Annotated in this window: 54 protein-coding genes (2 of these 54 cut by a window edge); 22 read left to right on the forward strand and 32 right to left on the reverse strand. The window is 71.2% G+C overall.

Annotated elements, in window-relative coordinates:
• On the forward strand, positions 1-853 hold the 3' portion of the coding sequence (locus C8250_RS20525; protein WP_138355902.1) for a glucosyl-3-phosphoglycerate synthase. The gene continues 128 nt to the left of window position 1, outside the view; the window shows 853 of its 981 coding nt (coding positions 129-981); its start codon lies beyond the left edge, outside the window; it ends in the stop codon at positions 851-853.
• A 223-nt stretch (positions 854-1,076) separates the two neighbouring features.
• A complete protein-coding gene (locus tag C8250_RS20530) occupies positions 1,077-2,504 on the forward strand; it encodes a trehalose-6-phosphate synthase (protein ID WP_138355901.1) in 1,428 nt (475 codons plus the stop codon).
• An 86-nt stretch (positions 2,505-2,590) separates the two neighbouring features.
• Here the strand turns inward: C8250_RS20530 and C8250_RS20535 are convergent, their stop codons facing one another.
• The 4 genes from C8250_RS20535 to C8250_RS20550 all read right to left on the reverse strand — a co-directional run bounded on the left by C8250_RS20535 (position 2,591) and on the right by C8250_RS20550 (position 8,202).
• Positions 2,591-5,434 carry a PKD domain-containing protein gene (locus tag C8250_RS20535; protein WP_187144922.1) on the reverse strand — a complete coding sequence of 948 codons (2,844 nt, stop codon included), beginning with the start codon at positions 5,432-5,434 and terminating at the stop codon, positions 2,591-2,593.
• 216 nt (positions 5,435-5,650) lie between these two features.
• Positions 5,651-6,502: a trehalose-phosphatase gene (gene otsB / locus C8250_RS20540; protein ID WP_138355899.1), complete on the reverse strand. Its 852-nt coding sequence runs from the start codon at positions 6,500-6,502 to the stop codon at positions 5,651-5,653.
• A gap of 108 nt (positions 6,503-6,610) precedes the next feature.
• Positions 6,611-6,850, reverse strand: a complete 240-nt coding sequence (locus C8250_RS20545) for a DUF3263 domain-containing protein (RefSeq protein ID WP_244809228.1) — start codon at positions 6,848-6,850, stop codon at positions 6,611-6,613.
• 71 nt (positions 6,851-6,921) lie between these two features.
• Entirely contained in the window at positions 6,922-8,202 is a 1,281-nt protein-coding gene (locus tag C8250_RS20550; RefSeq protein ID WP_138355898.1) for an extracellular solute-binding protein, read from the reverse strand.
• 255 nt (positions 8,203-8,457) lie between these two features.
• Between C8250_RS20550 and C8250_RS20555 the strand changes: the two genes are divergently transcribed.
• The 3 genes from C8250_RS20555 (at position 8,458) to C8250_RS20565 (ending at position 11,552) form a co-directional block, all read left to right on the forward strand.
• Positions 8,458-9,390: an ROK family protein gene (locus C8250_RS20555; protein ID WP_138355897.1), complete on the forward strand. Its 933-nt coding sequence runs from the start codon at positions 8,458-8,460 to the stop codon at positions 9,388-9,390.
• Complete coding sequence (nagA, locus tag C8250_RS20560; protein ID WP_138355896.1) at positions 9,390-10,544, forward strand: N-acetylglucosamine-6-phosphate deacetylase; 1,155 nt, start codon at positions 9,390-9,392, stop codon at positions 10,542-10,544. Before C8250_RS20555 ends, nagA begins: the two co-directional genes overlap by 1 nt.
• 75 nt (positions 10,545-10,619) lie before the next feature.
• Complete coding sequence (locus C8250_RS20565) at positions 10,620-11,552, forward strand: 1-phosphofructokinase family hexose kinase (RefSeq protein ID WP_138355895.1); 933 nt, start codon at positions 10,620-10,622, stop codon at positions 11,550-11,552.
• Here C8250_RS20565 and C8250_RS20570 read toward each other — a convergent pair.
• Positions 11,542-12,492, reverse strand: a complete 951-nt coding sequence (locus C8250_RS20570) for a carbohydrate-binding protein (protein ID WP_138355894.1) — start codon at positions 12,490-12,492, stop codon at positions 11,542-11,544. The two genes, C8250_RS20565 and C8250_RS20570, sit on opposite strands and share 11 nt — an antisense overlap.
• Before the next feature lie 237 nt (positions 12,493-12,729).
• On the opposite strand from C8250_RS20570, the gene C8250_RS20575 reads away from it, so the two are divergent.
• Complete coding sequence (locus C8250_RS20575; protein WP_244809230.1) at positions 12,730-13,764, forward strand: SAM-dependent methyltransferase; 1,035 nt, start codon at positions 12,730-12,732, stop codon at positions 13,762-13,764.
• A gap of 45 nt (positions 13,765-13,809) precedes the next feature.
• Positions 13,810-14,961, forward strand: coding sequence for an NADH-quinone oxidoreductase subunit D (locus C8250_RS20580; protein WP_138355892.1), 1,152 nt, complete (start codon positions 13,810-13,812; stop codon positions 14,959-14,961).
• Between the two features lie 42 nt (positions 14,962-15,003).
• Here the strand turns inward: C8250_RS20580 and C8250_RS20585 are convergent, their stop codons facing one another.
• From C8250_RS20585 to C8250_RS20600, 4 genes are all read right to left on the reverse strand, one after another.
• Positions 15,004-16,008 carry a hypothetical protein gene (locus tag C8250_RS20585; RefSeq protein ID WP_138355891.1) on the reverse strand — a complete coding sequence of 335 codons (1,005 nt, stop codon included), beginning with the start codon at positions 16,006-16,008 and terminating at the stop codon, positions 15,004-15,006.
• A gap of 243 nt (positions 16,009-16,251) precedes the next feature.
• Positions 16,252-17,196 carry an ABC transporter substrate-binding protein gene (locus C8250_RS20590; RefSeq protein ID WP_138355922.1) on the reverse strand — a complete coding sequence of 315 codons (945 nt, stop codon included), beginning with the start codon at positions 17,194-17,196 and terminating at the stop codon, positions 16,252-16,254.
• A 61-nt stretch (positions 17,197-17,257) separates the two neighbouring features.
• Positions 17,258-17,980 carry an ABC transporter permease gene (locus C8250_RS20595; RefSeq protein ID WP_138355890.1) on the reverse strand — a complete coding sequence of 241 codons (723 nt, stop codon included), beginning with the start codon at positions 17,978-17,980 and terminating at the stop codon, positions 17,258-17,260.
• Positions 17,980-18,657, reverse strand: coding sequence for an ABC transporter permease (locus C8250_RS20600; protein ID WP_138355889.1), 678 nt, complete (start codon positions 18,655-18,657; stop codon positions 17,980-17,982). The genes C8250_RS20595 and C8250_RS20600 overlap by 1 nt, the downstream gene beginning before the upstream one ends.
• A 197-nt stretch (positions 18,658-18,854) precedes the next feature.
• Between C8250_RS20600 and C8250_RS20605 the strand changes: the two genes are divergently transcribed.
• Positions 18,855-20,015, forward strand: coding sequence for a betaine/proline/choline family ABC transporter ATP-binding protein (locus C8250_RS20605; RefSeq protein WP_138355888.1), 1,161 nt, complete (start codon positions 18,855-18,857; stop codon positions 20,013-20,015).
• On the opposite strand, the gene C8250_RS20610 is transcribed toward C8250_RS20605, so the two are convergent.
• The 8 genes from C8250_RS20610 to C8250_RS20645 form a co-directional block, all read right to left on the reverse strand.
• Positions 19,984-20,457: a rhodanese-like domain-containing protein gene (locus tag C8250_RS20610; RefSeq protein WP_138355887.1), complete on the reverse strand. Its 474-nt coding sequence runs from the start codon at positions 20,455-20,457 to the stop codon at positions 19,984-19,986. The two genes, C8250_RS20605 and C8250_RS20610, sit on opposite strands and share 32 nt — an antisense overlap.
• On the reverse strand, positions 20,454-20,987 hold the full coding sequence (locus tag C8250_RS20615; RefSeq protein ID WP_138355921.1) for a cysteine dioxygenase: 534 nt from the start codon (positions 20,985-20,987) through the stop codon (positions 20,454-20,456). Before C8250_RS20615 ends, C8250_RS20610 begins: the two co-directional genes overlap by 4 nt.
• A 309-nt stretch (positions 20,988-21,296) precedes the next feature.
• Positions 21,297-21,776, reverse strand: a complete 480-nt coding sequence (locus C8250_RS20620) for a DUF3180 domain-containing protein (RefSeq protein ID WP_138355920.1) — start codon at positions 21,774-21,776, stop codon at positions 21,297-21,299.
• Between the two features lie 106 nt (positions 21,777-21,882).
• A complete protein-coding gene (gene folK, locus C8250_RS20625) occupies positions 21,883-22,473 on the reverse strand; it encodes a 2-amino-4-hydroxy-6-hydroxymethyldihydropteridine diphosphokinase (protein WP_138355886.1) in 591 nt (196 codons plus the stop codon).
• Entirely contained in the window at positions 22,470-22,829 is a 360-nt protein-coding gene (gene folB / locus C8250_RS20630; RefSeq protein ID WP_138355885.1) for a dihydroneopterin aldolase, read from the reverse strand. The genes folK and folB overlap by 4 nt, the downstream gene beginning before the upstream one ends.
• A gap of 281 nt (positions 22,830-23,110) precedes the next feature.
• Positions 23,111-23,581 carry a nuclear transport factor 2 family protein gene (locus C8250_RS20635; RefSeq protein ID WP_138355884.1) on the reverse strand — a complete coding sequence of 157 codons (471 nt, stop codon included), beginning with the start codon at positions 23,579-23,581 and terminating at the stop codon, positions 23,111-23,113.
• Positions 23,578-24,450: a dihydropteroate synthase gene (gene folP, locus C8250_RS20640; protein ID WP_187144924.1), complete on the reverse strand. Its 873-nt coding sequence runs from the start codon at positions 24,448-24,450 to the stop codon at positions 23,578-23,580. Before folP ends, C8250_RS20635 begins: the two co-directional genes overlap by 4 nt.
• A gap of 28 nt (positions 24,451-24,478) precedes the next feature.
• Positions 24,479-25,585 (reverse strand): alpha/beta hydrolase-fold protein, encoded by a 1,107-nt coding sequence (locus C8250_RS20645; protein ID WP_138355883.1) that lies wholly within the window; start codon positions 25,583-25,585, stop codon positions 24,479-24,481.
• Between the two features lie 204 nt (positions 25,586-25,789).
• Here C8250_RS20645 and C8250_RS20650 point away from each other — a divergent pair, with 204 nt between their 5' ends.
• A complete protein-coding gene (locus C8250_RS20650; protein ID WP_244809232.1) occupies positions 25,790-27,631 on the forward strand; it encodes a phosphatidylglycerol lysyltransferase domain-containing protein in 1,842 nt (613 codons plus the stop codon).
• A gap of 93 nt (positions 27,632-27,724) precedes the next feature.
• On the opposite strand, the gene folE is transcribed toward C8250_RS20650, so the two are convergent.
• The 6 genes from folE to dacB all read right to left on the reverse strand — a co-directional run bounded on the left by folE (position 27,725) and on the right by dacB (position 35,178).
• Positions 27,725-28,330 (reverse strand): GTP cyclohydrolase I FolE, encoded by a 606-nt coding sequence (gene folE, locus C8250_RS20655; RefSeq protein WP_138355881.1) that lies wholly within the window; start codon positions 28,328-28,330, stop codon positions 27,725-27,727.
• A 147-nt stretch (positions 28,331-28,477) separates the two neighbouring features.
• Positions 28,478-30,553, reverse strand: a complete 2,076-nt coding sequence (ftsH, locus tag C8250_RS20660; protein WP_138355880.1) for an ATP-dependent zinc metalloprotease FtsH — start codon at positions 30,551-30,553, stop codon at positions 28,478-28,480.
• 239 nt (positions 30,554-30,792) lie between these two features.
• Positions 30,793-31,332: a hypoxanthine phosphoribosyltransferase gene (hpt, locus tag C8250_RS20665; protein WP_138355918.1), complete on the reverse strand. Its 540-nt coding sequence runs from the start codon at positions 31,330-31,332 to the stop codon at positions 30,793-30,795.
• A 35-nt stretch (positions 31,333-31,367) separates the two neighbouring features.
• Positions 31,368-32,363: a tRNA lysidine(34) synthetase TilS gene (gene tilS, locus C8250_RS20670; protein ID WP_138355879.1), complete on the reverse strand. Its 996-nt coding sequence runs from the start codon at positions 32,361-32,363 to the stop codon at positions 31,368-31,370.
• Between the two features lie 144 nt (positions 32,364-32,507).
• Positions 32,508-33,668: a zinc-dependent metalloprotease gene (locus tag C8250_RS20675; RefSeq protein WP_138355878.1), complete on the reverse strand. Its 1,161-nt coding sequence runs from the start codon at positions 33,666-33,668 to the stop codon at positions 32,508-32,510.
• A gap of 100 nt (positions 33,669-33,768) precedes the next feature.
• Positions 33,769-35,178: a D-alanyl-D-alanine carboxypeptidase/D-alanyl-D-alanine-endopeptidase gene (gene dacB / locus C8250_RS20680; RefSeq protein WP_138355877.1), complete on the reverse strand. Its 1,410-nt coding sequence runs from the start codon at positions 35,176-35,178 to the stop codon at positions 33,769-33,771.
• An 87-nt stretch (positions 35,179-35,265) separates the two neighbouring features.
• Between dacB and C8250_RS20685 the strand changes: the two genes are divergently transcribed.
• Complete coding sequence (locus tag C8250_RS20685; protein ID WP_138355876.1) at positions 35,266-35,769, forward strand: inorganic diphosphatase; 504 nt, start codon at positions 35,266-35,268, stop codon at positions 35,767-35,769.
• 70 nt (positions 35,770-35,839) lie between these two features.
• Here the strand turns inward: C8250_RS20685 and C8250_RS20690 are convergent, their stop codons facing one another.
• The gene (locus C8250_RS20690; RefSeq protein ID WP_138355875.1) at positions 35,840-37,507 is read right to left on the reverse strand and encodes a threonine/serine exporter family protein; all 1,668 of its coding nucleotides are present in this window, start codon (positions 37,505-37,507) and stop codon (positions 35,840-35,842) included.
• A gap of 98 nt (positions 37,508-37,605) precedes the next feature.
• On the reverse strand, positions 37,606-38,310 hold the full coding sequence (locus tag C8250_RS20695; RefSeq protein ID WP_138355874.1) for a VTT domain-containing protein: 705 nt from the start codon (positions 38,308-38,310) through the stop codon (positions 37,606-37,608).
• A 256-nt stretch (positions 38,311-38,566) separates the two neighbouring features.
• Between C8250_RS20695 and C8250_RS20700 the strand changes: the two genes are divergently transcribed.
• Positions 38,567-39,925, forward strand: coding sequence for an ABC transporter ATP-binding protein (locus C8250_RS20700; RefSeq protein ID WP_138355873.1), 1,359 nt, complete (start codon positions 38,567-38,569; stop codon positions 39,923-39,925).
• A 106-nt stretch (positions 39,926-40,031) separates the two neighbouring features.
• On the forward strand, positions 40,032-40,397 hold the full coding sequence (locus C8250_RS20705; RefSeq protein ID WP_138355872.1) for a YbjQ family protein: 366 nt from the start codon (positions 40,032-40,034) through the stop codon (positions 40,395-40,397).
• A 93-nt stretch (positions 40,398-40,490) separates the two neighbouring features.
• On the opposite strand, the gene C8250_RS20710 is transcribed toward C8250_RS20705, so the two are convergent.
• On the reverse strand, positions 40,491-41,249 hold the full coding sequence (locus C8250_RS20710) for a MerR family transcriptional regulator (RefSeq protein WP_138355871.1): 759 nt from the start codon (positions 41,247-41,249) through the stop codon (positions 40,491-40,493).
• 99 nt (positions 41,250-41,348) lie between these two features.
• On the opposite strand from C8250_RS20710, the gene leuE reads away from it, so the two are divergent.
• Together leuE and C8250_RS20720 are read left to right on the forward strand one after the other, a co-directional pair.
• A complete protein-coding gene (gene leuE / locus C8250_RS20715; RefSeq protein ID WP_138355870.1) occupies positions 41,349-42,017 on the forward strand; it encodes a leucine efflux protein LeuE in 669 nt (222 codons plus the stop codon).
• A gap of 145 nt (positions 42,018-42,162) precedes the next feature.
• Positions 42,163-43,569, forward strand: coding sequence for a glutamate decarboxylase (locus C8250_RS20720; RefSeq protein ID WP_138355869.1), 1,407 nt, complete (start codon positions 42,163-42,165; stop codon positions 43,567-43,569).
• 114 nt (positions 43,570-43,683) lie between these two features.
• On the opposite strand, the gene C8250_RS20725 is transcribed toward C8250_RS20720, so the two are convergent.
• A complete protein-coding gene (locus C8250_RS20725) occupies positions 43,684-43,950 on the reverse strand; it encodes a hypothetical protein (protein ID WP_138355868.1) in 267 nt (88 codons plus the stop codon).
• Between the two features lie 188 nt (positions 43,951-44,138).
• On the opposite strand from C8250_RS20725, the gene C8250_RS20730 reads away from it, so the two are divergent.
• The 4 genes from C8250_RS20730 to C8250_RS20745 all read left to right on the forward strand — a co-directional run bounded on the left by C8250_RS20730 (position 44,139) and on the right by C8250_RS20745 (position 46,044).
• Positions 44,139-44,381 (forward strand): hypothetical protein, encoded by a 243-nt coding sequence (locus C8250_RS20730; RefSeq protein WP_138355867.1) that lies wholly within the window; start codon positions 44,139-44,141, stop codon positions 44,379-44,381.
• Positions 44,353-44,868, forward strand: coding sequence for a DUF6879 family protein (locus C8250_RS20735; protein ID WP_138355866.1), 516 nt, complete (start codon positions 44,353-44,355; stop codon positions 44,866-44,868). Before C8250_RS20730 ends, C8250_RS20735 begins: the two co-directional genes overlap by 29 nt.
• A gap of 26 nt (positions 44,869-44,894) precedes the next feature.
• Positions 44,895-45,743: a helix-turn-helix transcriptional regulator gene (locus C8250_RS20740; protein ID WP_138355865.1), complete on the forward strand. Its 849-nt coding sequence runs from the start codon at positions 44,895-44,897 to the stop codon at positions 45,741-45,743.
• 64 nt (positions 45,744-45,807) lie between these two features.
• On the forward strand, positions 45,808-46,044 hold the full coding sequence (locus tag C8250_RS20745; RefSeq protein ID WP_138355864.1) for a hypothetical protein: 237 nt from the start codon (positions 45,808-45,810) through the stop codon (positions 46,042-46,044).
• Between the two features lie 377 nt (positions 46,045-46,421).
• On the opposite strand, the gene mreB is transcribed toward C8250_RS20745, so the two are convergent.
• Together mreB and C8250_RS20755 are read right to left on the reverse strand one after the other, a co-directional pair.
• Complete coding sequence (gene mreB / locus C8250_RS20750; protein ID WP_138355863.1) at positions 46,422-47,450, reverse strand: rod shape-determining protein MreB; 1,029 nt, start codon at positions 47,448-47,450, stop codon at positions 46,422-46,424.
• Positions 47,447-47,929: a hypothetical protein gene (locus C8250_RS20755; RefSeq protein WP_138355862.1), complete on the reverse strand. Its 483-nt coding sequence runs from the start codon at positions 47,927-47,929 to the stop codon at positions 47,447-47,449. The genes mreB and C8250_RS20755 overlap by 4 nt, the downstream gene beginning before the upstream one ends.
• 238 nt (positions 47,930-48,167) lie before the next feature.
• Here C8250_RS20755 and C8250_RS20760 point away from each other — a divergent pair, with 238 nt between their 5' ends.
• Positions 48,168-49,847, forward strand: coding sequence for a SpoIIE family protein phosphatase (locus tag C8250_RS20760; RefSeq protein WP_244809234.1), 1,680 nt, complete (start codon positions 48,168-48,170; stop codon positions 49,845-49,847).
• A 94-nt stretch (positions 49,848-49,941) separates the two neighbouring features.
• Here the strand turns inward: C8250_RS20760 and C8250_RS20765 are convergent, their stop codons facing one another.
• Both C8250_RS20765 and C8250_RS20770 read right to left on the reverse strand, forming a co-directional pair.
• A complete protein-coding gene (locus C8250_RS20765) occupies positions 49,942-51,219 on the reverse strand; it encodes a M23 family metallopeptidase (protein ID WP_138355861.1) in 1,278 nt (425 codons plus the stop codon).
• A 266-nt stretch (positions 51,220-51,485) separates the two neighbouring features.
• Positions 51,486-51,701 carry a dodecin gene (locus C8250_RS20770; RefSeq protein WP_138355860.1) on the reverse strand — a complete coding sequence of 72 codons (216 nt, stop codon included), beginning with the start codon at positions 51,699-51,701 and terminating at the stop codon, positions 51,486-51,488.
• A 210-nt stretch (positions 51,702-51,911) separates the two neighbouring features.
• Between C8250_RS20770 and C8250_RS20775 the strand changes: the two genes are divergently transcribed.
• The 3 genes from C8250_RS20775 to C8250_RS20785 all read left to right on the forward strand — a co-directional run bounded on the left by C8250_RS20775 (position 51,912) and on the right by C8250_RS20785 (position 55,627).
• Positions 51,912-52,988 carry a PP2C family protein-serine/threonine phosphatase gene (locus C8250_RS20775; RefSeq protein WP_138355859.1) on the forward strand — a complete coding sequence of 359 codons (1,077 nt, stop codon included), beginning with the start codon at positions 51,912-51,914 and terminating at the stop codon, positions 52,986-52,988.
• Positions 52,989-53,090: 102 nt separating this feature from the next.
• A complete protein-coding gene (locus C8250_RS20780; RefSeq protein ID WP_138355858.1) occupies positions 53,091-54,179 on the forward strand; it encodes an AI-2E family transporter in 1,089 nt (362 codons plus the stop codon).
• A gap of 152 nt (positions 54,180-54,331) precedes the next feature.
• Positions 54,332-55,627: a sensor domain-containing protein gene (locus C8250_RS20785; RefSeq protein WP_138355917.1), complete on the forward strand. Its 1,296-nt coding sequence runs from the start codon at positions 54,332-54,334 to the stop codon at positions 55,625-55,627.
• On the opposite strand, the gene C8250_RS20790 is transcribed toward C8250_RS20785, so the two are convergent.
• Positions 55,611-56,384 carry the 3' portion of a PDR/VanB family oxidoreductase gene (locus C8250_RS20790; protein ID WP_198358825.1) on the reverse strand. It continues 381 nt past the right edge of the window, so only the last 774 of its 1,155 coding nucleotides appear in the window; its start codon lies beyond the right edge, outside the window; it ends in the stop codon at positions 55,611-55,613. The two genes, C8250_RS20785 and C8250_RS20790, sit on opposite strands and share 17 nt — an antisense overlap.

Genomic DNA, 56,384 nt, shown 5'->3' on the forward strand with positions numbered 1-56,384 from the left:
CCTCGACGAGGAGGCCACGGTCGGTGCGATCGTCCGCACCATCCGCGACGAGCTCATGAGCGGTCCCGTGCCCCTGGTGGACGAGCTGATCGTGATCGATTCAGGCTCCACGGACCGTACGGCGGAGGTCTCGGCGCGCGCCGGAGCCCGGGTCGTGCACCGCGACGAGATACTCCCCGACCTGCCCGCGGTGCCCGGCAAGGGCGAGGTGCTGTGGCGTTCGCTGCTGGTGACGAGCGGCGAGATCGTCTGCTTCATCGACGCCGACCTGCGCGACTTCGACGCCGGCTTCGTCTCCGGCATCATCGGCCCCCTGCTGACCGAGCCCGGCGTCCAGCTGGTCAAGGCCATGTACGACCGCCCGCTGGAGACCGGCGACACGATCGTGCCGGCCGGCGGCGGCCGCGTCACCGAACTCGTCGCCCGCCCCCTGCTCAACCTCCACTGGCCCCTCCTCGCGGGCTTCGTCCAGCCCCTCGGCGGCGAGTACGCGGCCCGCCGCTCCCTCCTGGAACGGCTGCCCTTCCCGGTCGGCTACGGCGTCGAGCTCGGCATGCTCATCGACGCCCTGAACACCGTCGGCCTCGACGCGCTGGCCCAGGTGGACGTCGGCGTCCGCCACCACCGCCACCAGGACGGCCAGGCCCTCGGCCGCATGGCCGCCACGATCTACCGCACCGCCCAGGTCCGCCTCGCCCGCGGCCAGCTCGTCCGCCCCGTCCTCACCCAGTTCGACCGGGCCCCGAACGGCGGCTTCGCCCCCCGCACCCACCAGGTAGCAGCCGAGGAACGCCCCCCGATGATCACCATCCCCGAATACACAGCCCTCCGCGGGGCACGCCGCACAGGCTGACAACCCAAGCCCTCTCCACCACCCCCTCACGGAGCCCGGGGACGTGAGGGGGACGGGGCCGGAGGGGTGGGGTTTCGAAATGCTGCCGAGCTATTTGTGAGCCGCCAGGCTCGTAAATAGTCGATTTCGAAGCCCCACCCCGGAGGACCCGGCCCCCGCAACCACCCCCGCGGCGAAGCCGCCACCACGTTTGCGTCGCAGGACACCTGGCTAGGCTGGCGGCATGGTCGCTCACCGCGCAGCCCCGATCCTCGTCGCCTCCAACCGCGGGCCCGTCTCCTACACCCTCGGAGAGAACGGCACGCTGACCGCCCAGCGCGGCGGCGGCGGACTGGTGTCCGGCCTCAGCGCCATCGGCCCCGACGCCGGCGCCGTCTGGGTGTGCGCCGCCATGAGCGAGGGCGACCGCGAAGCGGTCCGCCGCGGCGAGGGCGACGCGCAGACGCGCATGCTCGGCATCGAGCCGGACGTTTTCGCCGCCGCCTACAACTCCATCGCCAACTCCGTGCTGTGGTTCGTCCACCACCTGCTCTTCCAGACCCACCTGGAACCCCTCTTCGACGAGGACTTCCGGCAGGACTGGGCCTCCTACGAGACGTACAACGCCGCCTTCGCGGACGCGCTCGCCGAGGAGGCCGCGGAAGGCGCCACCGTCCTCGTGCAGGACTACCACCTGTCACTGGCCCCCGCGATGCTGCGCGAGCGCCGGCCCGACCTGCGCATCGGGCACTTCTCGCACACCCCGTGGGCGCCGCCGGACTACTACCGCCTGCTGCCCGACGACATCGGCGCCCAGCTCCTCACCGGGATCCTCGGCGCCGACCGCGCCGCGTTCCTCACCCGGCGGTGGGCCGAGGCCTTCGCCGCGTGCTGCGCGGACGTGCTCGGCGCGGACGTCGGCCACGACGCCGCCGGGGAGCTGACCGTCACCCACGAGGGCCGCACCACACGGATCGGCGTGCACGGCCTCGGCGCCGACGCCGACTTCCTGCGGGAGCGCTCGCACCAGGACGACGTCGAGGAACGGCTGGCCGCACTCCGCTCCGAGATCGGCCCCGGCCGCCGCACGATCGTCCGCGTCGACCGCACCGAGCTCTCCAAGAACATCGTGCGCGGCTTCCTCGCGTACCGGCAGCTGCTCACCGAGCACCCGGAGTGGCACGAGCGCGTCGTGCACATCGCCTTCGCGTACCCGTCACGCCACGATCTCGCGGTCTACCGCGAGTACACCGCCGAAGTGCAGCGGGTGGCCGACGAGATCAACGCGGACTTCGGCACCGCCGACTGGCAGCCGCTGCTCCTCCACGTCAAGGACGACTTCGCGCGGTCGCTGGCCGCGTACCGTCTCGCCGACGTGGCCCTGGTCAACCCGATCCGCGACGGAATGAACCTCGTGGCGAAGGAGATCCCGGTCGTCTCGGACGACGGGGTGGTCCTCGTCCTGTCCCGCGAGGCCGGCGCCTACGAGGAACTCGGCGACGACTCCCTGGTCGTGAACCCGTACGACCTGCGCTCCACGGCCCGTGCCCTGCACGAGGCCCTGACCCTCGACAAGGACGAACGCACCGAACGCACCAAGCGCCTGGCAGCAGCGGCCACGGCCCTCCCCCCGGCCGCCTGGTTCCTGGCCCAGCTGAACGCGCTGGCCTGACGTATCGAACGAGGGCCCGGTGCCCGCATCCAGGAGGATGCGGGCACCGGGCCCTCGGCTTGCCGGTTCAGGTGATCAGGTGGTGATCAGGCCACGTAGCCCTGCAGGTCGACGACGATGTCGGCGAATCCCACCGGGATGGAGATGTCGAAGTACCCCTCGGGGGACAGCGGTACGAGAGCCAGGCCGGGAACAGTGCTGCCCGCCGGGAAGTTCAGGATCGACGTTCCCGGTTGCGAAGCGCCGTCCGCGTAGGCGGTGAGGAAGCCACCGGCCAGCGTGTTGGCCGCCGTGACGTTCACCAGAACCGCGTGTCCCGTACCGGCGCTCCCGCCCGCACCGGGCACTCTGATCCGCATCGTGCTGCCCGCGCCCAGATTGCCCTTGTACCCGCCGGTCCCGTCACGGGTGTCGACGAGCCGGCTGGGGGTCGTCGGCATGAACGGGTCACCGCCCTGCGCGGGATCGACGAAAGCACCCTGCAGGTCGGCGATGAGGTGCACGCCGCCGCTCTGGTTGTACAGCAGCACGGTGCCGTCCGCCGCGATCGGCACCGTGACCTGGTTGGACACGATCTGGCCCGTGGAGAAGTTGAGGCTGGAAGTGGTTGGCGGGATGCTGGTGGGCGCCGCGCTCACGAAGCCGCCGCCCACGGACTCGGTCGCGGTCAGGTTGAGGGTGACCGCGTTCGCCCCGGCCGGTACGCCTGCGGCGCCCCTGACCTTGAGCCGAACGGTGCCGCCCGGGCCGAGCTTGCCCTTGGGCGCGCCGGTTCCGTTCCGGGTGTCCAGCAGCCGGACCGGACCGGCGGACGGAAGGCTGTGGAAGCCCCCTGAGGCGGGGTTCCCGACCACGTCGGCGTAATACCCCACGACGTCCGCCAGCAACTGGACCCGGCCGCCCGCTCCGTTGTAGAGCGCGACCTTGCCGTCGGGGCCGACCGGGACGAGCACGGCGTTCGCCACCGTCTGTCCGGCGGTGAAGTTCAGGCTCGACGCCGTGGGCCGGGAGGTGCCACCTGAGTAGGCGGTAACGAAACCGCCGGTGGTCGGCTCGGTGGCGGTGATGTTCAGCAGCACCGCCGTCACATGCCCGTTCGCGGGCACACCCGCCCGCCCGGTCACCGGCACCTGCACCACACCGCGAGGACCGACGCTGCCGGCCGGAGCACCGTTCCCGCTCCGGGTGTCCAGCAGCCGCGCGGACGGCACGGGCACGAACGCACTGCCCGCCGTGACCTGCTGAAGAGAGGCGGCCGTCCGGTCGTGGTCGTCCTTCACCGTCAGCGTGACGACGTAGGTGCCGACCGCCGCGTAGGTGTGGACGGGGTCGTCGGTGACCGGGGTGCCGTCGCCGAAGTCGTAGCGGTAACTCGCGACCGGCCAGGGGCTGACGGTCGCGGACGGATCGGCGGTGACGCGCAGCGGCATGCCGTCGGTGCCGCTACGGACGGCCAGGTGGGCGGCGACCGGTGCGGGCGGCGCGACGACGTGGCTCTGGAGCACCGTCGCGGTGTGGCCGAGAGCGTTGGTCGCGGTCACAGCGACCTTGTAGGTGCCGGGCGCCGGGTAGGTGTGGCCGACGGGAAGCGTCGCCGAGGTCACCTGGGCGCTGCCGTCGCCGAAGTCCACGGAGTACTGCGTGATGGGCACCCAGGTCGCGGTCGCCGCGCCGGTCACGGTCACATCCAGCGGAGCCTGGCCCGCCTTCGGTGTGACGTTGTAGGTCAGCGCCATCGGGTCCTGGAACTCGAACGCGCCCCGGTCGTGGTGACCCGCGCCGGTCCCGGTGTCGGCGACGAGCGGGTCGTCGACACGGGGAGAGCCGTGCAGGTCGGTGTCCAGCTGGCCCGGCGCGTTCGCGTCGGCTGAGTCGATCATGGGCGAACCCTCTTGGGGCGTCATGAACGCGCGGGGAACAGCAACGTCGTGCGCCCCTTGTCCGGAAGCCTGCTGGAATGCGGGAATACCGCCATACGTCTGGTCCGCCCAGCGGTACGCGTTCGGCGCGTCGCTCGTCACGACGTTGTAGTCCGCTGTCGTACCACTGGTTGAAGCGGCCGACACCGCAAGGGTCAGATACTGGCTGGAGGAACATCCCTGCGGGGAGCGGCCCGAGAGCTTCAGGAGAACATTGTTCTCGACCGTCGCCCCGGAAGAATTTCCTGCCAGCTCCACGCCGGCACCGCAGTTCGCGCCGATCGTGTTGCTGGTGACCACCGTGCCCGGCGCATCGGTCACGGCCACCGCGCGACCGATGTTGGTGACCATCTGGTTGGTCGAAACGACAGCGCGCACCACTCCCGGATCGACGCTGATGGCGTCGCCCGGCGTCATAGTGACCCGGCTCCGGCTCACCGTCACATCGCTGCTCTGCCCGGTCACCCGGACAGCGGGATAGGTGACTCCGCCGGTCACGCTCTTCCAGCCCGAGCTCTGGATCCACGCGTCGTTCACCGTGATCCGGCCGGAATCCGTGACGAGCACGGCCTCATGCCCGCTCTTGGGCGTGAAGTGCTCGAACGTGACGTCATGGACGCCCTTGAAGCTGACGGCATGCAGCAGGTCCTGCTGGATGCCGATCACCACGGCGCCGGGCACGACGGTCTTCTCGTACCCCGGCCCGGTGAAGGTGATCGGCGCCTCGGGTGTACCGGACCGGGTGACTTCCACCGACTCCCGGTAGTTGCCCTTGGCGATCCGCACCGTCTGACCCGGCTCGACGATCTTCGCCGCCGCCGAGATGGTGCAGAACGGTACGGCCTGGCTCCCCGCGTCGGCACTGGCGTCCGAGCAGGTGGCGGAGCCGTTGTCGACGTACAGATTGCCCGCGTCGGCCTGCGCGGCCTGCGCCATGACGCCGAGTGCCGGCAGGCCGGTACCGATGAGCAGGGCCGATACAGCAAGCCCCGTTATGCGTGCTTTGCGCACGGCATTGACCCCCAGAAAAGTCGCGATGGACGCTCCCACGGCGCATGGGCCGCCCCCCGGCGGCTGCGGCATCGTGCAGCTGACAGATCTTCGCAGATCAGGCGCCGCCGGCACAGCCCCGGAACGTCACGCGACCGACCCCGGCCTCCCGTGCGGGGAGCGATGCGGGCGCGCCGCAGAAACCCTCGGCACCGCCCGCGCCCCCGCCGGAGGCGGTCAGTGTGCTTCGAGCGCGTCCGCCAGGGCGTTGAGGAGATCCACCACGCCCTTCGGGCCGTCCACGACGAGGTCGGAGCGGGCCACGAGTTCTGGGGGGACCTCGCCGGAGGCGGTGCCGCTGCAGACGAGGACGCCGGGGAGGCCTTCGCCGCGGAGGCGTTCGACGGCGCCGAAGGCGGCGAGGTCGCCGAGGTCGTCGCCGGCGTAGAGCACCGAGCCGGCGTCGGCCTCGCGGAGGTAGGAGGCGAGGGCGACGCCCTTGTCCATGCCGGGGGGCCGCAGTTCCAGGACGAGGCGGCCGGGCTCGACGATGAGGCCGTGGCGGGCGGCGAGTTCGCCGAGGGGGTCGCGGAGGGCTTCGAACGCGGCTTCCGGGTTCTCGGTGCGGCGGGTGTGGACGGCGACCGCGCGTCCCTTGTCCTCTATCCAGGTGCCGCGCCAGGCGCCGATCCGGTCGAGGAAGCCGGGCAGCTCGGCCCGTACCGCGTCGACGCCGGAGTGGTCGCCCGCGGACTTCACCTCGCCGCTGACCGCGTCCCAGCGCTCCGCGCCGTAGTGCCCGAGGACGACGAGCCGCTCCAGTCCCGGGACGCCGGCGAAGCCGCCGTACCGGACCGCGACGCCCGCCGGGCGGCCGGTGATCACCGCGACCGCCCCGAGGTGGGGGGCGAGCCGGGCGAGTGCGGGCACCGCGCCCGGGTGGGCGCGGGCGCTCTCGGGGTCGGGCACGATCGGCGCCAGGGTGCCGTCGAAATCGAGGGCGACCACGGCACGTTCGGGGTTCGCGAGGAACGCCGCGAGCCCTTCCTTGCCGTCGGACGTGGACGAGGTCAGCAGGTGACTGCTCATGACCCCGACCCTACCGAGGGGAGGAGGGGCAGAGGAGGGGGCGTGCGAAGCACTTCGTTGGAAGGGTGGTGGCGGGCGCCGGGCGGGCACACGGGAGCATGCGCGCGTTCAGCGCGAATCGCGGCGGGTGTCCCGGGCGCGGCGCAGCCGGTTGACGGTCACCGGGTCGTGGGCGAGTGCCCGGGGATCGTCGAGGAGGGCGTTGAGGAGCTGGTAGTAGCGGGTGGCCGACATGCCCAGCTGCTCCCTGATGGCGCGTTCCTTCGCCCCGGGCCCCGCCCAGGTGCGGGCGGCGAGGTCGAGGACGGCCCGGTCCTGGCCGGTCAGGCTCTCGCTCTCGCTCTCCACCCGCGTCTCCTCCACATGACCGGCGGCCACTTGTCCGGCCACAACGTGACCCGTGGCCACCCGACCCGTGACTATTTGACCTTCTCCGCGGCGTCCTGGTTCTCGGCGAACCGCTGCAGGTCGCTCAGAACCGTCTTGGGGTCGGCGTGCACGGCGCTGCCGAGGACCTTCTTCATCTGGTCGCTGACCGGTCCCCACGAGGTCTTGTCGACCGGGTAGAACTGGGCGGACGGCAGCAGGTCGATGAACTCGATGAGGTCCTTGTCCTTCGGGTCCTTGCGCATCGCCTGCATCGCCGAGTTGGTCACCGGCAGCAGCCCGTACTCGTCGAGGAACTTGATCGAGTTCTCGGGGCTGTAGGAGAACTGCAGGAACTTGCCGATCTCGCCGCGGTGGCCGTTCTGCTTGAAGGCCATCATCCAGTCGGCGACGCCGAGGGTCTCCGCCATCTGGCCGCCCTCGCCGGGGATCTGCACGGCCTTTACCTTGATGCCCTTGGCGAGGGCCTGCTTGAGCAGCGTCGGGTGGCCGTTGACCATGCCGGCCTTGCCTGCCAGGAAGGCGTCGAAGACGGTGCGGCGGTTGGTCTTGGCCGGGTCGCTGCTGCCGGTCAGGCCGGGCTGGACGAGCTTCTCCTTGAGCCACTCCATCGCTTCGACGTTCGGCTGCGAGTCGAGGGTGTAGCTGCCGACGGTGTCGGTGTACGAGCCCTGCTTGCCGAGCATCCAGATCAGCGATTCGGCCTGCGCCTCCTCGGGGCCGAGCGGCAGCCCGTACGGCATCTTGACGCCGTGCTCCTTGAGCTTCTTCGCGTCGGCCTCGATGTCGGCCCAGGTCTTGGGGGCGCTCTTGATGCCCGCGTCGTCGAACAGCGTCTGGTTGTAGAAGAACATCCGGGAGCTGGAGACGAAGGGGATGCCGTACTGGGTGCGGTTCTGCTCGCCCGCCGCGGCGAGGGAGGGGATGAAGTCGGCCTGGGTGCTGATCGGGAACAGCTCGTCGGCGCTGTACAGCTGGCTCTTGGACGCGTAGGCGGCGTAGGAGCCGATCTGGGCTATGTCCGGCGCCTTGCCGGCCTTGACCATCTCGGCGACCTTGGTGTCGACGTGGTCCCAGTCGATGACCTGGATGTCCACCTTGATGCCGGGGTTCTTGGCCTCGAAGGCGCGGCCGAGCTCGTCCCAGTACTTCTTGGAGCTGGTGGCCGCGTCGGTGCCGTAGTCGGCCGCGACCATGTGCAGGGTGACATCACCGCCGAGTGCGCTGCTGCCACCGCATCCACTGAGTGTCGTCAGAGCCAGCGCCGCTGCGATACCCGCTGCCGCCGTGCCCAGGAGTCGTCGCCGGTGCACCGTTGTCCTACCGCCTTCATCCGCTTCATGCGCCCGCCCCCGCGCGTTTCCGGGGGCGTCAAGTGCCCGAGTCTGCCCGCGCTGCCCACCCAAGGTCTACACCACGGCTGTCTCGCTTCGGCAACACCCTTGCCCAACAGCGGGGACAGAAGGGATGGAAGCCCGCAGACCAGGCGATTCGCCTGCGCCCGAAGGGTGATCTTCATGGCGTAAGTGGACTAGACCTTTCCCTGAGGAGAGGGGACACTGTCCTGCGTGAGACACGTCATCGCGCTCGATGTGGGCGGTACCGGAATGAAGGCCGCCCTGGTCGGGGAGGACGGCACGCTTCTGCATGAGGCGCGCCGTCCGACCGGACGGGACCGCGGCCCCGAGGCCGTGGTCGCCACCATCCTCGGCTTCGCCGCCGACCTGCGGGACCACGGCATCCGCGAGTACGGCGAACCCGCCGCCGCGGCCGGCGTCGCCGTGCCCGGGATCGTGGACGACACGGCCGGCATCGCCGTCTACGCCGCCAACCTCGGCTGGCGCGACGTACCGCTGCGCGCGCTGGTCTCCGAACGGCTCGGCGGCATCCCCGTCGCCCTCGGGCACGATGTGCGCACCGGCGGTCTCGCCGAGGGCCGCATCGGGGCGGGCAACGGCGCCGACCGGTTCTTCTTCCTCCCGCTGGGCACCGGCATCGCGGGCGCCATCGGCATCGACGGCCGCATCGAGGCGGGCGCGCACGGCTACGCGGGCGAGATCGGTCACATCGTCGTCCGGCCCGGCGGACCCCTGTGCGGCTGCGGGCAGCGCGGCTGCCTGGAGACGCTGGCCTCCGCCTCCGCCGTCTCCCGCGCCTGGGCGGCGGCCAGCGACGACCCGGACGCCGACGCCGCCGACTGCGCCAAGGCGGTCGAATCCGGCGACCCGCGCGCGCTGGCCGTCTGGCGCGAGGCGATCGACGCGCTCGCCGACGGCCTGGTCACCGGCCTCACTCTTCTGGACCCCCGGGTCCTCATCATCGGCGGCGGTCTGGCCGAAGCTGGGGACACACTCTTCGGCCCGCTGCGCGCGGCGGTCGAGGAGCGCATCACGTTCCAGAAGCTCCCGCTCATCGTCCCCGCCGCCCTCGGGGACACCGCCGGATGCCTGGGCGCGGGTCTGCTCGCCTGGGATCTTCTCTCCGTGGAGGTAACCGCCTGATGGCCCCCGTAACGACAACGCAGCGCACGGTACTGACCGGTGCCCGTGTGGTGCTGCCGTCCGGCGTGGTGGAGAACGGCCGGGTGACCGTCGACGGCGGCCGGATCGTGGCCGACGAGTCCGCCGAGGCCGGTACGGTCGACCTCAGCGGCTGCACGGTCGTTCCCGGTTTCGTCGACATCCACAACCACGGCGGCGGCGGGGCGTCCTTCACCTCGGGGACTCCGGAGGAGATCCTCACCGGCGTCCGCACCCACCGCGAGCACGGCACGACCACCGTCGTCGCGTCGACCGTCACCGGCGAGATGGACGTCCTGGCGCAGCGCGCGGCGCTGCTGTCCGAGCTCGTCGAGCAGGGCGATCTGGCCGGCATCCACTTCGAGGGCCCGTTCATCTCGCCGTGCCGCAAGGGCGCGCACATGGAGTCGCTGCTGCGCGACCCCGATCCGGCCGAGGTCCGCAAGCTCATCGACGCCGCCCGCGGCACCGCCAAGATGGTCACCCTCGCCACCGAACTGCCCGGTGGCCTGGACTCGGTGCGGCTGCTCGTCGAGCACGGCGTGATCGCCGCCATCGGCCACACCGACGCGACGTACGAGCAGACGATCGAGGCCATCGAGGCGGGCGCGACCGTCGCCACGCACCTGTTCAACGCCATGCCCACGCTCAACCACCGTGCCCCCGGCCCGATCGCGGCGCTGCTGGAGGACGAGCGGGTCACCGTCGAGCTGATCAACGACGGCACGCATCTGCACCCCGCCGTGCTGGAGCTCGCCTTCGGCAGCGCGGGCGCGGACCGGGTCGCGTTCATCACCGACGCGATGGACGCGGCCGGGTTCGGGGACGGGCACTACGACCTCGGCCCGATGGCCGTCGAGGTCAAGGACGGGGTGGCCCGGCTCGTCGAGAACGGCTCCATCGCCGGCTCGACCCTCACCCTGGACACCGCGTTCAAGCGCGCCGTCACCGTCGACCGGCTGTCGCTGGCCGACACCGTGCGGGCGATCTCGGCCAACCCGGCGCGGCTGTTGGGCCAGTACGACCGGATCGGCTCGCTGGAGGCCGGCAAGGACGCGGACCTGGTGGTGCTCGACGCCTCGTACGACCTGGTCGGCGTGATGCGCAAGGGCGAATGGATCGTGCGGCCCTCCTGAGGCCGCCGGGACCCCTTCGTGACGGCGGTTCGCCACCCCCTGGGCGGGCCGCCGTTCCTTTGCCATCATCGACGCGTGATCATCACCGTCACGCCGAACGCCGCACTGGACATCACGTACCGCGTTCCGCGTCTGCTCCCGCACACCACCCACCGGGTCTCCGAGCCCGTTGAACGGCCCGGCGGCAAGGGTCTCAACGTGGCCCGGGTGCTCGCCGCGCTCGGCCACGAGGCCGTCGTGACGGGCTTCGCGGGCGGGCCGACCGGGGAGGTGCTGCGCGAGCGGTTGGCCGGGCTCGGCACCGTGCGGGACGCGCTCGTGCCGATCAAGGGCACCACCCGCCGCACCATCGGCGTGGTCGACGACGCGACCGGCGACACCACGATGTTCAACGAGGCCGGTCCCACCGTCAGCGCGGCCGAGTGGGCCGCGCTCCTCACCGGCTACCGGGAGCTGCTGGCCGGGGCCTCCGCCGTCGCCCTGTGCGGCAGCCTGCCGCCCGGCCTGCCGGTGGGCTCGTACGCGGAGCTGATCCGCGAGGCCCGCACCGCGGGCGTCCCCGTCCTGCTGGACACCAGCGGCGAGCCGCTGCGCCGCGGCCTCGCCGCGCGCCCGGACCTCATCAAGCCCAACCTCGACGAGCTGACCCGGCTCACCGGCTCCACGGAGCCCGCCCACGCCGCGGAGGAGGCCCGCAGGCGCGGTGCGCGGGCCGTGGCGGCCTCACTGGGCGCCGAGGGCATCCTGGCGGTGACGGAGGACGCCACGTGGCGGGCGGTGCCGCCGGACCGGCTGTCGGGCAACCCGACGGGCGCCGGCGACTCGGCCGTCGCGGGACTGCTCTCCGGCCTCGTCGAGGGACTGGACTGGCCGGGCCGGCTGGCCCGCGCCATCGCCCTGTCCGCCGCGACCGTACTGGCGCCCGCGGCGGGCGAGTTCGACCGGACGGTCTACGAAGAGCTGCTCGGGCGCGTCGAAGTGACGGCCGTTCCGCGCGCTACTTCTTGACCTGGCCTTCCTTCATCCACACCTGGTCGAGGTTGACGCCGCACTTGTTGCCCGGCGCGCAGGTGAGGGCAAGGGTGTTGGAACCCTTCTTCAGATCCACCCACACGTAGGTGGTGGCCCACGCCTTCGTCCAGTCGGCGGTCTTCATGTAGTTGTGCATGTTCACCGGGTTGGTGCGGAGCTTGCCGTTCTCATTGAGCGTGAGACCGGCGTCCTCACCGACGTTGCCGAAGCTGATGAACAGCGTGTACGTACCGTCCTTCGGCACGTCGAAGGTGTACGCGGCACTCGCGCCGACGGCGTTCAGACCGCCCACGGACGTACCGCCCGCGGCCTTGGCGCCCGGCATCGCGTTGGTCCGCGCGGCGCCGCCGGACAGGACCAGCGTGGCGGCGTCCACGACCTTGGACGAGAACTTCTCGGGGGCACTGGCGGACTGGCTCGGCGTGACGGGGGCGCTGGAGGACGGCGGGGTGGACGGCTTGTCCTCCGCGTTGTCCTTCTTGCCGCCGCCCTGCGTCATCGCGAAGCCGATGCCGATGGCGACCGCCACGACCACCGCGATGGCGCCGATGAGCAGCCCCTTGCGGTTCGGTCCCTGCGACCCGCCGCCGCTGCCGCCGCCGTGCGGGGCGTACTGCGTCTGCTGCTGGGTGTACTGGGGCGGCTGTGCCTGCTGGGGCTGCTGCGGCGCGTAGCCCTGGTCGTGGCCCGGCTGCGGCTGGGGCTGCTGCGGCGGGTAGCCGTAACCGCCCTGCTGCGGCGGGCGGCGCTCGCCGACCCGCTGGACCTGGTTGTACGACGTGCGTGGCACGCCCGGCTGTGCCACCGTCGCGCCCTCTGGGGCCGCCCCGGAACTCTCGCCCTCGCCGCCTTCGGAGCGGTAGAGGTACGCGAACGGGTCGTCGTTCTCAGAGGCGCCGTTGTTGCCGGCCGTCATCCGCTGTTCACTCCCTAATGGCACATGCCCATCGCAGCGCGGTGCACCCATGGCTCATGATCGATTAGTCCGCGGCGCGGTCACAAGGCCTGCGCTCTCGCCTCCGCGGCGTCGCGGGCGGACATGTTTGACCCACGGAACCCTACCCGGGTCGGACGACTGCCCGCTCTGGCCTTCGACGCATCACCTGGTACTTCCGGTTCCCCTGTGACGGGACGCACGTCCTACGGTGGTCCCGTGATCGACGAGGACGGCTCCGCATGGCCCGGCTGGCGGAACGCCACAGAACGCGCCCTGTACGGGCCCGGGGGCTTCTTCGTGCGGGAACGGCCCGCCGCGCACTTCCGCACCTCCGTACACGCCTCCCCGCTCTTCGCACGGGCCGTCGCCGCACTGCTGCTGCGGGTGGACGAGGCGCTGGGCCGGCCGGACGGGCTGGCGCTCGTCGACGTCGGCGCCGGGTCCGCCGAGCTGCTGACCGGGGTCCTGGCCGCCCTGCCGGCCGAGGTGGCGGCACGGGTCGCCCCGTACGCCGTCGAGCGGTCCGCGCCCCCCGCCGGGCTCGACGGCCGCATCCGCTGGACCGCCGCCCCGCCGCGGGGTGTGCGGGGGCTGCTGTTCGCCAACGAATGGCTCGACAACATTCCCGTCGACATCACCGAGACCGACGAGGCGGGCGAGCCCCGCTACGTCCTGGTCCGCCCCGCCGACGGCAGGGAGCACCCCGGCGGGCCGCTGAGCACCCAGGACGCGGAGTGGCTGCGCCGCTGGTGGCCGATCGCCGGGACGCCCGGCGCCCGCGCCGAGATCGGGCTGCCCCGCGACGCCGCCTGGGCGGCGGCCGCCGGTTCGCTGGACGCCGGGCTCGCCGTCGCCGTCGACTACGCCCACGAACGGGCCGCGCGGCCCCCGTACGGCACCCTCACCGGCTTCCGCGACGGCCGCGAGGTGCCGCCGGTGCCGGACGGCTCCTGCGACCTCACCTCGCACGTCGCGCTGGACGCCGTCGGCGGCGGGGTGCCCCTCGTCACACAGCGCGCCGCCCTGCGGGCCCTCGGCGTCTCCGGGGCCCGTCCGCCGCTCGCCCTGGCCACCACGGACCCCCGCGGCTATCTGCGCGGCCTCGCCGCCGCGGGCGAGGCCGCCGAACTCATCGACCCCGGCGGCCTCGGCGCCTTCCGCTGGCTCGCCACCCCCGTCGGCGACGCCTGCCACGGCCTGCTGCCGACGGGACCGGAGACCGGGCCGGCGACGGGGCCGGCCGGGGACTGACGCAACCGGCCGCCCGCAAGCGGGGTTGGAGGGCGGGCTGACAGAATGCCGTCCATGACGGAGACCACGATCGGCATCGGCGGCCAGGCCGAGGGCACCGACATGGTGCTGAACATCGGCCCGCAGCACCCCTCCACGCACGGAGTGCTGCGGTTGCGGATCGTGCTGGACGGCGAGCGGATCATCACAGCGGAACCCGTCGTCGGGTACATGCACCGCGGCGCGGAGAAGCTGTTCGAGGCCCGGGACTACCGCCAGATCATCATGCTGGCCAACCGTCACGACTGGCTGTCGGCGTTCTCCAACGAACTGGGCGTCGTCATGGCCGTCGAGCGGATGCTGGGCATGGAGGTCCCGGAGCGCGCGGTGTGGACCCGTACCCTCCTCGCCGAGCTGAACCGGGTGCTCAACCACCTGATGTTCCTCGGCTCGTACCCCCTGGAACTGGGCGGCATCACCGCGGTGTTCTACGCGTTCCGGGAACGCGAGGAACTGCAGAACGTCATGGAGGAGATCTCCGGCGGCCGCATGCACTACATGTTCAACCGGGTCGGCGGCCTCAAGGAGGACCTGCCGAACGGCTGGCTCGGCCGCGCCCGGCACGCCGTCGCGCAGGTCAGGTCCCGGATGGGCCGCTTCGACGACCTGGTGCTCGGCAACGAGATCTTCCGCGGCCGTACCCGCGGTGTGGGCACGCTGTCCGCCGAGGCGGTGCACGGCTTCGGCGTCAGCGGGCCGATCGCCCGGGCGTCGGGCGTGGACTTCGACCTGCGCCGCGACGAGCCGTACCTGGCGTACGCGGAGCTGCAGGACACCCTGAAGGTCGTCACCCGCACCGAGGGCGACTGCCTGGCCCGCTTCGAGGTGCTGCTCGCGCAGACCCACAACGCGCTGGACCTGGCGGACGCCTGCCTGGACCGGCTCGGCGAACTGCCGCAGGGCCCCATCAACCAGCGGCTGCCGAAGGTGCTGAAGGCGCCGGAGGGCCACACATACGCGTGGACCGAGAACCCGCTGGGGCTGAACGGCTACTACCTGGTCTCCAAGGGCGAGAAGACCCCGTACCGGCTCAAGCTGCGCTCGGCGTCGTACAACAACATCCAGGCGCTGACGGTGCTGCTGCCCGGCACCCTGATCGCGGACATGGTGGCGATCCTGGGCTCGATGTTCTTCGTCGTCGGGGACGTCGACAAGTAGGTCGGCACGTGGCCGGCGCGGGGCCGGCGACAGGACCGGCCGTCAGGACGAGTGCGCGCGCAGGCCGCTGACGTCGATCTGCTCGGTCTCGTCGTGCTCGGTGAGATCGATGACCTCGGCCGCGAGCTGCGCCTCGTGCTCCGCGTACGCCTCCTCGCCGACGACGTCCGCGAGGTCCTCCTGCGCGGCGCCGGGCTTCTGCGTGCCGAAGAAGTCGAAGCCGCCGAGCGCCCGGCTGGCGGACCCGCCGGCGCGGTGCGGCTGCGCGTAGGGCAGTACGGCGGCGGCCACGGCCGGTACGAGGCGGTGCTCGCGGATCGGCAGGCTGGCCGCGGTCCTGGGGCCCTTGGACTCCGGGCGGGTGTGCGTCGCGGCCGGCTCGGCGGCCTCGGCCGCCGCGTGCCGTCCCTGGGGTTCGTCGTCACCGTTGCCGGCGCTTTCGGCGGCCGCGGCGTCACGGCGCCTGGCCTCCTCCACGGTGCGCAGCGCCTGCTGGCGGGCGGCGTTGCGGCCGAGGTTGAGGAGTGCCTCGTCCGCCTTCTTGAACGCGGCCGGGCCGACGGGCGAGGAGGCGATGGCCAGCGGCGCCTTGGCGGCTTCCAGCGCGAGCTGGCGGCGGCCTTCGAGGGCGCGGGCCCGCTCGCTCTCGGCGGTGGCGTAGCGGCGGAGCAGATCGGCGTGTTCGGTGCGCAGCCGGCCCAGCTCGGCGCGCTTGGCGCTGAGCTTGGTGTCGAGGCGCACGCGCAGCTCGCGGGACTCGTCGAGGTCCGTTTCGAGCTCGGCTATCCGCTCGTCGGCGTGCCATTCGTCACGGGCGCGGGCGGTGGTGAGGTCGGCGACCCGGCGGCCGGCGGCCCGGTCCCACGTGCGTGCCATGACCGCACCGCCGCAGGCGGCAGCCGCGGCTGCCGCGACGACCGCGCGCAGCACCATCGGATCGGAACTGATCCAGGCGGCGGCGACGCAGGCCACCGCGGACCCGGCCAGCGTCAGCGGGGGCAGCAGCCGGTGCAGCGGGGGTGAATGGCGGTGGCGTCCTCGTGGCATGGCTCGAAACTAGCGTGCGACGGGGACGCGTGGGGCCTGGGGTCCGATTTATCGCCGTCTCCCCGGCAATGGATGGCGCGATGAATACGGAGGGCATCCGGATAGACACCATGTGTTTCCGCAATGCCCTCCGTACCCCGCCAGAACCCGGTTATGGATCTTGGCGCCGCGGGCCGGCCGACACCGGGCCGGCCGGCGGCGCCGGGCCTTCGGCAGGAGCCGTCAGCCCTTTGGCCGGAGGCGTCAGCCGGTGACCAGACCCTTCGACTTCAGATACGCGGCCGCGACATCAGCCGGCTTCTGGCGCTCCGCGTCGACCTTCTGGTTGAGGTCGGTGAGATCGGCGGTGGTGAGTGCCTTGGTGAGCTTTCCGAGGACGGTAGCGATATCGGCGGAGCCGGCGTCCTTGGCATTCACCACGGGAAGCAGGTTGTCCGCGTTCTGCAGCTTCTTGTCGTCCTCCAGGAGCACCAGGTTGAACTGGTCGAGCGTGGCGTCCGTGGTCGTGGTCAGCACCAGCTGGTCGGTGCCGTCCTTGACGGCCTGCTTGGACTGCACGGTGCCGACGCCCTTGGGGTCGATACCGGTGATGTTGATGCCGTACTTGCTCTTCAGGCCCGGCGAGCAGAAGGGCCGGTCCGGGCATTCGTCGCCGGCGGCCAGCTTGACCGGGACCTTGGCGGCACCGAGGTCGCTGAGGGTCTTCAGCTTGTGCTCGGCGGCGAAGTCCTTGTTGACGGCGAAGGCGTTCTGGTCGATGGCGGGACCGGCGTCGAGGACCTTCAGGCCCTTGGGCTCGGCGAAGGTGGTGAGCGCCTTCACCGTGGCCACCACATCGGCGGAGGCCACCGGGGCGGCCTTGGGGCCGTTCGCCTTGGTGTTGAAGTATTCGGCGAGTGTCGCCGCGTACTCGGGAACGATGTCGATCTGCCCCTTTTCCAGGGCCGGTTCATAAAGCTCGCGGTTCTTCAGCGTCTGTACCGAGGTCGGGTAACCGGCGTTCTTGAGGACCTGCGCGTAGAGCTCGGCGAGCACCGTGCTCTCGGTGAATCCGGCGGAGCCGATCACCAGCGCGCCCTTCTTCTCCCCGGACGACGGGGAGGCGGCGTCGGAGCCGGACTTCTCCAGGCTGTCGCCGCCGCAGCCGGTGACGCCGGTGAGGAGCAGTGCGGCGGCAGCGGCCACCATCGTGACGCGCAGCGTCGGGTTCATCGGTTCTCCATCCACAGTGCAAGGAAAGGCATGACGGTCAGGGTGTCGCGGGGGTCGCGGGGCTCGAGGCGGGGACGGCGCTGCCGGACCGGGGGCGGCGACGGCGCCGCATCGGGTCGAGCAACCACTGCAGCGCCATGAAGATTCCCTCGATCAGCAGGGCCAGTCCTGCCACCAGGACCGCTCCCGCCACCACCTGCGCGGTGATCTGCCGGTTGAAGCCGGCCGTGATGATCCGGCCGAGGCCGCCGCCGCCCGCCATGGCGGCGATGGTCGCGGTGGCCACCACCTGGACGGCGGCGGACCGCACACCCGTCCAGATCAGCGGAAAGGCCAGCGGCAGCTCGATGCGGAACATCAGCTGACTGCCCGTCATCCCCATGCCGCGGGCGGCCTCGACGACATCGCGGTCAGCCTCGCGCATACCGACGTAGGCGTTGGTCATCAGCGGCGGCACGGCGAACAGCACCAGCGCGATGATGGTCGGCCAGTCGGTGCCCGAGCCCATCGCGAACATCAGCAGGACGAGGATCGCGAACGTGGGCACCGCGCGGCCCACGTTGGAGATGTTCACCGCGAGCGCCCCGCCCTTGCCGAGGTGGCCGAGGACGATGGCGATCGGCAGGGCGATCAGACAGGCCAGCGCCAGGCAGACGACGGTGAAGTAGACATGCTCGCCCAGCCGGTGCCACACACCGTCCGTACCGTTCCAGTTGGCGCTGTCGTTCAGCCAGTCCCACGCGCCGGATACCGCGTTCATCAGGCCGCCTTCCTGCTCCGCGCCCACGGGGTGAGCAGCCACTGCACACCCAGCAGCAGGACGTCGGCCGCGATGGCGATGGCCACGCAGATCACCGAGGCGGTGAGCACCTGCGCCTTGAAGATGGTGTCGATCCCGGTGTAGATGAGGTTGCCGAGGCCGCCGTAGTTGATGATCGCGCCGACCGTGGTCAGCGCCACCGTCGAGACCGTGGCGATCCGCAGGCCGGCCATCAGCGCGGGCAGCGACAGCGGCAGTTCCACGGCGAACAGCAGCCGCAGCGGCCCGTACCCCATCCCGCGGGCGGCCTCTCTGACGTCCTCCGGAACGGATTCCAGGCCGGCCATGATGTTGCGCACCAGAATCGTCAGGGAGTAGAGCACCAGGCCGGTGATGACGACCGCCGGGGAGATCCCGAAGACCGGCAGCAGCAGCGAGAACATGGCCAGCGAGGGCACGGTGTACAGAACGGTGGCCAGCCCGAGCACGGGGCCCGCGAGGGGCCGCCAGCGCCGCGCGACCAAGGCCACCGGGAACGCGATGAGCAGCCCGATGGCCACCGACACCGCGGTGATCCACAGGTGCTGGACGGTGGCATCGGTCAGCTCATGACTGCGCGTACGCAGGTATTCACCGCAGATCCAGTCGTTGGATACCAGACAGTTCCGCTTCGCCATGCCCCTCACCTCCCCCGCTCCGGGCCGTACATTCGTCCGACATCAGCACTGCGGTCGTCACGTGGCCCGACCCTATCCGGCAGGTACGACAATCAGGCCGGCCCGCCATGCAGCTGCAATACTCCCGCCACAATTCCGGGCCGGAACTCGGGAAGAGTACGGTCGTGAGAACCCGGCAGTGAGGATTCCAGGCACCGATGATCCGATTCGAGAACGTCACCAAGCGGTACCCGGACGGCACGACCGCCGTCGACGACCTGTCGTTCGAGGTCGCGGAAGGGGAACTGGTCACGCTGGTGGGGCCGTCCGGCTGCGGCAAGACGACGACCATGAAGATGGTCAACCGGCTCATCGAACCGACCTCGGGCCGGATCCTGGTGGACGGCGAGGACATAGCCTCCATCGACCCCGTGAAGCTGCGCCGCCGGATCGGCTACGTCATCCAGCAGGTCGGCCTGTTCCCGCACAAGAGCGTGCTGGAGAACACCGCGACCGTGCCCGCGCTGCTCGGCTGGAAGCGCGGCCGGGCCAGGGACCGCGCCGCCGAACTCCTCGACCTCGTCGGTCTGGACCCGTCCGTCTACGGCGACCGCTACCCCGACCAGCTCTCCGGCGGTCAGCGGCAGCGCGTCGGGGTGGCGCGCGCACTGGCCGCCGACCCGCCGGTGCTGCTGATGGACGAGCCGTTCGGCGCCGTCGACCCCGTGGTGCGCGAGCGGCTCCAGTCGGAGTTCCTGAAACTGCAGGCCACCGTCCGCAAGACCGTGCTCTTCGTGACGCACGACATCGAGGAGGCGGTCCGGCTCGGCGACCGCATCGCGGTCTACGGCGAGGGCCGTATCGAGCAGTACGACACGCCCGCCACCGTGCTGGGCGCGCCCGCCACCCCGTACGTCGCCGACTTCGTCGGCGCCGACCGGGGGCTCAAGCGGCTGTCGGTGACGGAGATCCAGCCCGCCGACCTGGAGCAGCCGCCGACCGTACGGCTCGACGACCCGGTGGAGACGGCCGCCGCGCGGATGCGCAAGGAGGGCTCCCGCTGGGCGGTCGTCCTGGGCGAGGGCGGCGCGCTGCACGGCTGGATCACCGTCGAGTCGCTGCTCGGCAAGGGCTCCACGGTCCGTGACCACGCCCGCCGCATGGAGGCGTGGGTGCCGATCGGCGCGACGCTCAAGCAGGCGTTCAGCGCCATGCTGCAGTACGACGCCGGGTGGATCGCCGTCGTCGACGGCGATCACTTCCTCGGCGTACTGACCCCGGCACGGCTGCACGAGGCGCTGCGCCGCTCGATCGACGCGGACGCGAACGGCGCGGACCGCGCCGACGTCACGATCGAGTCGATCGAGCGGGCCGGCTAGAAGCGTTCATGGTCCCGCCGGACGGGCTCCAGGACCCTTCCGGCGGGATCACCGGCAGTCCGGCCGCGCGCCATGCCTGGAATCCGCCGTCCAGGTCGGTGGCCCGGTGCAGACCGAGGTCCTGCAGCGAGGCCGCGGCGAGGCTGGAGGCGTAGCCCTCGTTGCAGATCACCACGACCGTCAGATCGTGCCCGGTCGCTTCCGGCAGCTTGTGGTCACCGAGCGGGTCGAGCCGCCATTCCAGTTCGTTGCGCTCCACGACGAGCGCGCCGGGGATGAGCCCGTCCCGGTCGCGCAGCGCCGCGTAGCGGATGTCGACGAGGACCGCGCCGTTCGCGGCGGCCTCGGCGGCGGCCGGTGCGTCGAGGCGCTCCAGCCGGGTCCTGACGCGCTCCAGATGGTCGTCGATGCTGCGGGCGGTACGGGCAGCGGGCTCGGTCACCAGGTCTCCGGGTGTTCCACGACGTCGAGCCGCAGGGTGCGGTCGTCGCGGAGGTAGCGGCGGATCAGCGGCAGGGGCGGGTAGTAGGCGTGCACCGAGATGGCGTGCCGCTCGGCGGAGCGGTTGACGACCTGGTGCACATGGTTGCGGCCGAAGGCGCGGCCCGTGCCGGCCGGCAGGGCGCGGGTCCGGTCCAGGCCCTCCGCCAGTTCGAGCGAGCGCCAGCCCTCGGACGGCAGCGGCACCGCCAGCGACTCCTCGGTCAGCTCGCCGCCCGCGGTCACGAAGGCGCCGTACGAGCCACCGTGGTCGTGCCAGCCGGTCTCGGTGCCGGGCGGCCAGCCCAGCAGCCACGCTTCGGCGCCGCCGGGCCCCTCCAGCCGGATCCAGGTGCGGTCCAGCGGGTCCAGCGCGAGCTGGGCGACCTTCTCCGGGTCGGAGGCGATGGAGCGGACGAAGTCGAGCAGCTCGGCCGCGGTCGGCGCGGCGGCGGGCCGCGCGGCAGCGGGAGCGGAGGCCGGTTCGGTCAGCACGGCCGTGACGGGAGACGCGACGACGGCCGCGGAAGGGGATGCGGAAACAAACGCTGGTGCGGACAACGGGACCACCCTGGAGGGAGGCGCCGGCACGGCGCCGCACCGACCGGGGAACGGACGGCGGCGGCAGGCTACGACGCGGAGGTGAGCGGGGAGGCGGGGTTCAGCGTGAACCCGGACACACGCAGCCCGCGTACCGGACGAGGTCCAGGTGCACTCGCCGGTGAAGTCGCCGTCCGATACCACTCACATCGAAGACTGAATCACGCCATCCTCAAGACGGTCAACATTTGAGCTCGCGTCTCAGATGCCGGGCACGGTGTCCTCGGGGTCCTCGGGGAGCTTGCAGACCCGCTCCAGGAAGATCGCGGCGGCGACCACCGCGAGGCCCGCCAGCACCGCGAAGCCCGCGTAGACCGCCTGGTCCCGGCGCGGCGGGACGTCGAACTGGTACATCAGCAGGAAGGCGCCGGCGCCGCCGTACATCCCGGCGACCAGCGAGGCGACCAGCGCACTCGCCTGGCCGAAGACCACCGCGCGCGCCGCCAGCAGCGGGTCGACGCCCTTGGCGCCGGGGACGCGGTCGCGCTGGGCGCGCAGCCGGGTCCGCAGCGACAGGGCGGTCGCGGTGAGCACCACCGCGATCAGCGCGAGCACGATGGGCGCGGCCAGCGGGACGCTCGGCAGGGTGCCGAGCGAGTCCCACAGCTTGGCGCCGGCCCAGGACAGCACCCCCGCCACCGCGAACAGCCCCAGCAGCGTTCTGATGCGCAGCGCCTTCACCGAGTGTTCGCCCCTCACATGGTTCATCTGCTGGTTGTGGTCCTGCTGGTCCTGCTGGTGGTGCGGTCGGTGCCGGTGGCACCCGCCGTGCCCGACCGCTTAACGCTTATTCGGGCAGCCTGAGTTCCACGTCACCGCGGGCCTCCACGCCTGCGTTGCCGACCGCTGCGAGCAACTCTGCCACCTCGCCGTGGCCGGGGAGCTCCGCCGACGGGTCCACATCGTGCCAGGGCGCGAGAACGAAGGCCCGCTGGTGCGCTCGCGGGTGCGGCAGCGTCAGGTCGGGATCCTCCGAGACGATGCCCTGATAGGCAACGATGTCGACGTCGATGGTGCGCGGGCCCCAGCGCTCGCTGCGCACCCGCAGGAACGCCTCCTCGATCGCCTGGCCGCGTTCCAGCAGGGAGGACGGCGGCAGGGTGGTCTTCACCAGCACCACCGCGTTGAAGTAGTTGGCCTGGCTGCCGGGCTCGACGCCCCACGGCTCGGTCTCGTAGACCGGCGAGATCGCCTTGACGCGCACACCCGGGGTGTCCTCCAGGGCGTCGATGGCGCCCTGCAGGGTCTCCAGCCGGTTGCCCAGGTTGCTGCCCAGCGCGATCACGGCCCGCTGGGGGTTGTGCAGCGTCGTGTCGGCGGCGTCGACCTGCGCCACCACGGACGGGTGGACAGGCTGCACGGTGGGGTCGGAACTCACGGGCGCCTCCGGGTGATGGTGATGGTCACGTCGTCGAACGGAACGGTGATCGGGGCGTCCGGCTTGTGCACGGTGACCTCGACCTCCTGGACCGCCTCGTGCTTGAGGCACTGGTCGGCGATGCGCTGGGCGAGGGTCTCGATCAGGTCGACCGGCTCGCCCTTGACGACATCCACGACCTCTTCGGCCACCACGCCGTAGTGGACGGTCTTGGTCAGGTCGTCCCCGGCCGCGGCAGGAGCCGTGTCCAGGCCGAGCACCAGGTCCACGACGAAGGTCTGGCCCTCCTCGCGCTCCCTGGGAAACACGCCGTGGTTACCGCGGGCCTTGAGGCCGCGCAGCGTGACACGATCCACGAGATCACTCCTGCTGATGGTTCGGACGGACGGACAGGGTCCCGCCATGTGTACGGGCCCGCCCGGAATCGAATCTACCCGCGACTACCGACAGCACGTGCCGACGGGTTGTCCGGGGCCGGTCCGGCGCAGGTCAGAGCGGGCGGACTCCAGCCCTTTACCCACCAGCCGGTCGGCTACCCGTCCGCCGGCGGATTCTTGGCGCGAACGGGTGACAAGGTCGCCAACACGGCCGGATCCCGGGCCGGGTGGGTGAACGCGGGGTGGTCGGACGGTGAGGTTCAGGCGCCGGGGCCGGCGGTGTCCTCATCGTCGTCGTCACCGTCGGCGAGCACCGGGGACCCGTGGTGCACCCACAGCCGCCAGCCCTCCGGTGTGCGCCGGAACACATTGGTGGCGACCACGAGGGCGCCGACCAGAGTGCCCGCCGAGCCGTCCTCCTCGGCCGGTCCCCCGGTCAGGATGTTCTCGGTACAGGTGACCAGGGCCGTGTCGCCGTCGACCGCGACCTCGACATCGGTCAGGAAGAACTGGATGTACTCGGTGCTCGCCATGATCAGCGCGTAGGAGCGCATCACCTCGCCGCGCCCGCGCAGCACCGGCCATCCCGGGTGCACCACGGAGACCGTCTCGGCCAGCGGCCCGGTCAGCACGATCTCCTCCAGCGCGTCCAGGTCCGAGGTCTCGACCGCGTCGTAGAACGCCTGGTTCGCCTCCTCGACCTTCGCGGCCTCCGCCGTACGAGGCGTCACGCGGCACCCGCCGTGCCGGCCGCGCCTTCGATGGCCCGCGACACCCGGACCGCGTCCGCGCTCGCGTGCACCTCGTGCACCCGCACCGCCCAGGCGCCCTCGCGGGCGGCGATCGCCGAGACCGCGGCGGTCGCCGCGTCGCGTTCCCTGGCCGGCGGCGGATCCCCGGCCGATCCGGCCAGCACCCGCCCCAGGAACCGCTTACGGGACGCGGCCACCAGCAGCGGGCGGCCCAGTTCACGCAGCTTGCCGAGGTGCGCCATCAGCGCCAGGTCGTGCTCGGCGTTCTTCGCGAAGCCCAGGCCCGGGTCGAGGATGATCCGGCCCGGGTCGATACCGCCGGCGACCGCCCGCTCGCAGCCCTCGCGCAGCTCGGCGACGACCTCGTCGACCACGTCGCCGTAGACCGCCCGGTTGTTCATGTCGATGCTCTGCCCGCGCCAGTGCATGACGACGAACGGCACCCCCGCGTCGGCGACCACCGGGATCATCGCGGGGTCGGCGCCGCCGCCGCTCACGTCGTTGACCAGCCGCGCACCGGCCGCGACCGCCTGCCCGGCGACGGCCGCCCGCATCGTGTCCACGCTGACCAGCACTCCGGCGGCGGCCAGCTCCCGCACCACCGGGATCACCCGGCGCAGCTCCTCGGCCTCCGAGACCCGCGCCGCTCCGGGCCGGGTGGACTCCCCGCCGACGTCCACGATGTCCGCGCCGGACGCCACGAGGTCCATGCCGTGCTTGACGGCCAGCTCCGGGTCGAACCACTGGCCGCCGTCGGAGAAGGAGTCCGGCGTGACGTTCACCACGCCCATGACCGCGCAGCGGTCCCACTCAGGAAGGCCGTCCACGAAGCCCCGCAGCGTATTCATACGCCAAGCGTAGGCGCTGGCCGGTCGACTACTGGTCGCTGAGCCGGCCGCTCAACCACTCCAGGGCGGGCGGGATCTCCCGGCCCCAGGTGTTGAAGTTGTGGCCGCCGCTCTCCAGGATGATCGACGACATGTGCGTCGGCGCCTTCGCGGCGCCGATCAGCTTCAGCGTCTCCTTGTAGTTCGGCTCGCCCTTCTTGCTGCTGGTCACCAGGAGGTTCACCGGCGGGTGCGGCAGGTTCTTCAGCCGCCACGCCAGGTTGTTCTGGAGTTCGAGCTTCCTGTCGCCGCCGAACAGGTCGCCGGTCGTGCGGTCGCGCGGCGCCTTGTAGTCGGCGGACAGGCCGACCGCGGTCGAGTACGCCTCGGGGTGCCGCATCGTGAGCTTCAGGGCGCAGTAGCCGCCGGTGGAGTCGCCCATGATTCCCCAGTTCCGGGCGTTGGTGCCGACCCGGAAGTGACCGGACACGGCGGCGCGCAGGTCCTTGGTGAAGAAGGTCTCCGTCTGGGGGCCGCCGGGGATGTCCATGCACTCGGTGTCCCGCGGCGGGGCCACCGTCGGCCGCATCATGATCAGTATGGTCGGCTTGGCCTTGCCGTCCAGCACCTGCTGGTGGGCGATCGACGGGTACTTCATCTTCTTGAAGAGCGCCTCGGCGGTGCCCGGGTAGCCGGTGAGGATCACGGACGCCGGGAACCTGCGCTTGGCGTCCTGGAAGTACTCGGGGGGCAGATAGACATACGCCGGGGTGGTGATGTCGGACGCCCCGCCCTGGAACACCACCTTCTGGATCTGGCCGCCGACCTTCGGAACCGAACCCCCGGGCACGTTGACGTACTTGTGGCCGACCACCTGCAGTTGGTTCGCGGCTCCCGAGTGGTTGACGACGACGCCCGGCTCGGACTCCTGTCCGAACAGGTCGGCCCAGGAGGCGTAGAAGCCGAACGAGTAGTTGGCGGCCAGCCCGAGCGCCGCGATCATCGACAACTGGGTGAAGAGCATCATCCCGACCCGCCCCAGCACCACCGGGAGACTCCGCTTGGACAGCCGCGGCCAGAGCCATACGGTGGCCACGAACAGCACTACCGCGGCTATGACCGCCAGCAGTAGAACCTTCTTACTGGTGAGACCCATGTCGAGTGACGTACTTTCCTGTCTGCGGCCCGGTTCCGGCTCCTTCTGACGGAACCTAAGGGCCTTCCTTCGCGTCCTAGAGGGCGCAAATTGTTCATTACGAGAGCTGTTTGCGGAACATATCCCGCAATGTTGGGGCTTGGTGACCCATGTCTGTACAGGTAGATGGAGAACTCGGCTTCCGGGTTCCCTGGGCAGGTGCCCGTGTCTACTGATCGCGCAAACGCCGGCACGCGGCGTCCGCGGTTCCTCCGCTCCTCCTCCGTCCCCTCGGTCGTCGGTACCGCCGGGGCCGTAGTGGGGCTGCTCGACGTCGTCTCCGGCGTGTTCCCCGGTTTCCGCAACGGCCGGATGCACCACATGGCGATGGTCTTCCCCGGCACCATGAGTTCGCTCGCGGCGGCCGGGTCGGTCGTCACCGGCATCCTGCTGCTGATGCTGGCTCATGGCCTCAAACGCGGGAAGGTGCGCGCCTGGTGGGCAGCGGTGCTGCTGCTGCCGACCGGTGCCGCGACCCAGTTGGTGTACCGGCACTCGGGCGTCGGCGCGATCGTCTCGCTGGGACTGCTCGCGCTCCTGATCGTCCACCGGGCGCAGTTCAACGCGCTGTCGGACCCGCGCACCCGCTGGCGGGCCGCGGCCAACTTCGTGCTGCTCAGCGTCGTCGCGCTCGCGCTGGGGCTGCTGATCGTCAGCGCCCACCCCCGCGTCGAGATGGGCGATCCCAGCCTGATCGAGCGACTGCAGCACGTGCTGTACGGGCTTTTCGGTTTCGAGGGCCCGGTGAGCTATACGAGTGACCGGGCCTCGGACGTCGTGGCCTACTCGCTCGGCGGGCTCGGCTTCCTGATCGCCGGCACCACCGCGTATCTGATCCTGCGTCCGGCACGGCCGGTCGCCGAGCTCAGCGGTGCCGACGAGGACCAGCTGCGCGAGCTGCTGGCCAAGCACGGCGCCCGCGACTCCCTCGGCCACTTCGCACTGCGCCGCGACAAGAGCGTGGTGTTCTCACCGAGCGGCAAGGCCGCCGTCTGCTACCGGGTGGTGTCCGGGGTGATGCTCGCCAGCGGCGACCCCATCGGGGACGTCGAGGCCTGGCCGGGCGCCATCGAGCGCTTCATGGAACTGGCCCGGGCGCACGCCTGGATCCCGGCGGTCATGGGCTGCAGCGAGACCGGCGGCGAGGTCTGGACCCGCGAGACGGGCCTGGACGCGCTGGAGCTGGGCGACGAGGCGATCGTGCGCACCAGCGCCTTCACCATGCAGGGCCGCGCGATGCGCAACGTCCGGCAGATGGTGAAGCGCATCGAACGGTCCGGCTACGTCTGCAAGGTGCGCCGGGTCCGCGAGCTGTCGGACGCCGAGCGCGAGCAGGTCCGGCTGGCCGCCGACGCCTGGCGCGGCACGGACACCGAGCGCGGCTTCTCCATGGCGCTCGGCCGGTTCGGCGATGTCGAGGACGGCGACTGCGTGGTCGTCACCGCCCACAAGGAGCGGGAGGACGGCGTGGAGTCGCCGCTGGGCGACCTGCGGGCCGTGCTGCACTTCGTCCCCTGGGGCAAGGACGGCATGTCGCTGGAGCTCATGCGGCGCGACCGCAGCGCCGACCCGGGGCTCAACGAGCTGCTGATCGTCGAGGCGCTGCAGCACGCACCGGAGCTGGGCGTCGAGAACGTCTCGCTCAACTTCGCGATGTTCCGCTCGGCGCTCGCCCGCGGTGAGCGGATCGGGGCGGGTCCGGTGCTGCGCGGCTGGCGGGGACTGCTGGTCTTCCTGTCGCGCTGGTTCCAGATCGAGTCGCTGTACAAGTTCAACGCGAAGTTCCAGCCGGAGTGGGTGCCGCGGTTCCTGGTGTTCCGCAACTCCCGGGACCTCCCCCGGATCGGCTTCGCCGCCATGCAGGCGGAGGGCTTCGTCACTCTGTCGCTGCCGCTGCCGGACGCGCTCCAGCGGTTCCTGCCGGGCCGGGCCAAGCGGGCCGCGCACAGCGCGCCCGGCTACGCCAACAGCTCGGAGCCGGAGCGGGTGGTCAAGATCGTCGCCTGATCGCTCCGTGACCACTGGTCACCACGGAAACCGGCCGGCCCCCTGTCATCAGGGGGCCGGCCGGTTTCGTCGTGCCCAGCGCGGCAGCCGGTCTCAGCGGCCGATGATCAGGCTCATCGCCTCGGAGCGGGTCGCCGAGTCCCGCAGCTGGCCGCGCACCGCCGAGGTGATGGTCTTCGCACCCTGCTTGCGCACCCCGCGCATCGTCATGCACATGTGCTCGCACTCGATGACGACGATCACGCCGCGCGGCTCCAGGATGCGCATCAGCGAGTCGGCGATCTGGGTGGTGAGCCGCTCCTGGACCTGCGGGCGGCGGGCGAACACATCGACCAGCCGGGCGAGCTTCGACAGCCCGGTGATCTTCCCGCTGGCGGCCGGGATGTAGCCGACGTGCGCGACCCCGACGAACGGCACCAGGTGGTGCTCGCAGCTGGACATCACCTCGATGTCCTTCACCAGCACCATCTCGTCGTGCCCGAGGTCGAACGTCGTGGTCAGGACGTCCTCCGGCTCCTGCCAGAGGCCGGCGAATATCTCCTTGTAGGCGCGGGCCACCCGGCTCGGTGTCTCCCGCAGGCCCTCCCGGTCCGGGTCCTCGCCGACCGCGATGAGGAGCTCGCGCACAGCGGCCTCGGCGCGCTTCTCGTCGAACTCACCGATGGCCCCCTCGCCATCCAGCGTCACCGGGTCGGTCATCTGTGCCTCGTTCCTCGTGCGGACCTGCAGAACCTGATGTGCGGGCAAAAGCGGAAGGCCGCGCCCCCAAGGCTAAAACCTTGGGGACGCGGCCTGCATTCCGGGATCACCTTCGCCGGCCGGCTGACGCCGACCGGTTTCCGGTGGTCAGCTGTCGGTACCGCTGCCCGAGTCCTCGGGAAGCTCCACCGTCTCGGTGGCCTTCTCGATGGCCGGGGTGGCGGTGCTGCTGCCGTTGGCGGACTGGCTGCCGTTGGTGAGCGCCAGCTCCTTCGGCGAGAGCACCGGCGGGCGGGTCGACGGCGTACGCCGCGAGGACCCGGTCCACGCCGGACGCGGCGGGCGCCTGACGATGGCCTTGAAGATCTCGGCGATCTCCTCCTTGTTCAGCGTCTCCCTCTCCAGGAGCGCCAGAACGAGGTTGTCGAGAACGTCGCGGTTCTCGACCAGGATCTCCCACGCCTCGTTGTGCGCGGTCTCGATGAGCTTCTTGACCTCTTCGTCGACCAGCCCGGCGACCTCTTCCGAGTAGTCGCGCTGGTGACCCATGTCACGGCCCAGGAACGGCTCCGCGTTGTCCGAGCCGAACTTGATCGCGCCGAGCCGCTCGGTCATCCCGTACTGGGTGACCATCGCGCGCGCCGTCGCGGTCGCCTTCTCGATGTCGTTCGAGGCGCCGGTGGTCGGGTCGTGGAAGACCAGTTCCTCCGCCGCCCGGCCGCCCATCATGTAGGCGAGCTGGTCGAGCATCTCGTTGCGCGTCGTCGAGTACTTGTCCTCGTCCGGCAGGACCATCGTGTAACCGAGGGCCCGGCCGCGGGAGAGGATCGTGATCTTGTGCACCGGGTCGCTGTTCGGAGAAGCCGCCGCGACCAGGGCGTGTCCGCCCTCGTGGTACGCGGTGATCTTCTTCTCCTTCTCGGACATGATCCGGGTCCGCTTCTGCGGTCCGGCCACGACCCGGTCGATCGCCTCGTCGAGGGTCTCGTTGTCGAGCAGCTTGCGATCCCCGCGGGCCGTCAGGAGCGCGGCCTCGTTGAGCACGTTCGCCAGGTCCGCGCCGGTGAAACCGGGGGTGCGGCGAGCGACGGCCCGGAGGTCGACGTTCGGAGCGACCGGCTTGCCCTTGGCGTGGACGTTGAGGATCTCCAGCCGGCCCATGAGGTCGGGGCGGTCCACGGCGATCTGCCGGTCGAAGCGGCCCGGGCGCAGCAGCGCCGGGTCCAGGATGTCCGGCCGGTTCGTGGCGGCGATCAGGATGACGCCGCCCTTCACGTCGAAGCCGTCCATCTCGACGAGCAGCTGGTTGAGCGTCTGCTCGCGCTCGTCGTGACCGCCGCCCATACCGGCACCGCGGTGCCGGCCGACGGCGTCGATCTCGTCGACGAAGACGATCGCCGGAGCGTTCGCCTTGGCCTGCTCGAACAGGTCACGGACACGCGAGGCGCCGACACCCACGAACATCTCGACGAAGTCGGAGCCCGAGATCGAGTAGAACGGCACGCCCGCCTCACCCGCGACAGCACGGGCCAGCAGGGTCTTACCGGTACCGGGCGGCCCGTAGAGCAGCACGCCCTTGGGGATCTTGGCGCCGACGGCCTGGAACTTCGCCGGCTCCTGCAGGAACTCCTTGATCTCGTGGAGTTCCTCGACCGCCTCGTCCGCCCCGGCCACATCCGCGAACGTGGTCTTGGGGGTGTCCTTGGTGATCAGCTTGGCCTTGGACTTCCCGAACTGCATGACGCGGGATCCGCCGCCCTGCATCTGGTTCATCAGGAAGAGGAAGACCACCACGATCAGCACGAACGGCAGCAGTGACAGCAGAATGCTGACGAACGCGTTCTGCTTGGACGGCGAGACGGTGTAACCGTCGGGCAGCGTGCCGCCCGCGTCCGCCGTGCCGTCGACCTTCTTCTGGAGATCAGCCGCGATGGCGGTGCTCTGGTCGGCGCTGACGTAGCTCGCCTTGAGCTTGGTGCCCAGGTCCTTACCGCCGACCTTGGCACCGTCGACGAGCTCGACCTTGATCATCTGCTCGTCGCCGGTGGTGATCTCCGCCGACTTGAGAATGTTGTCCTTGCTGTGGATCGCTTGCACGACCTGGCCGGTGTCCACCGTCTTGTAGCCGCCGGAGGAGCCGACGACCTGCATGAGGACGACCACGGCGATGACAGCCAGCACGATCCACATGACTGGCCCACGGAAATAGCGCTTGACGTCCATCCATGCGGGGCGCGGACGCCCCGTCCCTCCTGCCACAGTGAGGCAGCGCGGCTCGATGGCCGCGCGCACATCCGGTGTATGACCCGACCTTCGGACGGTACCTCAGCATTGTCCACCGAGGCGGCCGCCAACCGTTAACAATCCCGGCTTCCCCTGCTCCAACGGCGGGAAACGGTGCGGGGTTCCCCGTTGTCGGCACGGGCTGCGCCGAACGGGGACATCTTCGGACGAATCGGGCGTCAGCCGCCGTATACGTGCGGGGCGAGTGTTCCGACAAATGGGAGATTGCGGTACTTCTCGTTGAAATCGAGTCCGTAACCGACGACGAATTCATTGGGAATGTCGAAGCCGGTGTACTTCACATCGATCTCGACCTTGGCCGCCTCCGGCTTGCGCAGCAGCGTGCAGACCTCCAGGGAGGCCGGGCCGCGCGAGCCGAGGTTGCTGATCAGCCAGGACAGCGTCAGACCGGAGTCGATGATGTCCTCGACGATCAGCACGTCGCGGCCGGCGATGTCGGTGTCGAGGTCCTTGAGGATGCGGACGACGCCCGAGGACTTCGTGCCGGCGCCGTAGGAGGACACCGCCATCCAGTCCATCGTCACGTTGGTGGACAGCGCGCGTGCCAGGTCCGCCATGACCATCACCGCGCCCTTGAGCACGCCGACGATCAGCAGGTCCTTCCCGGCGTAGTCCTTGTCGATCTTCGCGGCAAGCTCGATCAGCTTGGCGTCGATCTCTTCCTTGGTGATGAGCACCTTTTCGAGATCGGTGCCCATGTCGTTCTCGTTCACCTGTTTTGGTTCCTCAAGGTCTACGACGGTGAGAAGAACAGTCTGCCATTGCGCCGACGGGCCTCGACGCCGCCCGGCAGGTTGAGACCTTTCTGCCCGCGCCAGTCGGTGACCAGCCGGTCGACCTCCTCGATATGGCGGGCGAACAGGAATCCGGGCGGGGAACCGGCCGCGATGACCGCGCGGCGCAGGATCCGGCGGCGGACGGCGGTCGGCAGGACGTACAGCCGGTCCGCGTCCAGGGTGCCGTCGCCGTCGGCAACATCACGTTCTGCGGTGGCCGCCCACTGGTCCAGGGCGTCCGCGTCGTCACGGGAGAGCTGGGCGGTGCGGGCCAGTGCCTCGATGACGCCCTTGCCGAGGGACTTCTCCAGCACCGGCAGCGCCTCGTGGCGGACCCGGGAGCGGGTGTACGCCGGGTCGTGGTTGTGCGGGTCCTCCCACACGTCGATGCCCTGGGCCAGGCAGCCCTTGCGGACGGTGTCGCGGTCGAGCAGCAGGAACGGGCGGCGGTAGCGGCCGCCGGCGCCCGATACGGCGGCCATCCCGGACAGCGAGCGGGTGCCGGAGCCGCGGGCGAGGCCGAGCAGCACCGTTTCCGCCTGGTCGTCCCGGGTGTGGCCGAGCAGGACGGCGGCGGCGCCGCGGGCGTCGGCGGTGGCGTCCAGCGCGCCGTAGCGGGCGTCACGGGCGGCGGCTTCGGGTCCGCCCTGGCGGCCGACGGTGACACCGACGGCGTCCACGGGGTCGAGCCCGAGGCCGCGCAGGCGCGCGGCGACTTCGAGGGCCCGGCCGGTCGAGCCGGGCTGCAGCCCGTGGTCGACGGTGACGGCCCCGGCGCGCACGCCGAGCTTGGGGGCCTCGAACGCGAGGGCCGCGGCGAGCGCCATGGAGTCGGCGCCGCCGCTGCAGGCGGCGAGGACGAGGGGGTTGGGGGCGGGGGTGGCGATGAGGACGTCGTGAAGTACGCGGCGGACCGCCAGGCGTATCGCGGCGACCGTGGGGTGGGGACCCATGTCCGGTTCCCTCCTATGGAGGCTGTGAGGGTGATAACGCAAAGTAGCTAGATGGTGACAGAAGCTGGGGCAGTACCCGAGCATCGCACGCCTTACCCTGCGCTTACGGTCCCTCGGACGGGTGAACCGGGAGGCGTTGGGTGGTCACGAATCGCTACGGCGGTGCACCCTTGCGACCCATTCCGCCGGTTTGGCGATCTCCGACTTCGTCGGGAGCGTGTTCGGCGACGTCCAGACGCGGTTGAAGCCGTCCATGCCCACTTCGTCCACGACGGCGCGCACGAAACGCTCGCCGTCCTTGTACTGACGCAGCTTCGCGTCCAGCCCCAGCACCTTGCGCAGCACCTGGTCCATCCGGCCCGCGCCGCTGGCGCGGCGCTGCTGGAACTTCTCCCGGATCTCCGCGACGGACGCCACGACATCGGGGCCGACGCCGTCCATCACGTAGTCCGCGTGGCCCTCGAGCAGCGACATGACGGCGGTCAGCCGCGCGAGGATCTCCCGCTGGGCGGGGGTCTGGACGAGATCGACGAGGCTGCGGCCCTCGTCGGCCTCGTCCTCCTCCTTCGCGCCGCCGCCGGCGGCGAAGGACTGGGCGGCCTCCCGGAAGCGGTCGATGACGGTGGAGGCGTCCATCTCGGTCTCGCCGAGGAATGACTGGATCTCGCCCTCGATGTGGTCGCGCAGCCACGGCACGGCGGTGAACTGCGTGCGGTGCGTCTCCTCGTGCAGGCACACCCACAGCCGGAAGTCGTGCGGATCCACGTCGAGTTCCCGCTCGACGTGGACGATGTTCGGAGCGACGAGCAGCAGCCGGCCCGCGCGGGGCTCTCCCGGGCCGGGGACGACGGGGCCGGCCGGCAGCTCGCGGGTGGCCGGGGCGAACGTCTCGTACTGGCCGAGCACCCGGGACGCCAGGAACGACAGCAGCATCCCGACCTCGACGCCGGTGACCTTGCCGCCGACCGTGCCCAGCGCCATCCCGCCGATGCCGCCGGGGCGGCGGTCCTGCATCTTGCCCAGCAGCGGCTTGAGGATCTCCCGGAAACCGGCGACGTTCGCCTTCACCCAGCCGACCCGGTCCACGATCAGCACGGGCGTGCCGTTCGTCTGCGCCTCGGCGTCCCCGTACATGCGGGTGAACCGGCGCACGTGCTCCTCCGAGGAGCGCGCGTGCTTGCGCAACTCGGCCACGATCGCCCGCGCCTCGTCCCCGCTGACCTCAGGTCCCGGCCGCATCAACCGCTGTGCGGTCGCCACTGCGAGATTCCAGTCGACCATCTCGGCACCACCGATGCTCGTCATGCCTTCACGGTACGTTGCCGCCCCCGCTTTGGGGGTCGGATAACGCCCGGGGTCCGGGGGCGCGGCCGGGACGGGGGCTGAGAAGGGGCTGGGGCGGGGCTCAGCAGCCGCAGGCGGCGAGGGCGGACGCCAGCCGGTCGAGGGCGGATTGGGCCGCTGTCGCGGACGTGGTGCCCTGGGTGAGGAACGCGAAGGTGAGCAGCCGGCCGTCGGCTGCGACCACCGTGCCGGTGATGGCGTTGACGCCGGTGAGGGTGCCGGTCTTGGCGCGGATCAGGCCGGCGCCGGAGGCGGGGCCGCCGCGGAACCGGTCGGAGAGGGTGCCCGAGAAGCCGGCGACCGGCAGGCCGGTGAGGATCGGCCGCAGTTGGGGGTGCCGGGGTGACGCGGCCAGCGCGAGGAGCCGCGCGAGCTGTTCGGCGGACAGCGCGTCGGCGCGGTTGAGGCCGCTGCCGTCGGTGAACTTCGCCCCGGCCAACGGCAGGCCGAGCCGCCCCAGGGCCGCGGCGACCGCCTGCTGCGCGCCGCTGAAGCTCGCGGGCAGGTGCGCGGCGATCGCGGTCTGCCGGGCGAGGGCCTCCGCGATGTCGTTGTCGCTGTTGGTCAGCATCCGTTCGACGAGCGAGGACAGCGGTACGGAGGCGGCCTTGGCGAGCTGTGTGCCGGACGCGGCGGCGGGCGTCCTGGCGGGGGTGCCCGTCACCTTGATGCCGCGCGCCCGGAGCAGCTTCGCGAAGGCGGTGGCGGTGTCGGCGGCCGGGTCGGTGGAGCGGTCGGCGGGGCCGTGGTCGCTCGTGTCGAGGCGCCCCTCGTTGAGCATCAGCGAGGTGACCGGCGCGATGTTCTCGTTGTTGCGGCCGATCGGATGCTGGACGGGGCCCGAGTAGAGCGAGAGGTCGTAGCCGAGCGAGGTGGCGGTGGTGCCGCGCGCGGTGAGGGCGCGCGCGGTGTCGTCGGCCAGGGTGCGCAGCGCGGCGGCGGTGAGGGTGGGGTCGCCGCCGCCCACGAGCACGGTGCTGTGCGGCCCGGTCGCCAGCACGGTCGTGGATATCCGGTGGTCCGGGCCGAGTACGGACAGCGCGGCGGCGGCCGTCGCGATCTTTATCGTCGAGGCCGGCACGGACGGGGTCGCGGCGCCGGAGCCGTACAGCAGCTTGCCGGTGGCCGCGTCGATGACGGCGCCGGTGCGCAGTGTGCCGAGGGCCGGGTCGCGCAGCAGCGGTGCGAGCCTGGCCGCGAGCGCCTGCTGGGTGGGGAGCGTTCCCGGGTCGGCGGCGGGCGCGGTGAGCACCTTGGCGGCGGGCGGGGCCGCGGCCTCGGCGGGCGGCCGCCGGCGCGACCCAGGGGCGCTGCGGCTGTCCGGGTGGTGACCCCGGGAGGCGGCGGCCGCCCGTTCCGCCGTACGCTGGCCCGACTCCCACGGTCCGGCCACGGCCACCGCCGCGAAGGAAACGGTCAGTCCGACTGCGGCCGACCCCGCCACTACCTGCCATGTTCTGGCGTCCGGCACCCCCGACCAGCCCCTTTCGCGACCACACACCTGCGTGGGAGACACTTAACCACCAGAAGTATGTGCTGATCATGGAGGAGTAGGGCCTTGGAGTTCGACGTCACGATCGAGATCCCGAAGGGTTCCCGGAACAAGTACGAGGTGGACCACGAGACCGGTCGTATCCGCTTGGACCGCCGGCTCTTCACCTCGACCAGTTACCCGGCCGACTACGGCTTTGTCGAGAACACCCTCGGCGAGGACGGCGACCCGCTGGACGCGCTGGTCATCCTCGATGAGCCGACGTTCCCCGGCTGCCTCATCAAGTGCCGCGCCGTCGGTATGTTCCGTATGACCGACGAGGCGGGCGGCGACGACAAGCTGCTGTGCGTGCCGGCGTCCGACCCGCGCGTGGAGCACCTGCGTGACATCCATCACGTATCGGAGTTCGACCGCCTGGAGATCCAGCACTTCTTCGAGGTCTACAAGGACCTGGAGCCCGGCAAGTCCGTCGAGGGCGCCAACTGGGTCGGCCGTATCGAGGCCGAGGCCGAGATCGAGGCGTCGTACAAGCGCCTGAAGGACTCGGGTCAGACCTTCCACAGCCACTGACACCCAGAACGACCGGACGCCGGGCGGGCCCTTCACGGGCACGCCCGGCGTTCGCGCGTTCCACCGCCGCTCAGAAGCCTCGGGTGCGCTTGGCCGCGCGCCGCCGGGCCGGGTCGGCCGAGCCCGGGGTCTTGAGGAACATGCGGGCGATCTCCCCGCCGAGGTTCACACCGATGGCGACGGCGAGGGCGAGCGCCGCGGCCTTCGTCAGGGAGGCGAACCCCTCCGACGTGTGGTTCTGGGTGAAGGCGAGCAGCCCGAAGTACGTCGCGGAGCCGGGCAGCAGCGGGCCGATCGCGGCCGTGACGTACGGCAGGACCGACGCGTACCGGTAGCGGGCCATCAGCTGGCCGAAGAGGCCCACCAGGCCGGCGGCGGCCGCGGTGGCGACGACGGGGTTGGCACCGAGCTGCTGGTGGAGCACCCCGTAGACCGTCCAGGCGACCCCGCCGTTGAGCATGGCGAGCAGCAGCACACTGCGCTCGCACTGCAGCAGCACCGCGAAGGCGAGGGTGAGGGACATCGCGGACAGCAGCTGCACCCAGGGATGGTCGTAGGCGCGCAGCGCCTGTTCCGGGTTGAGGTCGGCGCCCAGCCGCACCCCCGCGTACAGCACGATCGTCACGCCGAAGACGATGCCGACGACGAGGTACATGACCTCCAGCAGGCGTGCGGACGCGGTGATGTAGAACCCCGTCAGGCCGTCCTGGACACCGGCCACCAGGGCCCGCCCGGGCAGCAGCGTGAACAGTCCACCGGTGATCACCGCGGACGCCTGGAGGTCGGTGGCGCCCGGCAGGTGGTCGGCGTAGAGGTTGACGACGATGCCCATCGCGGCGGCCGGCATCGCGGCGGCGGCGAACTGGTAGAACTCCGGCAGCCCGCGTCCGGCGCAGAGCCAGGCCAGCCGGTCGCCGAGCATCGCGGCGAGCGCCGCCGCGAAGAAGATCAGCGGACCACCGCCGACCAGGATGCTCGCCGAGCCGGCCAGCAGCCCGGCGGCGCCGGTCAGCACCCAGCCGCTGTACGGGTGCCGGTTACGGCGGATGGTGGCGAGCCGGCCGTAGGAGTCCTCCAGCGTCGCCTCGTGCGCGGTGATGTCGTCCACAAGCTGGAAGACGGCCGCCAGCCGCGTGTAGTCGGTGCCCCGGCGGCGCACCGTGCGGCTCGCGCTGACCGGCGGCTCGACGAGGGACGGCTGGTACGAGATGCCCAGCAGCGTGAACGTGACCGTGGGTTCCACGCGGGCCAGGCCGTAGGCGTGCGCGACGCCGAACATCGCCGCCTCGACGTCCTCGGCGCCCTCACCGCCCGCGAGCAGCAGCTCGCCGATGCGCAGGGTGAGGTCGAGCACACGGGGCACCGGCGGCCCGGACTCCGGCTTGTCCGCGGGCAGCTCCGGCACCGGACGCTCGGTGACGGGCATCCGGACCAGCTCGCGCATCCGGTCCTGCCAGGGGACGACGCCCTTGGTGAGCCGTATGACGGGGATCCCGTCGGGGGGTGTGAACGCGTTCCCGGCTCCGCCGTGACCGGCGCCGTAGGCGGCTGAGGAGACGGGCGCGGTGAAGGCGGAGCCCTCCGCCTCGGGGCCGGCCGGCAGCTCCACGCCGGTCGGCGCGGCGAACTCCGAGGTCGTCGAACTGTCGGATTCCGGGGCAGGCGGCAGCGGTACGCCCACGGGCGGGGTGAACTCCGACCGCGATTCGTCCGAGTCCGGCTTCTCTTCGTCCGACACGTTGACCGACCACCTCCGGTGATCAGTGTGCAGGGCGCACGGCACCCACCGCGATTCCCGCCCCGATCACCGCACCGGCGGCGGACGCCGGCCCTCCGCTACTTGGCCCGGTGACGGCCGCCCCGGCCGGCGGTGCCGACGGGCGGCGGAGGCAGGTCGGCGGGGGGCCGGGGGCCCTCCTTCTTCGACTTCGCGCGGGCCCGGAGGAACTCGATGGCGATCGGCACGACCGAGACCAGCACGATCGCGACCAGGATGAGCTCGATGTTCTTGTGGACGAACTCGATCTGGCCGAGCCAGTAGCCGAGGAGGGTGACGCCGCCGCCCCAGAGCGTTCCGCCGATGATGTTGTAGGTGACGAAGGTCCGGTAGTTCATGCGGCTGACGCCGGCGATGATCGGCGTGAACGTGCGGACGATCGGCACGAAGCGGGCCAGCACGATCGACTTCGGACCGTGCTTCTCGAAGAAGGCGTGCGCCTTCTCGATGTTCTCCTGCTTGAAGAGCCGGGAGTCCGGCCGCCGGAAGAGCGAGGGTCCGACCTTGCGGCCGAAGAGGAAGCCGACCTGGTCACCGACGATGGCGGCGACGATGATCAGCACCGTCACCAGCCACAGCGGGGTCTTGAGGGTGCCGCCCGCGACCAGGAGTCCGGTCGTGAAGAGGAGCGAGTCCCCGGGCAGGAAGAATCCGATCAGCAGGCCCGACTCTGCGAAGACGATCAACAGCACGCCCCACAGGCCGAACGAGTTGATCAGGTGGTCGGGATCGATCCAGCTGGGGCCCAGGGCAATGTTGGTCACCGTTTAAAAGTACCAACCGAATCGTTGCGCCCCCTGTGCGTGACGGCCGGGCGCCATCTGTGCGTGACAGCCGGCCCCCGTCCGTGCGGACTCCGTGACGGGTCGGTGAAAGATCGGCGTCGTAGAGATCGCGCCAACCGTCTTGGCCGAAACGTTCCCCAACGCAGGGGCGGTGCATTACGTTCTCCGCAACGCCACGCGTGCACCACTGGCAAGTCTCCTGTCGCAGCATCTGAACCTTCTGGCGGATCCTGTTATGACGCGCGCCATCTCCCTGCACGATCTTTCGAAGACCTACCCCAAGCAGCCCGCCCCGGCGGTCGACCGGTTCTCCCTGGAGATCCCCCCCGGCGAGTTCCTGGTGCTGCTCGGTCCCTCCGGCTGTGGCAAGTCCACCGTGCTGCGCATGATCGCCGGGCTGGAGGACATCAGCTCCGGGGAGCTGATGCTCGACGGCGAGTACGCCAACAACCTCGCGCCCGGCGACCGCCGGATGGCGATGGTCTTCCAGAACTTCGCGCTGTACCCGAGCATGACCAGCCGGCAGAACATCGGGTTCCCGCTGCGCTTCGAGATGCCGGGCGAGGACCAGAACCCGCGGGTCGAGGAGACCGCGCGGATCCTGGGCATCGAGGAGATCCTGGACCGCTACCCCGGGCAGCTGTCCGGCGGCGAGCGGCAGCGGGTCGCGATGGGCCGCGCCATCTCCCGGCATCCGTCGGTGTTCCTGATGGACGAGCCGCTGTCGAACCTGGACGCCAAGCTGCGCTCGCATCTACGCGCCGAGATCGCCCGGCTGACCCGCGGCATGGGCGTCACCACCGTGTATGTGACGCACGATCAGGCGGAGGCCATGTCGCTCGGCGACCGCGTCGCGGTCATGCGCGGCGGGGTGCTGCAGCAGGTCGGCAGCCCGCGCGACACGTACCACCTGCCCGTGAACGTGTTCGTCGCCGCGTTCATCGGGACCCCGCGGATCAATCTGCTGCAGGCCACGGTGCTGGCGCCGCTGGGCGGCGGCATGTGGATCGACTTCGGGCGGCAGCGGCTGGGACTGCCGGAGCCGCTGAGCCTGGACCACCAGATGCTCCGCATCCAGCAGGGCCGCGACATCATCGTCGGGCTGCGCTCCGAGGCGGTCCGGATCGCGGCCCCGAGCAGCGCGCACGCGGGCGAGGTGGTGCTCAGCGGCATCGTCGAGCAAGTGGAGTACCAGGGGCACGAGTGCCTGGTGCATCTGAACACCGGCGCGAAGCCGGCGGTCGTGCCGGAGCTGGAGGCGCCCCGGCTGCCCGCCCAGCGCACCCGTTCCGCGGCCCGGCGGGCGGCCGCCGGCCCCGGCGGGCTGGGGAAGCTGGCGCGCAAGGCCGCCGGGCGGTTCCCGGGGCTGCTCCAGGAACCGGACAGCGCGGGCGCGGTCAAGGTGCTGGACCCGCCGCCGGCCGACCGCGCGGAGCAGCCGACCGGCGACCTGGTGGTCCGCACCGGACCCGACATCCGGGTCCGGCCCGGGGACCGGGTGCCGCTGCTGGTGGACCTGGCGCACCTCTACGTCTTCGACAACACCGGCCGCCGGATCTGCCCGGCGCCCGCGGAACAGCCGCGACTGGAGTAGTGCGGGGCGCGACCGGAGTGGTCCGGCGTCGCGACTGGAGCAGTGCGGCGTCGCGACTGGAGTAGTCCGGGGTGCGGCGGGCGCCCGCAGGGGTGACCGTTCCCTCATGGGTATCGATGATTTCGGCGGCGGCCAGTCAGAGCACTCCGACGTCCTGGTGGTGACCACGAACGAAGCGCCCGGCTACCGGGTCGAGAAGGTGATCGGCGAGGTGTTCGGGCTGACCGTGCGCTCCCGGCACATCGGGAGCCAGATCGGCGCCGGGCTCAAGTCGATGATCGGCGGCGAGCTGAAGGGTCTGACGAAGACCCTGGTGCAGACCCGCAACCAGGCGATGGAGCGGCTCGTCGAGCAGGCCCAGGCCCGCGGGGCGAACGCCGTGCTCACCATGCGCTTCGACGTGACCGAGGCGGCCGACGTGGGCACGGAGGTGTGCGCGTACGGCACCGCGGTGGTGCTGGTGCCGGTGTAGCCGCTGGTCTTGCGGCAGCGGGCTGTAGCCGCTGCGCTTACGGCAGCGGGTGCAGCCGCTGCTCCTACGGCCGAACGCCGTCGGACGTTGCCGTCAGACGTTGCGGACGGCGTTCGCCAGGATCGCCTCGCGGAGGTACCCGGCCAGGCCGGGGCGGACGGCGTCGTAGGTGGCGGTGAAGCGCGGGTCCGCGATGTACATCTCGGCGAGACCGACGTGGATCTCGTAGCTGCAGTCGTAGTGGAAGCGCCGGATCTGTTCGCGGTGCTCCTCGGCGAGGTCCATCGCCGGGACGGAGTCCGGCTCCGCGCCGGAGTCCATCAGCGCGACGAACCGCCGGTTGAGATCGTCGGCCTCGTTCCTGATCCGCAGCCAGTCCTCCTTGGTGTACGAGGCGGCCCGGCGCTGCGACTCGGCGTACGCGTCGGTCCCGCCCCAGCGGCGTTCGGCCTCCTCGGCGTACCGGTCGGGGTCGTGGTCCCCGAAGACCTCGAACTTCTCCTCGGGTGTGAGGTTGATGCCCATCTTCTTCGCCTCCATGGCTCGTTCCACGGCGGCCGCCATCTCGCGGAGCCGGGTGATCCGGTCGGTCAGCAGCCGGTGCTGGCGGCGCAGGTGCGCCGAGGGGTCGGCGGCCGGGTCGTCCAGCAGGGTGGCGACCTCGTCCAGGGGGAAGCCGAGCTCCCGGTAGAAGAGAATCTGCTGCAGCCGGTCGAGGTCGGCGTCGTCGTACCGCCGGTGGCCCGCGTGGCTGCGGCCGCCCGGGGAGAGCAGCCCGATCTCGTCGTAGTGGTGCAGGGTCCGCACGGTGATGCCGGCGTAGCCCGCGACCTCTCCCACGGAGTAGCCCATCGCTTCCCCGCTCCTTCCCTCTGCCGCTGCCCTGCCGCGCTTCCGGGGTCCACCGTGACGCCTCACGTCGCGTGAGGTGCAAGTGGCACACTTGTTCGCATGCTCGGGATAACTGATCTTTCTACGTACCTGGCGGGGCTGGCCCTGATCATCCTGCTGCCGGGGCCGAACTCGCTGTACGTGGTGTCGGTGGCGGCCCGGCTCGGGCCGCGCACCGGCTACCGGGCGGCGGCCGGGGTGCTGTGCGGCGACACCGTGCTGATGACGCTGTCGGCGGGCGGGGTGGCGTCGCTGCTGCAGGCCAGCCCGCTGGCGTTCACCGTGGTCAAGTTCGCCGGTGCGGGCTATCTGACCTGGCTCGCGGCGGGCATGCTGCGCGGGGCCGTGGCGCTGTGGCGCGGGCGGACCGAACGGAGCGCTGCGGCCCCGGGCGGGGACGGCGCGCCGGCGAAGCAGGAGAAGGCGGAGCGGCCGTTCCGCCGGGCGCTGGTGGTCAGTCTGTTCAACCCGAAGGCGATCCTGTTCTTCGTCGCGTTCTTCGTGCAGTTCGTCGACCCGGGGTACGCGCACCCGGCGCTGTCGTTCCTCGCGCTCGGCGCCTGGGCCCAGCTGTTCAGCTTCACCTATCTGACGGTGCTCATCTTCAGCGGCACCTACCTGGCGGCGGCCTTCCGGCGGCGCCGGCGGCTGACGGCGGGGCTGTCGGCGGGCGCGGGGGCACTCTTCCTGGGCTTCGCGGCGAAGCTGTCGCTGGCCGGCACGGTCTGACCGCGCGGGAGGGGCGTGGGTGACCTCTTCCTGACGGGCGGGACGGCCACGGGCGCCGTATCGTCCCGATGGGAACCCGTTGAGGAGGCACCATCATGAGCACTCCCGTGAACGCCGCCGTCGTCCGCTGCCCGGCCACCGTCTGATGGCGCTGCACAAGGGAGCCGGGGACTCCCGTCCGCTCGCGGTCAACCCGTTCTTCTACGGCGACGCCGACCCTGTCGGCAGCATGCGCACCGCGCCGCCCAAGCACCGGCTGCCGGACGGGCCGATGTCGCCGCACACCGCGTACCAGCTGGTCCATGACGAGTTGATGCTCGACGGGAACTCACGGCTCAACCTGGCGACGTTCGTCACCACGTGGATGGAGCCGCAGGCCGATGTGCTGATGGTCGAGTGCCGCGACAAGAACATGATCGACAAGGACGAGTACCCGCGCACCGCCGAGCTGGAGCGCCGCTGCGTGGCGATGCTCGCCGACCTCTGGAACGCGCCGGACCCTGAACAGGTCATCGGCTGCTCGACGACCGGCTCCTCCGAGGCGTGCATGCTCGCCGGCATGGCCCTCAAGCGGCGCTGGGCGAACCGCAACGCGGACCGCTATCCGGCGACGGCCAGGCCAAACCTCGTCATGGGCGCCAACGTGCAGGTGTGCTGGGAGAAGTTCTGCGCGTTCTGGGAGGTCGAGGCGCGCCTGGTGCCCGTCCAGGGCGACCGGCTGCACCTGGACGCCGAGTCGGCCGTGGCGCTGTGCGACGAGAACACGATCGGCGTAGTCGCCGTGCTCGGATCCACCTTCGACGGATCGTACGAACCGGTCGCGGAGATCTGCGCGGCCCTCGACGCGCTCCAGGAACGTACCGGCCTGGACGTACCCGTCCACGTGGACGGCGCGTCGGGCGCGATGGTCGCCCCCTTCCTCGACGAGGACCTCATCTGGGACTTCCGGCTCCCCCGCGTCGCCTCGATCAACACCTCGGGCCACAAGTACGGGCTGGTCTACCCCGGCGTCGGCTGGGCGCTCTGGCGCGACCACGACGCCCTCCCCGAAGAGCTGGTCTTCCGCGTCAACTACCTCGGCGGCGACATGCCGACCTTCGCCCTCAACTTCTCCCGGCCGGGCGCGCAGGTCGTGGCGCAGTACTACACGTTCCTGCGCCTGGGCCGCGACGGCTACCGCGCCGTACAGCAGAGCAGCCGCGACGTGGCGATGTCCCTGGCCTCCCGCATCGAGGCGCTCGGCGACTTCAAGCTGATCACCAAGGGCGACCAGCTGCCGGTCTTCGCCTTCACCACCACCGGTGAGATCAAGAACTACGACGTCTTCGACGTCTCCCGCCGCCTCCGCGAAAGTGGCTGGCTCGTCCCCGCCTACACCTACCCGGCGGACCGCGAGGACCTCGCCGTCCTGCGCGTGGTCTGCCGCAACGGCTTCTCCGAGGACCTCGCCGACCTCCTCGTCGAGGAACTCTCCCGCCTCCTCCCCGAACTCCGCCAACAGGACGGCCCCCTGGACCGCCCGGCAGCGGAGGCAACGGCGTTCCACCACTGAGGGCGGGGGGCGCCGTTCGCCGGCCGGGTTGTGGTTCAACCTGCCCGGCGATGGGGCGCGCCCGCTGAGTTCAGCGGACCTTCAGTGGACCGTTACCGTGATTCCGGACTCGGCTTAGGAAGCCGGGTTGTCGGTGCTGAAGGCCTGCGCCAGCCACTCACTGACAGCGCGTCCGCTCTGTTCGACGAGCTCCCTCCGCTCCTCGGCATCCTCGACGCCCGCCAAGTGCGTCGCCAGCGCCTCGTCGAGCGCGTCACGTGCAGTCCCCGCGTAGTCCGTCACGAGATCACCGGCAACGGGCGGATCCACGAGGCTCAGCACCCAGTGAACGCTGCGCTCGGCAGGGACAACGAATCCATGCATGGACCTCGGTTGGCTCATGTCCGCGAGCATAGGAGTCCCTCCCGGCTATCCACGCGGATCCCGTGGCTCCGGCATCGGCTGTCCGAGGAACTCCTGCGTGGCTGCTCCGTCCCAAGAGCGTTGCAGCGAGGCTTTCTTGACGAGTGTCAGCGTTGGAGGTGATGGTGGTGCAACCTGAAGCAACCCATCATGCGCGGGAGTCCGACATGGATCTTCAGTTCATCGGCATGGACCCTGAGACCGACACCGACCACTGCCCCACCGTGTGGGTGGATGCGGAGGGGGGCGACTTGGTACTGCAGGGCTGGAAGGCCGACGACGCGACCGAGGCGAAGTGCCAGGAGACCGGTTCGCTGCCCGACTACGAAGCGGTGATTCGGATTCCGGCGCGCATGGTGCCGTTGCTGAGAAGGGCATGCGATGACGCAGAACGTTCCGCCCTTCGCTGATCTGCTGGCCGCCTGTGAGCGGTCGGCCGTTCATCTGGAGATGCGCGACGCCTACGGCGACAATGAGCGCTTTGCGGCGTGGCGGGCGGGGCACCGGACCAACTGGGAGGATCGCGCATCCTGGTGGCAGCCTTTCCACGCGACCATCTCCGATGCGGTGGCGCGAGGTGTTGAGATCCGCCGGGCCCGGATCGTTTCGGAACCTGTTTCCGAGTACATCCGCTGGGAGCACTACGTAACGACTGCCAACGTTGCGGCAGGCGAACAGGTGCGTTGGATTCCGCGTCGGATGACTACGGATCTACTTCTGCCAGGAAACGATTTCTGGGCATTCGATGGGAAACTCCTGCGAGTTCATCACTTCTCCGGCGATGGTGCCGTAGTGGAAGACGAGCTGGTTGATGATGTGAGCGTGGTGGGCCTGAACGCATCCGCATTTGAGGAAATCTGGAAGCGGGCCGTTCCGCACGAAGAGTTCGCCGTCTAGAGAAATTTTCAGGCAGATACCGGATCATGTCACCATCTCCCTCCTCCAGTGTCCGAGCCGCCCGTGAAGCCCTCGCCGCCCGCCTGCGCGAGATCCGGCTGGATGCCGGAATCACGGGGCGGGAACTGGCAGTACGCGCCGGCTGGAGCGAGTCGAAGTCGTCGCGGATTGAGAATTCCAGGACGCCACCATCGGATGCAGACATTCGTGCCTGGTGTCGGGTCTGCGACGCCGAAAATCAGTCGGCCGACCTTATTGCCGCGAATCGTACGGCCGACTCGATGTACGTGCAATGGCGGCGAGTTCAACGTACCGGACTGAGTCGGGCCCATGCGGCGAGCATCCCGCTGTACGAGGAAACGCAGCATTTCCGTGTCTACTGTTCGAACGTCGTGCCGGGATTGTTCCAAACTCCGGAGTACGCGACCGCGCTGCTGTCATCCATCGTCGCGTTTCGCGGGACTCCGAACGACGTGGCTGATGCCGTAGCGGCGCGGATGGCACGGTCTCATGTCATCCGAGAGGGCGACCACCGGTTCGCCGTTCTGGTCGAAGAGTCGGTGCTGCGATATCGGGTCGGCGACCCGGAGGTGATGGCAGGTCAACTCGGTCATCTCATAGCGGTGATGGCGCTGCCAGCTGTCTCCCTGGGCGTGATTCCCTTCACGGCCAGGCGTGACATCTGGCCGCTGGAGACGTTCTCGGTGTTCGACGACCGGCGGGTGCACATCGAGTTGTTGTCGGCCGCCGTGACCGTCACCGAGCCAGGAGAGGTCTCCCAATACGTCGACGGATTCAGCGAGTTGGCTGCGATCGCTGTGCATGGGGCTGCCGCAAGATCGCTCATCACTGCGGCGATCGACGCTCTCAAGTGAACTGAGATGCAAGTCGCTGCAAGGACGTAGAGGGCGATGAGCCGCTGTTCCTAGCGTGGTGTCCATGGCAGCGGCGAACTTCTGCGAGGGCGAGTACGTGACCGATGAGGCCGGGGATCTGGGACCCGGTGTGGTGGTCAGAGATCTGGACGGCGGACTTCTGCGCGTGCGCTTCGAGCACTACGAAGCAACCGTGAACACGAACCGTCTGCGTCCGGCGACCGATGATGAGACGCGACGTGTGACGGCGACGGAGGAACACCGTACGTCGACGGGCTCCGAGCGGAACGGGGGCCGCTAACCATGTGGGCCACACAGCCGGGCGTTAGCGCACTGTCCCCGCCTCCGGCCAGGGATCGCTACATCACGATGTGGTCTGCCACGCGCCACCGATACGTGATCGCCGACCGGGTCATGCGCGACGTCTGCGCGCTGCCCGACGCCGATGGCGTGTGCCGGGTTCTGGTGTTCATGACCGATGCGGTCGCTACCGCGTATCTGCAGGGCTGCTACCAAGTGTGGGGGGAGCGACCGAAAATGGGGCGCCGGCATCCCGCTCCACTTCCGCGTGAACGCTGAGACTCCGGTCCCCTGATCCGGCTGCGGCTGTCGGCCGGCTGCCCACCCCGGACGTGGTGCAGGCAGCCGGCCGGCGCTCACTCGCGAACGACTACGCGCTCACGCGCTCAGCGGTGCCAGGGCCATCGGGCGGACGCGGCCCTCGATCATGGCGCCGAGGCCCTGGACCGCGCAGACGTCCGGGCGTTCGGCGATGGTGACCGGGATGCCGGTGGCGTGGCGGAGCATGGCGTCGAGGCCGGGCATCAGGGCGCTGCCGCCGGCGAGCATGATGCCGCGGTCGGCGAGGTCGGCGACCAGGTCGGGGGGGCAGCGGCGCAGGACGGTGCCGATGGCGTCGAGGACCGCGGTGAGCGGGGTGCGCATCGCGTGCCGGACGCCGTCGGTCTCGACCAGGACGGTGCGGGCGAGGCCGCTGACGACGTCGCGGCCGTAGACCTCGGTGCTGTCGAGGGTCGGGCCGGTGGTGCCGAGCACGTGGTGCAGCGGGCGCACGGACTGGCTCGGGAGCATCAGCTCGTGCTGGCTGCGCAGGTGCTGCACGACCGCGTGGTCGATGGCGTCGCCGCCCACCGGCACGGTCTCCGCCGCGACGATCGAGCCGAGCGACAGGACCGCGATCTGTGTAGTGCCGGCCCCGCACACCACGATCATGGTGGCCTCGGGGTGTTCGACGGGCATTCCGCAGCCGACCGCCGCGGAGATCAGCGTGTCGACGAGTTCGACCCTGCGGGCGCCGAGCCCGAAGAGCGTCTCGGTCGCTGCGCGCTGCGCGAGCGGGTCGCTGCCGTTCGGCATGCAGACGGCGGCGCGCACCATCGGCGCGCGGCGCCAGGACTTGCGCAGCTTGTCGCCGAGGAGGTGCTTCAGCATCCGCTGGGCCATGGCGATGTCGACGATGGTGCCGTTCGACACCGGCCGCACCACGCGGATGTGCTCCGGGGTGCGCCCGGCCATCTGCTCGGCGCGGGCGCCGACCGCGATCAGCGCGCCGGTCCTGATGTCGACGGCGACCACGCTGGGTTCGTCGACGACCAGACCGGTGTTCCTCAGGTAGACGCGGGTCCTGGCGGCCCCGATGTCGAAGGCGACCGAGCAGCGGCGGAGTTGGTCGAGGGTCGGGTTCACAGCAGCGCCTCCGCGTCGTCGGTGGGGCGGTAGCTAGCGAGGGCCCAGATGACGAAGACGTCGATCGCGATGAGCGTGATCGCCCAGACGGGCTGGTAGGGCAGGAACATGAAGTTCGCGAAGATGCTCAGCGAGGCCAGGGCGATACCGGTGACCCGCCCCCACGCGGAGCCCGTGAGCACGCCGTAGCCGACGACGACCGCGATGACGCCGATGATGAGGTGGATCCAGCCCCAGGACGTCAGATTGAAGCGGAAGGCGTAGGCCGGGGTGGTGAGGTACACGTCGTCCTTGGCGATGGCGACGATGCCCTGGAGGATCGCCAGCACACCGGAGACGAACAGCATGATGCCGGCGAAGACGGTGCCCCCGGCGGCCAACCCGTTGGCGGAGGAGTCGGCCGGTGGGCGGCTGCCGCCCCAGGCACCCCCCTGCGGTGTGGGTGGCGGTGTGGACGCGGTGGGTGAATCCTGGCTCACAACGGGCTCCCGAGATCGCGACGACGAGCGCGACGGGAGCATTGATCATGAAACTCCCGCCTTAAAGACAAAAGGATCAGCTGCCCGGAAAGGTCCCGCCACCGGAGATGGGCCGTCCGGGGGGTGCGGCCCGCTCCGGGCCGCCAACGGATGCGCATTCCGGCCCGTCGGCCCACGATGGATGGTGGCTGGGCCGTCCTGCCTGCGGTGACGGACTGACGGCGAGGGAGGCGGACGCGTGCACCCTGACGCCGACGCGGACTCGAACGTCATCCTGCGCGGAATCCTGGAGGGCACCTCGGCCGGCGTGGGCATCCTCGACCCCGGTATGCGCTACGTGTACGTCAACCCGGCGCTGGCCCGGATCAACGGCGTGCCCGCCGAGGCGCACCTCGGCCGGACCATCGCCGAGGTCCTGCCCGGCATCGACAGCCGCGAGGACGTGCTGCGCGCCGTACTCGCCGACGGGCTGCCGCGCGAGGTGACGTCCAGCGGGCACACCCAGGCACCGTCCGGGCTGGAGCGGCGGTACTGGCACGGCGCCTACCACCGGCTGGTGGCGGAGGGCGTGGTGATCGGCATCGTCGGGATCGTGCTGGAGGTGACCGCCTCGCGGCAGCAGCAGCGCGATCTGGAGCAGGCCCGCGAACGGCTCACCCTTCTGGACGCCGCCGCCACCCGCATCGGCACGACGCTCGAAATGGACGCCACCTGCGGGGAGCTCGCGGACTTCCTGGTGCCGCTGCTCGCCGACGTCGCCTCCGTCGAGGTGCTGCCGGTCACGCAGGGGGAAGGCAGCGGCCGCCCGGCGCCCGGGTCGCTGCGGATGCGCAGGACCGCGCTGTCGTCCGTGCCGAGGCTGCGGGAGCGCGTGCAGGTGTTCGGCGTGCCGGGGGAGTACGTGGACTACCAGGCCGGCTCCGCCATTCCGCGCTGCCTGGAGACGGGCAAGCCGCTGATGCAGAACCTGCTGTCCGACGAGGATCTCGTCCGGGCGGCCCCCAACACCGAACGCGTCGCCGCGTACCGGGCGGCGGGCATCCACTCCGCGCTCGTCGTCCCCCTCGCCGCGCGCGGCCAGCCGATCGGCACCGTGACCCTGGTGCGGGCCGGGGACTCCCCGGGCTTCACCGCCGAGGACGTCGTCGTCGCCCAGGACCTGGCCCGCCGGGCGGCCATCAGCCTCGACAACGCGCGCCGCTTCACCCGGGAGCACGACATCGCGCTCGGGCTGCAGAGCGCCCTGCTGGCGGAGCCCAGCAGCCCGCACCCGAACCTCGAGGTGGCGTCCCGCTATCTGCCGGCCGGCAGCAGCGCGCTGGTCGGCGGCGACTGGTTCGACGCGGTCCAGCTGCCGGGCGGCAGAACGCTGCTGGCGATGGGCGACGTCATGGGGCACGGCGTGGAGGCGGCCGTCGACATGAGCCACTACCGCGCGATGCTGCGGGTCGTCGCCGCCGACGACGAGCCCCCGAACCGCATCCTGGAGCGGCTCGACGCCCTCATCGCCTCGACCGAGTCGGGCCGCCCCGCCACCTGCATGCTCGTCCTGGTGGATCCGCCGCGCGGCTTCACCTGGTACTCCAGCGCCGGCCATCTGCCGCCCGCCGTCCTCGGCCCGGACGGCAGCGCCGACCTGATCCGCGTCCCCGCCGGCCCGCCGCTGGGCACCGGGTTCGGCGGCTACACGCTGGCCAGGGGCCGCTGCAGCCCCGGCTCGGTCCTGCTGCTCTACACCGACGGCCTCGTCGAGCGCCGGGGCGAGGACATCGACGTTTCCCTGGCCCGGCTCGCGGCACTGCGGCTGACCCCGGAGGGCAGCCTGGAAGAGCTCCTCGACCAGGTGCTGGAGCGGCTCGTCGACAGGGCCATGGAGGACGACGTGGCGGTGCTGGTGGCCCGGGTGGTCACGTCGTAGCGCGGTGGCTGCGGTAGCCGCGCCCGTCAGTGGGCTTCAGCCGGCTTCAGTGGGCGGGGGCGGTGGCTGCGGTAGCCGCGCCCGTCAGTGCGCTTCAGTGGGCTGGAGTCGTGGGGATTGTGGAGACCGGAGGGACCGCGGCGACCGGGGGCGTTGACGGGCTGGTCACGGCGGGGGCCGGCGGCGCGAGGGTGATGGCCGGGGCCGTGGGTAGCTGGGTGACGGCGGGGGCCGTGGACGGGGCTGCCACGGACTGGAGGCGCACGCCGTGCTCGCGCAGCCACGGCACGGGATCCACCCCTGACCCCAGCTCGGGCGTCACCCGCACCTCGAAGTGCAGATGCGGACCGGTGGAGTTGCCGGTGCTGCCCGACAGCGCGATCTGCCGGCCCGTCAGCACCCGCTCACCGACCTTGACCTGCATCAGCGACAGATGCGCGTACTGCGAGAAGTACCCGTTGCCGTGCCGCAGGACGATCTGGTTGCCGAACCCGTCGCCGCACGTCGTCCGGACGACCGTTCCGGCCCCCACCGCGCGCACCGGAGTGCCCTCCGGCACGGCGAAGTCCTGGCCGGTGTGGCGGTTCGCCCAGTGGTCGCCGGGCGCGTCGAAGCCGGCGGACAGGGTGTAGTGGTCGACGGGCGCGATCCAGGGGGCGCGCACCCGGATGGCGGTGCCGGGCGACGGCATCTCCTCGGGGATCGCGTGCGCGCACTCCTGCGGGGAGGCCAACCGGGCGGATCTGGCGGCCTCCAGCCGCCGCAGCAGTTCGCGGGCCCGTGCCAGCTTGGCCGTGATCTCCTTCTGGAGCCCGGCCTCGCGCGCGGTCTGCTCGTCCAGCTCCCCGAGCGCCCGGTCGGCCGCGGTCCTGTCCCGTCGCAGATGGGCGGTCGTCGTCGCCACGGTGCTGAGCAGCGCCGTCACGGCCTCGTCGCTCTTGCGGAGCCGCCCCATCCGGTCGAGCAGCTCCTCGGGGGAATCGGACAGCATCAGCGCGGCGACGGCCGGCAGCCCTCCCGAGCGGTACTGCAGCCGGGCCAGCAGGCCGATGCTCTCGTGCAGCCCGTCCATCTTCCGCTGACCGAGCGTCACCGACCGCCGCAGCCGGACGGCCGTGGCCCGCTGCTTGTCCGCGGCCCGCCGGGCCTTGTCGTACGCGGTGGTGGCGTCGGCGGCCTGCCGGTACATGGTGTCCACCTCGGCGGACACGTCCCCGAGCCGGTCGTCGGCGCGGGCCTGCCGCCCACCGAGGGAACCGTGCGCGGGATCAGGCAGGAGCGGCAGGACCGGCAGCGCCGTCAGCAGTCCGGCGCAGAGCAGGACGGCGAGCGACCTGACGGCCGACCCGCGGACGGACGCGGTTCCTGGCATCGGAGGATCATCGCGCCACGACCGCCGCCCGCGCCCGCTGGACACGCCGCGGGCCGTCCGCTCTCCGCCGTTCGGCCGGTACCGCGAAGGCGCGTCACCGAGGATGGTTACTTTCCGTGGTCAAGGCAGACAAACTGTTGTCTCCGTGGCCGTCGCCGGATCCCGGGACGGTCTCCCGGTGGCGGTCACGGCCCTGTCGTCCTCCCGCGCCCGCCCGCGCCCTTCCCTGCTGCCCGGCGCTCTTCGGTGTCTCCTCGCCGCTTGCGCTATTCGGAGTCCTCCAGCCGGAATCCGACCTTCAGCCCCACCTGGTAGTGCTCGATCTCGCCGTCCACGATGTGGCCGCGCACCTGGGTGATCTCGAACCAGTCGAGAGCGCGGAGCGTCTGCGACGCCCGGTGGATCCCGTTGCGGATCGCGGCGTCGATGCCTTCGTGCGAGGTGCCCACGATCTCGGTCACGCGGTACGTACGGTCGGTCATGGCGTTCTCCCGGCGTAGTGAGGGGCGGTGGGGGGCGGCGTGTACGTTCCGTCCTTCCGTCCACGGTGCCCGAAGGGCCGCCACTCCGCATTCCCGCAAAAGCGGACATAAGATCATGTACTCGACCGTGTTCCGGTGGATGCGCTGGAGCCATGGTCTGCGAGCGACGGCGTGCAAGCGAAGACGTGTGAGTGATGACGGAGGAAGCGCGTGGACCGCCTTTCCGGCCGCTGGCCCGTCCCCGTCCGCTTCGTCCCGCTGGCCGTCGTCCTGATCGGCGTCTGCTTCGACCTCCTCACCCCCGTCGACTACCACGGCGGACCGCTGCTCGCCGTGGCCTGCGTGGCGGCCGGGGCGACGCTCTCGTTCGGCTCCACTCTGCTGCTCTCCGCCGTCTCCCTCGGGGCGATGGTCGGGCTGACGGTGTGGCACGGGTCCTTCGGCCACGTCCTGGGCGCCGCCGAGATCGCCAACGTGTTCCTCGCGGGTCTCATCGGCCTCGGCGTGAACCGGCTGATCGACCGCTACGGCCGGAGCCTGGCCACCGTGCGGACGGTGGCGGAGGCCGCCCAGCGCGCCATCCTGCCCACCCCGCCCGAGCGGATGGGCCCGCTGGACATCGCGGTCCGCTACCGCGCCGCGCAGAGCGAGGCGCGGATCGGCGGCGATGTCTACGCCGTCGAGGACACCCCGTTCGGCACCCGGCTGCTGATCGGCGATGTGCGCGGCAAGGGGCTGGGCGCGGTCGGGGCGGTGTCGGTGCTGCTCGGCGCCTTCCGGGAGGCCGCCGAGTGGGCGGCCGACCTGCCGGAGTTGGCGGAACGGCTGGAGCACTCGCTGATCCGCGAAGGGGTCCGCCGGGCGGGTGAGGACCAGACGGAGGGCTTCACGACGGCGCTGCTCGCCGAGTTCTCCGCGGACTGCCGCACGCTTCGGCTGCTCAACCGCGGCCACCCCGCTCCGTATCTGCTGGTCGGCGGCACGGTGTCGGCCCTGGACGCCGCCGAGCCGGATCTGCCGCTCGGCATGGGCGGGCTCAACGGCTCCCGCTCGGCGCCGGACGCCCACCCGCTGCCGCCCGGCGGCACCCTGCTGCTGGTCACCGACGGGGTGACGGAGGCCCGCGACAAGGCCGGGGTGTTCTACGACCCCGTCGTACGACTGGCCGGCCGCGGGCCGTTCCAAGGTCCGCAGGAGGTGATCGACGCGCTGGTGTGCGACGTCGAGGAGTGGTCCGGCGGCCGCGGTACGGACGACATGGCCGTACTGGCCGTCAGCTACCACTGACCGGACCGGTGGTGGGCCGGTCCTCAGGGGGGTGAGTCGGCGCGGTTGGGCCAGGTGCGCCACAACATGCGACGTACGGATGAATCGCGTGAAGATCTCCGTATGGACGACCAGCGCGAGGCGCTCCCGGCTCCGGTCCTGCGCATGGCGCGGTGGTGCGCGGCGATCCTGCTGGGCGCCGCCGTCGTCGCGCTCGGGCTGTGGGTGTGCGTCGAACTGCGCGCGGCCGTCGTCCCCGTACTCCTCGCGCTGCTGGGCGCCGCGCTGCTCGGGCCGTTCGCCCGGCAGCTCGTGGCGCGCGGGCTGCCCCGGGCCGCGGCGGCGGCGCTGACCTGTGTGGTCCTGATCGCGGTCGTCGTCTTCGCCGGGTGGGTGATGGTCCACACCCTGGTGACCAACGCCGCCCAGCTCTCCGCCTCCCTCGAAGAGGCGGGTCAGCGGCTCGCCGACGATCTCGGCTCGGCCGGCGACACGATGAACAGCGCCGCGCAGGGACTCAACAGCCTCGGCGCGCAGCTGGGCGGTGCGGTGGCCAAGGGCTTCGTCAGCGGGCTGGGTGTGGCGGCGCAACTCCTCATGGGGCTCGTGCTGATGCTCGCGATGCTGTTCTTCCTGCTGCGTGACGGCGACCGGTTGCCGGGCGCGGTCCGCACGGCGCTGCCGGGCCCTGTGGCGGAACGACTGCTATGGGTCGGGCGGCGCGCGTTCGCCGCGATGTCCGGCTACATGCGGGGTACGACGATCATCGCCGCGATCGATGCGGCGTTCATCCTGATCGGGCTCGCCGCCCTGCGCGTACCCGGCGCTCCGGGGCTCGCCGTGCTGGTCTTCGTCGGCGCGTACGTGCCCTACGTGGGTGCCTTCCTGTCCGGAACGGTCGCGGTGCTCGTCGCTTTCGCCGACCAGGGGCTGGGGACCGCGCTGTGGACGCTCGGGGTGATCCTCGCCGTGCAGACGATCGAGGGCGCGGTGCTGCAACCCGTGGTCCAGAGCCGTACGGTCCGGCTGCACCCGGCCGCCGTGATGCTCGCCGTCACGGCGGGCGCGGCGGCGGGCGGACTGCTCGGCACCCTGATGGCCGTACCGGTGGCGGCGGCCGCCTTCGGCGTGCTGTCCGAACTGCGGGACGAGCGGCGGGCGGAGCCACCTGAGCCGCCGGGACCTCCCGAGGCGGCGGTCGCGGAGGAGTAGAGCAGGAGTAGAGCAGAAGTAGGGCAGGAGTAGGGCTGGCACTACCGCGCCCGTCCCGCCCCGGCGCCTACCGTGGCCGGGTGCAGCCCCTGAACACGCAGAACGCAACTCCACTTCCGCGCCCGCGCCCGCTCCCGAGCGCCTGGCAGGCGATGGCCGACCCCGCGTTCGTCCTGTCCGGCCGGCCGTGGCGGTCCGCGGCGTATCTCCTCACCGGCGGACTCGCGGGCGCCGTCACGTGTGCCGTCCTGGTCCTGGGCACGGCCGTCGGCGGATCGCTCGCGCTCGTCCTCGTCGGGCTGCCACTGCTGGCCGCACTCGCCCTGGCGGGCCTGCCGTTCGGTGCGCTGGAACGCCGCAGGATGCGCTGGATCGACCCCCGGCCCGCGCCCAGCCCGCACCGGACCCCGGACCGCACCGGCCTCACGGCCTGGGCGCGGCTGCGGTTCCGGGAGCGCGCCACGTGGTGGGAGCTGGGCTACACGGTGCTCACCGCGTTCGTCCTGTGCTGGTGCGATCTGCTCGTCCTCGGGTTCGCCCTCGCCGTTCCCGGTGCGCTGATGGCCACGCCCGCACTACTGGCCACCGAGGGCGAGGTGCACGTGCTCAAGACGCTGCACATCGACTCGTACGGCAACGCCTGGGCGCTCGCGCTCCTCGGGGCCGTGCTGCTGGTCGCCTTCTCCTATCCGCTGACGGCGTTCGCCGGGGTACGGGCCGAGCTCGCCCGTTTCCTGCTGGTGCCCGGCGACGACAGCTCACAGCGGCGGATCACCGAGCTCACCGACTCGCGGGTCCGGCTCGTCGACGCCTTCGAGGCCGAACGGCGCCGCATCGAACGCGATCTGCACGACGGTGCGCAGCAGCGTCTCGTGGCGCTCTCCATGACGCTCGGCCTGGCCCGTCTCGACGCGCCGCCCGGCAGCCGGCTCGCCGGGCAACTGGCGGTCGCGCACCGGGAAGCCGGCCAGGTCCTCACCGAACTGCGCGAACTCATCAACGGCATCCACCCGCAGATCCTCACCGACCGCGGCCTGCCCGACGCCGTCGCCGACGCCGCCGACCGCTCCCCGGTGCCCGTCGACGTCTCCTTCGACCTCCCGGGCCGACTGCCCGACGCCGTCGAGACCGCCGCCTACTTCGCGGTCTGCGAGGCCCTGGCCAACGTCGCCAAACACAGCGGCGCCACCCGCGCCACCGTGACCGGCGGCCACGACGGCACCCACCTCGACGTACGGATCCACGACAACGGACGCGGCGGCGCCGGCCGGCCGGCCGGGCCTCCGGCAGACCCCGCGAAGCAGGGCGGCACGGGTCTCACCGGCCTCGCCGACCGTGTCTCCGTCGTGGCCGGCACCCTCGACGTCACCAGCCCACCGGGCGGCCCCACCTTGCTGCACATCCGCATCCCGGCCCCGGCCGCACCGAGGCCTACACGTCGAGCGTGATCCTGCCGCCCTCGGACGCTGCCCTGGAGACGCAGATCAGCATGTTCGTGTCCGTGCGGCGGGCCGTCGGGCTGCCCGCGTGGGCCACTTCGCCCGCCAGGACCGGGAGGCGGCAGGTGCCGCAGAAGCCCTGGCGGCAGGAGTAGCCGGTTTCGGGGCGCTGTTCGGCGAGGACGGAGAGGGCGGAGCGGTCGGCGGGGACGGGGAGGACCGGGCCGTCGGGGCCGAGTTGGAGTTCGAAGGGGGTGCCGTCGACGACCGGGGCCGCCGCGAAGCGCTCGAAGTGGAGGCCGCCGGCGCCGGTCGTGGGGAACGCGTCGCGCACGGCGGTGATGAGGGGCGGGGGTCCGCAGAAGTAGACGGAGGTGCCGCGGCCCGCTCCGGACAGCAGTTGTTCGGGGGTGGGGATGCCGTCCGTGTCGTCGGTGCGGACGGTGACCCGGCCGGAGGCACCGGCCATCGCGCCGATGGCGTCGATCTCGTCGAGGAACGGCAGGGTCGCGCGGCTGCGGCCGGTGTAGACGAGCCGCCAGTCGGCGCCCGCCGCGGCGGCGGCGCGGACCATGGGGAGGATCGGGGTGATGCCGATGCCGCCCGCGATGAACAGGCAGGCGCCGCCCGGTGCGTAGGCGAAGGCGTTGCGCGGGCCGTGGGCGCGCAGTTCGGTGCCGGGGGTCAGCGTCTCGTGGATCTCGCGGGAGCCGCCGTCGCCGTGCGCGAGGCGCCGTACGGCGATCCGGTACGTGGTCCGGTCGGC

Source organism: Streptomyces sp. So13.3 (genome assembly GCF_005860785.2).
Classification (GTDB): Bacteria; Actinomycetota; Actinomycetes; order Streptomycetales; family Streptomycetaceae; genus Actinacidiphila; species Actinacidiphila fildesensis.

Excerpts from the sequence above, each read along its gene's own strand:
- C8250_RS20530 (WP_138355901.1), top strand. The coding sequence starts at position 1,077 with ATGGTCGCTCACCGCGCAGCCCCGATCCTCGTCGCCTCCAACCGCGGG.
- C8250_RS20605 (WP_138355888.1), top strand. The coding sequence starts at position 18,855 with ATGATCCGATTCGAGAACGTCACCAAGCGGTACCCGGACGGCACGACC.
- C8250_RS20735 (WP_138355866.1), top strand. The coding sequence starts at position 44,353 with ATGACGCAGAACGTTCCGCCCTTCGCTGATCTGCTGGCCGCCTGTGAG.
- C8250_RS20675 (WP_138355878.1), bottom strand. The coding sequence starts at position 33,668 with ATGACGAGCATCGGTGGTGCCGAGATGGTCGACTGGAATCTCGCAGTG.
- C8250_RS20785 (WP_138355917.1), top strand. The coding sequence starts at position 54,332 with ATGGCCGACCCCGCGTTCGTCCTGTCCGGCCGGCCGTGGCGGTCCGCG.
- folP (WP_187144924.1), bottom strand. The coding sequence starts at position 24,450 with ATGAATACGCTGCGGGGCTTCGTGGACGGCCTTCCTGAGTGGGACCGC.
- C8250_RS20770 (WP_138355860.1), bottom strand. The coding sequence starts at position 51,701 with ATGACCGACCGTACGTACCGCGTGACCGAGATCGTGGGCACCTCGCAC.
- leuE (WP_138355870.1), top strand. The coding sequence starts at position 41,349 with ATGCTCGGGATAACTGATCTTTCTACGTACCTGGCGGGGCTGGCCCTG.
- C8250_RS20780 (WP_138355858.1), top strand. The coding sequence starts at position 53,091 with ATGGACGACCAGCGCGAGGCGCTCCCGGCTCCGGTCCTGCGCATGGCG.
- C8250_RS20580 (WP_138355892.1), top strand. The coding sequence starts at position 13,810 with ATGCCGTCCATGACGGAGACCACGATCGGCATCGGCGGCCAGGCCGAG.
- nagA (WP_138355896.1), top strand. The coding sequence starts at position 9,390 with ATGGCCCCCGTAACGACAACGCAGCGCACGGTACTGACCGGTGCCCGT.
- C8250_RS20645 (WP_138355883.1), bottom strand. The coding sequence starts at position 25,585 with ATGGGTCTCACCAGTAAGAAGGTTCTACTGCTGGCGGTCATAGCCGCG.
- folE (WP_138355881.1), bottom strand. The coding sequence starts at position 28,330 with ATGACCGACCCGGTGACGCTGGATGGCGAGGGGGCCATCGGTGAGTTC.
- hpt (WP_138355918.1), bottom strand. The coding sequence starts at position 31,332 with ATGGGCACCGATCTCGAAAAGGTGCTCATCACCAAGGAAGAGATCGAC.
- C8250_RS20745 (WP_138355864.1), top strand. The coding sequence starts at position 45,808 with ATGGCAGCGGCGAACTTCTGCGAGGGCGAGTACGTGACCGATGAGGCC.
- C8250_RS20590 (WP_138355922.1), bottom strand. The coding sequence starts at position 17,196 with ATGGTGGCCGCTGCCGCCGCACTGCTCCTCACCGGCGTCACCGGCTGC.
- C8250_RS20720 (WP_138355869.1), top strand. The coding sequence starts at position 42,163 with ATGGCGCTGCACAAGGGAGCCGGGGACTCCCGTCCGCTCGCGGTCAAC.
- C8250_RS20725 (WP_138355868.1), bottom strand. The coding sequence starts at position 43,950 with ATGAGCCAACCGAGGTCCATGCATGGATTCGTTGTCCCTGCCGAGCGC.
- C8250_RS20595 (WP_138355890.1), bottom strand. The coding sequence starts at position 17,980 with ATGAACGCGGTATCCGGCGCGTGGGACTGGCTGAACGACAGCGCCAAC.
- tilS (WP_138355879.1), bottom strand. The coding sequence starts at position 32,363 with ATGGGTCCCCACCCCACGGTCGCCGCGATACGCCTGGCGGTCCGCCGC.
- C8250_RS20585 (WP_138355891.1), bottom strand. The coding sequence starts at position 16,008 with ATGCCACGAGGACGCCACCGCCATTCACCCCCGCTGCACCGGCTGCTG.
- ftsH (WP_138355880.1), bottom strand. The coding sequence starts at position 30,553 with ATGGACGTCAAGCGCTATTTCCGTGGGCCAGTCATGTGGATCGTGCTG.
- C8250_RS20730 (WP_138355867.1), top strand. The coding sequence starts at position 44,139 with ATGGATCTTCAGTTCATCGGCATGGACCCTGAGACCGACACCGACCAC.
- C8250_RS20710 (WP_138355871.1), bottom strand. The coding sequence starts at position 41,249 with ATGGGCTACTCCGTGGGAGAGGTCGCGGGCTACGCCGGCATCACCGTG.
- C8250_RS20765 (WP_138355861.1), bottom strand. The coding sequence starts at position 51,219 with ATGCCAGGAACCGCGTCCGTCCGCGGGTCGGCCGTCAGGTCGCTCGCC.
- C8250_RS20705 (WP_138355872.1), top strand. The coding sequence starts at position 40,032 with ATGGGTATCGATGATTTCGGCGGCGGCCAGTCAGAGCACTCCGACGTC.
- C8250_RS20740 (WP_138355865.1), top strand. The coding sequence starts at position 44,895 with ATGTCACCATCTCCCTCCTCCAGTGTCCGAGCCGCCCGTGAAGCCCTC.
- C8250_RS20600 (WP_138355889.1), bottom strand. The coding sequence starts at position 18,657 with ATGGCGAAGCGGAACTGTCTGGTATCCAACGACTGGATCTGCGGTGAA.
- otsB (WP_138355899.1), bottom strand. The coding sequence starts at position 6,502 with ATGAGCAGTCACCTGCTGACCTCGTCCACGTCCGACGGCAAGGAAGGG.
- C8250_RS20570 (WP_138355894.1), bottom strand. The coding sequence starts at position 12,492 with ATGACGGCCGGCAACAACGGCGCCTCTGAGAACGACGACCCGTTCGCG.
- C8250_RS20700 (WP_138355873.1), top strand. The coding sequence starts at position 38,567 with ATGACGCGCGCCATCTCCCTGCACGATCTTTCGAAGACCTACCCCAAG.